Annotated in this window: 43 protein-coding genes, 1 tRNA gene and 2 pseudogenes; 20 read left to right on the top strand and 26 right to left on the bottom strand. The window is 71.3% G+C overall.

Annotated features, from left to right (window positions below):
* Window positions 1–440 precede the first annotated feature (440 nt).
* The gene (locus ACIBCM_RS23425) at window positions 441–593 is read right to left on the bottom strand and encodes a hypothetical protein (RefSeq protein WP_399246198.1); all 153 of its coding nucleotides are present in this window, start codon (window positions 591–593) and stop codon (window positions 441–443) included.
* A gap of 94 nt (window positions 594–687) precedes the next feature.
* Here ACIBCM_RS23425 and ACIBCM_RS23430 point away from each other — a divergent pair, with 94 nt between their 5' ends.
* Window positions 688–1,521 (top strand): DUF1932 domain-containing protein, encoded by an 834-nt coding sequence (locus ACIBCM_RS23430; protein WP_399246199.1) that lies wholly within the window; start codon window positions 688–690, stop codon window positions 1,519–1,521.
* Between the two features lie 208 nt (window positions 1,522–1,729).
* On the opposite strand, the gene ACIBCM_RS23435 is transcribed toward ACIBCM_RS23430, so the two are convergent.
* Window positions 1,730–1,885, bottom strand: coding sequence for a hypothetical protein (locus ACIBCM_RS23435; protein ID WP_399246201.1), 156 nt, complete (start codon window positions 1,883–1,885; stop codon window positions 1,730–1,732).
* 120 nt (window positions 1,886–2,005) lie between these two features.
* Here ACIBCM_RS23435 and ACIBCM_RS23440 point away from each other — a divergent pair, with 120 nt between their 5' ends.
* Together ACIBCM_RS23440 and ACIBCM_RS23445 are read left to right on the top strand one after the other, a co-directional pair.
* Window positions 2,006–2,758, top strand: a complete 753-nt coding sequence (locus tag ACIBCM_RS23440; RefSeq protein ID WP_399246203.1) for a transposase family protein — start codon at window positions 2,006–2,008, stop codon at window positions 2,756–2,758.
* An 83-nt stretch (window positions 2,759–2,841) separates the two neighbouring features.
* Window positions 2,842–3,543, top strand: coding sequence for a hypothetical protein (locus ACIBCM_RS23445; protein ID WP_399246205.1), 702 nt, complete (start codon window positions 2,842–2,844; stop codon window positions 3,541–3,543).
* A 41-nt stretch (window positions 3,544–3,584) separates the two neighbouring features.
* On the opposite strand, the gene ACIBCM_RS23450 is transcribed toward ACIBCM_RS23445, so the two are convergent.
* Window positions 3,585–4,523, bottom strand: coding sequence for a hypothetical protein (locus tag ACIBCM_RS23450; RefSeq protein ID WP_399246207.1), 939 nt, complete (start codon window positions 4,521–4,523; stop codon window positions 3,585–3,587).
* Window positions 4,524–4,651: 128 nt separating this feature from the next.
* Between ACIBCM_RS23450 and ACIBCM_RS23455 the strand changes: the two are divergent.
* From ACIBCM_RS23455 to ACIBCM_RS23465, 3 genes and pseudogenes are all read left to right on the top strand, one after another.
* Window positions 4,652–4,969: pseudogene (locus tag ACIBCM_RS23455) on the top strand (hypothetical protein); the annotation flags it as partial.
* Window positions 4,970–5,826: 857 nt separating this feature from the next.
* A complete protein-coding gene (locus ACIBCM_RS23460) occupies window positions 5,827–6,024 on the top strand; it encodes a helix-turn-helix transcriptional regulator (protein WP_399246209.1) in 198 nt (65 codons plus the stop codon).
* Window positions 6,024–7,415 (top strand): tyrosine-type recombinase/integrase, encoded by a 1,392-nt coding sequence (locus tag ACIBCM_RS23465; protein WP_399246211.1) that lies wholly within the window; start codon window positions 6,024–6,026, stop codon window positions 7,413–7,415. The genes ACIBCM_RS23460 and ACIBCM_RS23465 overlap by 1 nt, the downstream gene beginning before the upstream one ends.
* Window positions 7,416–7,662: 247 nt before the next feature.
* Here the strand turns inward: ACIBCM_RS23465 and ACIBCM_RS23470 are convergent.
* Window positions 7,663–7,738, bottom strand: a tRNA-Arg gene (locus ACIBCM_RS23470).
* A gap of 302 nt (window positions 7,739–8,040) precedes the next feature.
* On the opposite strand from ACIBCM_RS23470, the gene ACIBCM_RS23475 reads away from it, so the two are divergent.
* From ACIBCM_RS23475 to ACIBCM_RS23510, 8 genes are all read left to right on the top strand, one after another.
* Entirely contained in the window at window positions 8,041–9,645 is a 1,605-nt protein-coding gene (locus ACIBCM_RS23475) for a dynamin family protein (protein ID WP_399246408.1), read from the top strand.
* Window positions 9,646–9,974: 329 nt separating this feature from the next.
* Window positions 9,975–11,654, top strand: coding sequence for a GTPase (locus ACIBCM_RS23480; protein ID WP_399246410.1), 1,680 nt, complete (start codon window positions 9,975–9,977; stop codon window positions 11,652–11,654).
* A 345-nt stretch (window positions 11,655–11,999) separates the two neighbouring features.
* Window positions 12,000–12,491, top strand: coding sequence for a single-stranded DNA-binding protein (locus ACIBCM_RS23485; protein ID WP_399246213.1), 492 nt, complete (start codon window positions 12,000–12,002; stop codon window positions 12,489–12,491).
* 272 nt (window positions 12,492–12,763) lie between these two features.
* Window positions 12,764–14,182, top strand: coding sequence for a Cys-Gln thioester bond-forming surface protein (locus ACIBCM_RS23490; protein WP_399246215.1), 1,419 nt, complete (start codon window positions 12,764–12,766; stop codon window positions 14,180–14,182).
* Between the two features lie 644 nt (window positions 14,183–14,826).
* On the top strand, window positions 14,827–16,491 hold the full coding sequence (ettA, locus tag ACIBCM_RS23495; protein WP_399246217.1) for an energy-dependent translational throttle protein EttA: 1,665 nt from the start codon (window positions 14,827–14,829) through the stop codon (window positions 16,489–16,491).
* Between the two features lie 16 nt (window positions 16,492–16,507).
* Window positions 16,508–16,948 carry an acyl-CoA thioesterase gene (locus ACIBCM_RS23500; protein ID WP_399246219.1) on the top strand — a complete coding sequence of 147 codons (441 nt, stop codon included), beginning with the start codon at window positions 16,508–16,510 and terminating at the stop codon, window positions 16,946–16,948.
* Entirely contained in the window at window positions 16,945–17,625 is a 681-nt protein-coding gene (locus tag ACIBCM_RS23505; protein WP_399246221.1) for a hypothetical protein, read from the top strand. Before ACIBCM_RS23500 ends, ACIBCM_RS23505 begins: the two co-directional genes overlap by 4 nt.
* A gap of 106 nt (window positions 17,626–17,731) precedes the next feature.
* Complete coding sequence (locus tag ACIBCM_RS23510) at window positions 17,732–18,496, top strand: IclR family transcriptional regulator (RefSeq protein WP_399246223.1); 765 nt, start codon at window positions 17,732–17,734, stop codon at window positions 18,494–18,496.
* A gap of 214 nt (window positions 18,497–18,710) precedes the next feature.
* Here ACIBCM_RS23510 and ACIBCM_RS23515 read toward each other — a convergent pair whose 3' ends face one another.
* Window positions 18,711–19,115: a globin gene (locus tag ACIBCM_RS23515; protein WP_399246225.1), complete on the bottom strand. Its 405-nt coding sequence runs from the start codon at window positions 19,113–19,115 to the stop codon at window positions 18,711–18,713.
* A 279-nt stretch (window positions 19,116–19,394) separates the two neighbouring features.
* Here ACIBCM_RS23515 and ACIBCM_RS23520 point away from each other — a divergent pair, with 279 nt between their 5' ends.
* On the top strand, window positions 19,395–20,381 hold the full coding sequence (locus tag ACIBCM_RS23520) for a methyltransferase domain-containing protein (protein ID WP_399246228.1): 987 nt from the start codon (window positions 19,395–19,397) through the stop codon (window positions 20,379–20,381).
* A gap of 239 nt (window positions 20,382–20,620) precedes the next feature.
* Here the strand turns inward: ACIBCM_RS23520 and ACIBCM_RS23525 are convergent, their stop codons facing one another.
* From ACIBCM_RS23525 to ACIBCM_RS23590, 14 genes are all read right to left on the bottom strand, one after another.
* A complete protein-coding gene (locus ACIBCM_RS23525) occupies window positions 20,621–21,889 on the bottom strand; it encodes an FHA domain-containing protein (RefSeq protein WP_399246230.1) in 1,269 nt (422 codons plus the stop codon).
* 56 nt (window positions 21,890–21,945) lie between these two features.
* Window positions 21,946–23,310, bottom strand: coding sequence for a VWA domain-containing protein (locus ACIBCM_RS23530; protein WP_399246232.1), 1,365 nt, complete (start codon window positions 23,308–23,310; stop codon window positions 21,946–21,948).
* A 351-nt stretch (window positions 23,311–23,661) separates the two neighbouring features.
* On the bottom strand, window positions 23,662–25,077 hold the full coding sequence (locus ACIBCM_RS23535; protein ID WP_399246234.1) for a PP2C family protein-serine/threonine phosphatase: 1,416 nt from the start codon (window positions 25,075–25,077) through the stop codon (window positions 23,662–23,664).
* A 696-nt stretch (window positions 25,078–25,773) separates the two neighbouring features.
* Window positions 25,774–28,575 (bottom strand): tetratricopeptide repeat protein, encoded by a 2,802-nt coding sequence (locus tag ACIBCM_RS23540; protein ID WP_399246412.1) that lies wholly within the window; start codon window positions 28,573–28,575, stop codon window positions 25,774–25,776.
* A gap of 50 nt (window positions 28,576–28,625) precedes the next feature.
* Window positions 28,626–29,963, bottom strand: coding sequence for a hypothetical protein (locus ACIBCM_RS23545; RefSeq protein ID WP_399246236.1), 1,338 nt, complete (start codon window positions 29,961–29,963; stop codon window positions 28,626–28,628).
* 19 nt (window positions 29,964–29,982) lie between these two features.
* Window positions 29,983–31,080 (bottom strand): glutamate ABC transporter substrate-binding protein, encoded by a 1,098-nt coding sequence (locus ACIBCM_RS23550; protein ID WP_399246238.1) that lies wholly within the window; start codon window positions 31,078–31,080, stop codon window positions 29,983–29,985.
* 11 nt (window positions 31,081–31,091) lie between these two features.
* Window positions 31,092–32,546, bottom strand: a complete 1,455-nt coding sequence (locus ACIBCM_RS23555; RefSeq protein ID WP_399246240.1) for a hypothetical protein — start codon at window positions 32,544–32,546, stop codon at window positions 31,092–31,094.
* 496 nt (window positions 32,547–33,042) lie between these two features.
* Window positions 33,043–34,032 (bottom strand): N-acetylglucosamine kinase, encoded by a 990-nt coding sequence (locus ACIBCM_RS23560; protein ID WP_399246242.1) that lies wholly within the window; start codon window positions 34,030–34,032, stop codon window positions 33,043–33,045.
* Window positions 34,023–35,288 carry a 6-phospho-beta-glucosidase gene (locus ACIBCM_RS23565; RefSeq protein WP_399246244.1) on the bottom strand — a complete coding sequence of 422 codons (1,266 nt, stop codon included), beginning with the start codon at window positions 35,286–35,288 and terminating at the stop codon, window positions 34,023–34,025. Before ACIBCM_RS23565 ends, ACIBCM_RS23560 begins: the two co-directional genes overlap by 10 nt.
* Window positions 35,289–35,294: 6 nt before the next feature.
* On the bottom strand, window positions 35,295–36,194 hold the full coding sequence (locus ACIBCM_RS23570; protein ID WP_399246246.1) for a carbohydrate ABC transporter permease: 900 nt from the start codon (window positions 36,192–36,194) through the stop codon (window positions 35,295–35,297).
* A 1-nt stretch (window position 36,195) separates the two neighbouring features.
* The gene (locus ACIBCM_RS23575) at window positions 36,196–37,137 is read right to left on the bottom strand and encodes a carbohydrate ABC transporter permease (protein WP_399246248.1); all 942 of its coding nucleotides are present in this window, start codon (window positions 37,135–37,137) and stop codon (window positions 36,196–36,198) included.
* Between the two features lie 19 nt (window positions 37,138–37,156).
* The gene (locus ACIBCM_RS23580; protein ID WP_399246250.1) at window positions 37,157–38,494 is read right to left on the bottom strand and encodes an ABC transporter substrate-binding protein; all 1,338 of its coding nucleotides are present in this window, start codon (window positions 38,492–38,494) and stop codon (window positions 37,157–37,159) included.
* 295 nt (window positions 38,495–38,789) lie between these two features.
* Complete coding sequence (locus ACIBCM_RS23585) at window positions 38,790–39,953, bottom strand: ROK family protein (RefSeq protein WP_399246415.1); 1,164 nt, start codon at window positions 39,951–39,953, stop codon at window positions 38,790–38,792.
* 595 nt (window positions 39,954–40,548) lie between these two features.
* Window positions 40,549–41,649: a mechanosensitive ion channel domain-containing protein gene (locus tag ACIBCM_RS23590; RefSeq protein WP_399246252.1), complete on the bottom strand. Its 1,101-nt coding sequence runs from the start codon at window positions 41,647–41,649 to the stop codon at window positions 40,549–40,551.
* Window positions 41,650–41,913: 264 nt separating this feature from the next.
* Between ACIBCM_RS23590 and ACIBCM_RS23595 the strand changes: the two genes are divergently transcribed.
* Complete coding sequence (locus ACIBCM_RS23595; protein ID WP_389263597.1) at window positions 41,914–42,450, top strand: HNH endonuclease; 537 nt, start codon at window positions 41,914–41,916, stop codon at window positions 42,448–42,450.
* Between the two features lie 569 nt (window positions 42,451–43,019).
* Here the strand turns inward: ACIBCM_RS23595 and ACIBCM_RS23600 are convergent.
* Window positions 43,020–45,950 carry a beta-N-acetylglucosaminidase domain-containing protein gene (locus tag ACIBCM_RS23600; protein WP_399246255.1) on the bottom strand — a complete coding sequence of 977 codons (2,931 nt, stop codon included), beginning with the start codon at window positions 45,948–45,950 and terminating at the stop codon, window positions 43,020–43,022.
* Between the two features lie 267 nt (window positions 45,951–46,217).
* Here ACIBCM_RS23600 and ACIBCM_RS23605 point away from each other — a divergent pair, with 267 nt between their 5' ends.
* From ACIBCM_RS23605 to ACIBCM_RS23615, 3 genes are all read left to right on the top strand, one after another.
* The gene (locus ACIBCM_RS23605; RefSeq protein WP_399246257.1) at window positions 46,218–46,430 is read left to right on the top strand and encodes a hypothetical protein; all 213 of its coding nucleotides are present in this window, start codon (window positions 46,218–46,220) and stop codon (window positions 46,428–46,430) included.
* On the top strand, window positions 46,431–48,584 hold the full coding sequence (malQ, locus tag ACIBCM_RS23610; RefSeq protein WP_399246259.1) for a 4-alpha-glucanotransferase: 2,154 nt from the start codon (window positions 46,431–46,433) through the stop codon (window positions 48,582–48,584).
* 198 nt (window positions 48,585–48,782) lie between these two features.
* Entirely contained in the window at window positions 48,783–49,016 is a 234-nt protein-coding gene (locus ACIBCM_RS23615; RefSeq protein ID WP_399246261.1) for a hypothetical protein, read from the top strand.
* 293 nt (window positions 49,017–49,309) lie between these two features.
* Here the strand turns inward: ACIBCM_RS23615 and ACIBCM_RS23620 are convergent, their stop codons facing one another.
* Window positions 49,310–49,840, bottom strand: coding sequence for a MarR family winged helix-turn-helix transcriptional regulator (locus ACIBCM_RS23620; protein WP_399246263.1), 531 nt, complete (start codon window positions 49,838–49,840; stop codon window positions 49,310–49,312).
* Between the two features lie 135 nt (window positions 49,841–49,975).
* Here ACIBCM_RS23620 and ACIBCM_RS23625 point away from each other — a divergent pair.
* Window positions 49,976–50,830 (top strand): annotated as a pseudogene (locus ACIBCM_RS23625) (EamA family transporter); the annotation flags it as partial.
* A gap of 226 nt (window positions 50,831–51,056) precedes the next feature.
* Here the strand turns inward: ACIBCM_RS23625 and ACIBCM_RS23630 are convergent.
* The 5 genes from ACIBCM_RS23630 to pepN form a co-directional block, all read right to left on the bottom strand.
* Window positions 51,057–51,677 (bottom strand): GTP-binding protein, encoded by a 621-nt coding sequence (locus tag ACIBCM_RS23630; protein ID WP_399246265.1) that lies wholly within the window; start codon window positions 51,675–51,677, stop codon window positions 51,057–51,059.
* The gene (locus ACIBCM_RS23635; protein WP_399246267.1) at window positions 51,658–52,014 is read right to left on the bottom strand and encodes a DUF742 domain-containing protein; all 357 of its coding nucleotides are present in this window, start codon (window positions 52,012–52,014) and stop codon (window positions 51,658–51,660) included. The genes ACIBCM_RS23630 and ACIBCM_RS23635 overlap by 20 nt, the downstream gene beginning before the upstream one ends.
* Entirely contained in the window at window positions 52,011–52,427 is a 417-nt protein-coding gene (locus ACIBCM_RS23640) for a roadblock/LC7 domain-containing protein (RefSeq protein WP_399246269.1), read from the bottom strand. Before ACIBCM_RS23640 ends, ACIBCM_RS23635 begins: the two co-directional genes overlap by 4 nt.
* The gene (locus ACIBCM_RS23645; protein ID WP_399246271.1) at window positions 52,424–53,872 is read right to left on the bottom strand and encodes an ATP-binding protein; all 1,449 of its coding nucleotides are present in this window, start codon (window positions 53,870–53,872) and stop codon (window positions 52,424–52,426) included. Before ACIBCM_RS23645 ends, ACIBCM_RS23640 begins: the two co-directional genes overlap by 4 nt.
* Window positions 53,873–55,074: 1,202 nt before the next feature.
* Window positions 55,075–57,657: an aminopeptidase N gene (gene pepN / locus ACIBCM_RS23650; protein WP_399246272.1), complete on the bottom strand. Its 2,583-nt coding sequence runs from the start codon at window positions 57,655–57,657 to the stop codon at window positions 55,075–55,077.
* Window positions 57,658–57,671: the final 14 nt, after the last annotated feature.

Below are 57,671 nucleotides of genomic sequence, written 5' to 3' on the forward strand. Positions count from 1 at the left end.
GGTCCGCGGACTGCAAGCCCTGATCGCCTACTGGGACGGCCGCCCCCGCGACGCCGTCGACCTCACCGAATCCGCAGCGGCGTTCACCCCCGGGAGCGGCACCGCGCACATCCGCCTGGCCGCGATCCGCGCCCGGCCCTGGGCCACCTGCAGCAGACCGAGGACGCCATCGCCGCCCTGGGCCACGCCGCAACCCTGCGTGACCAGCTCACCTTCAGCCAACCGCACTTCGACCCGCGCCGGGTCGGCCTCTACCGTGAGCACAGCGCCTCCGCGCGCTACACGGCCCTCCCGGCGCTCGGCCAAGAGATACCGGGAGGGCCTTTCACATGCCCCCCATCGGCAAGGTGCCGCCCCAAACCCGCACCTATCCGTCGGCAGGCATGCTTACCGATCTTGTCGGCACCAAGCTGCCCAAACTGCCACACTCATAGGCATTTTCAGTGACGTTCAACACCACCGCCCGCCTGGGACAGGGCGAACTCGACGCCGCCGCGGGCGAGATCCACGACGTCATCTCCGTGAGCGCCCGCCGCGCCACCGAAAGCGTCAACCGCAGCTTCGACCGCTTCGGCCACGCCCTCGTCCACCATCCCGCCGGGTCCGCCCCGCAGGCATCGCGCTGTACGAGGCGATCACCGCCCACCAGCATTCCCGTAGCCTCGAACTGCCTCCCGGAGGAGCCTCGTGATCATCACCGTCCTGCACCCCGGAGCCATGGGCGCGGCCGTCGCCGCCGAAGCGGTGGCCGTCGGCCATCAGGTCCTGTGGGTGCCCGACGGCCGCAGCCCCGCCACCCGCACGCGCGCTGAACAGGCCGGACTCACCGCCGCAGGCTCCCTTCAGGAAGCCCTCGACGCCAGCGAACTGGTGATCTGCGTCTGCCCGCCGCAGGCCGCCGAAGACCTTGCCACCACCGTCGCCGCCCACGACTACCAGGGCATCTACCTCGACGCGAACGCCATCAGCCCCCAGCGCGCCGAACGCATCGCCCACGCCATCCGGCCGGCACCGGTCGTGGTCGACGGCGCGATCCTCGGCCCGCCTCCCACCGGCGGCCGTTCCTGCCGCCTCTACCTCGCCGGCCCACCCGATGCCACCGACCTGATCACCCGTGTCTTCACCGGCACAACGGTGCACCCCCGCACGGCGGGCGAGGCGCCCGGGGCGGCGTCGGCACTGAAAATGGCGTTCGCCGCCTTCCAGAAATCGGCCCGCACCCTCGCCGCCGTCTCCCACGCCCTCGCCGACACCCACGGAGTCAGCGAACTGCTCACCGAGGAAGCAGCAGTCATGCCCGCGGACATCCTCGCCGACCCCGGCTACCTGCCCAGCGTCGCCGCCCGCGCCTGGCGCTGGGCACCCGAAATGACAGAGATCGCCGACACCCTCCGCACGGCCGGGCTCCCAGTCGACCTCGCCACTGCCACCGCCGCCGTCCTGACCCGCTGGTCCGACGACAAGGACCGTTACCAGATGCCTCTCGACGAGGTGTTCGACCACCTCCGCGACAGCACCTGAACCACCGCCGGACACACCTGAAACCGCAACGTGCCAGTCGCGTGGCCTCACGGTGCCACTTGCTGACCGCGCCCCACGCGGCCCCGGCACCGCACCGGACTCGGGGCGAGCCTGTCCATGGCCATGCCTCCCCGGACCGCGAACAACCGCACCCGCCACCACGAGGGCTTCAAGGGCACGTCGCCGTGGAGCCGGAGACCTTGCCTGTTCACCGAGGTGGCCCTGGCCCCGGCAGCGGCCTGAGAACCACGAGGCGAAGGTCGCCGAGGGTCTCCCGGCAGATGAGACCGAGCCGGTCGAGGTCCTTGGCGACTCCGCCTACGGCACCGCCGACCCGCGCGAACACCTCGAACAGGCCGGCCACGACATTGAACCTCTTCCAACCTCACGGGTGGTTGGGCTGGCAGCCCCGGCGGCGGGCATGAAGAAAGTCCCTGGTAGACGGGTTCACGACCAAGATCACCAGTCCGCCAGGAGCTTCCGCGTGCTTGTCTACCCGTCCGGCATCGATCTGTCCAGCCGCACTCTGGGGCATCTCTCCGGTCTTCTTGCAGGTCACCGTCGTCGGATCGGTTCACGCTGGCGTCGCCTGACCTGCGGCCGGCAGGCCCTGCTCGTCCTGGCCCACCTGCGCTGCGGCGACACCTACGCTCGCCTTGCCGCGGGCTTCCGCATCGGGATTGCCACGGCCTACCGCTACATACGCGAGGCCGTCGACCTGCTGGCCGCCCTCGCGCCCACGCTGGAACAGGCCATGACGACCGTCCGGAAGAAGGCGTACGTGATCCTCGACGGCACCGTGCTACCAATCGACCGCATCGCCGCCGACCAGCCGTACTACTCCGGGAAGAAGAAGCACCACGGGATGAACGTGCAAGTCCTCGCCGATCCCGCCGGACGCCTGATTTGGGCCTCGGACGCACTGCCGGGAGCCACACACGACCTGACCGCGGCCCGGACCCACGGCATACCCGCCGCCCTCGCCGCAGACAACATCAAGTGCTGGGCCGACAAGGCGTACCAGGTCGCCGGCCCTGCGATCCGTGTCCCGATCCGTGGCAAGCGCCTGCGCGGCTGGCGCCGACGCCACAATCGCGATCACGCCAAGATCCGCAGCCTCGGCGAACGCGTCATGGCCATCCTCAAGTCTTGGCGGCTCCTGCGGAAACTCCGCTGCAGCACCACCCGGATCACAGCCGCTGTCCGTGCCGTCGTTGCCCTCGAATTCGCCACCTGATCAAGATGGGAAGGGCTCCCTGCGCCGATGGCCGGCCGGCACGGTGACGGTCCGCTCGCAGGATGCTCGTAGGCTTGCATGCCATGACGACGCGGACAGCGGGGGATCAGGTGCTCAATCCGTGGACCCGCACGACCAGGAACGCACCGTACGCGGTCCCCGAAGACCTGCCGCACTTGCAAGCCCTCGCCGACACCCAAGTCCGCCCCTCGCACGCGCCGTACCAGCTCAACCTGACACTCCCGCCGGAACCGTTCATCGGCCTCCACGACGCGCCCCTGGTCGTGCTGCTGGCCAACCCAGGCGTGAGCGACGCAGACCCGGCCGCCTACGCCCGGCCCGGCGTGACCGAGCGAACCCTGCAACACATCGCGAACGTCGGCGGGACCCCCAACCACTTCCTGACGCACCCCGACAAGGACCATCCAGGACTCCGGTGGTGGTCCCGGACCCTGAACGGCCTGACGAAGCAGGGGCACAGTCACGACGAACTCGCCCGGCAGATCCTTGCCGTGCAGTTCCACGGCTACCATTCGCAATCGTGGCGGCCGATCCCGTACACACTGCCCTCCCAGTCCTTCGCCTTCTACCTGGTGCGCCGCGCCATGTCCCGTGACGCGGTGATCGTCCTCGGGCGCATCGCGGCCACCTGGAAGATCGCTGTGCCGGAGCTGGCGTCGTATCCGAATGTGGTGACGCCGAAACAAAACCGGAGCGTGCAGATCAGCCGGGGCAACTTCAGCCCTGAGAACTTCGAGCGGATCGAGCAAGCCCTCAAGAGCTGAGCACGCACGGCGATGCGGTGCGCGCCCAGCGGGAAGGGCGGTCAGAGGTTGGCACGCGCTTCGGCCAGCTTCACGTCCGCCGCCCGCATCTCCCCGCATGCCTGCGGGTGCCTCTGATCCATCTCCTCAAGCCGTACCGGCGACTTGGACAGAGCCGTGGTCGCCTTCAGGTCCAGTTCGGCGTCGAACTCGTACGGCTTTTGCGAACCGATCGGCGCCGGTCGCGGCGACGACTTCACATGCGCCATCGCCGCGATCTTTCCTTCGACCCCGCCGAAGTAGATCCACAGCCGGTCACCGTCCCTCATCCGCTTCAGCGGCTTCCCGAGCCACCACTCGGTCGGACCGGAGTCTTCGCGCGCCAGCCTCGCGACCCGCGCTGGAGTGGAGGGGCCGTTCTCGATCGTGTCGCGCTCCGGGTCCAGGCAGTACAGCCAGTCCCGAGGGTTGACGACCTGGTAGACGGCGCGTCCGCCTCGGTTCGGAATCTTTTCCAGCACCTCCTGCTCGGTCAGCGCCCGCAGCAGTGCGCGGGCCCGCTTGTCGTCGGTCTCCCAGCCGTAGCTGTTCATGGTGGCGACGACGCGGGCCGGGTCCCACTCTCCGTCCTCGCCGGTCACCCGGCTCTCCAGCGCCTCCACCTGGGTCAGCCGTGTCTGATTGCGTGGCCGGCCGTGCCGTTCCAGCAGGTCGTACAGCTTTGCTGCGCCCATGCTCGCGGCGATGCCGAGGGCGCTCCGGTCCACGGTGCCGCTTTCGTCGACCGCCACGATGGCCCTCTCCCGCCAATCCTCCAGGCCCTCCAGCAGTCTGGTCACGGCTTCGATGTCCCGCCACAGGTCATGAGGCGCGGCCTGCTCCGACAGCAGCACCTTGTCTTGCAGTGCGGCGCGCACCACTCGGGCGAGCTGGTCGGAGGAGATCACGATGCTCTCCTGGCTTCCGTCGTCACCGAAATTAAAGTCAACCCGCGTCGCCATGGCGACTCCTCTTCTCTGGATTGGAGAGGAGATTACATCCTGCTTCTGTCGGCACGTCACCGCTGCGACGGAACTGGGCAGTTGGGCATCCCGAAGCGACCGGTCAGGTCGCGGGCGCGGCCCGGCGTGAGGCCATCGAGGTCCTGGCCGCCCGCGCCCCGACCCTGGCCGAGGCCATGAAGACCGCCACAGCCAAGGCGTGCGTCATCCTGGACGGCACACTGCTGCCCATGCCGGACGGCACATCCGAGTCCCCTTCTGGGGCCGTCGGCTCAAGCGCTGGAAGCGACGGCGCAACAACAGCCACGCCAAGATCCGGGGCGTCGGCGAGCAGGCCATGGCCGTCTTGAAGGGCTGGCGCCTCCTGCGGAAGCTCCGCTGCGGCACCAACCGGAGCACCGACTTCGTGAAAGGCCGTCCTCGTCCTTCACTACGCCTCAACGTGAGGTTGGAAAAGGCTCATTGTCCTCGAACCGCCACCGCTGCGGCGGCGATCCCCGGCGGCTTCAACCGCGACGAATTCCCCCTGCAGTTGCTGCTCGAACTGTTCAGCCACCGGGCCGTTGCCGGCGCTCCCCACGATGCCGTATTCGAATTGGGAACCGCCCGCGAACGAGAACGCACGGCCCGTGAACCGGGTTGGGCAGCGGCTTCTGCTTGATTCACTCATAGCAGACGGAGAACTGCTTGTAAGGACTTGAATGCATCCCGAAAGGATGTCAACGTACAACATCCTTAGAGGCTGGTCGAGAAATAGCGAGGTGTCACGTTAATTCGGTCGAGGCGACTTTCGTGCATGTTGTCGCCCGGCCCGAGCCGCATATTGACCACTCCGGGGTTAGCGGTGATGGGAAGTGACTGTGCTCTCATTCCTCGGAGGCTCCGTGACGCGGAATCAGGCTGGGTGGGGGAGCGCGCAGAGCGATGTATAGCCGACGATCCCCGGTTCGCCAAACCGGGGATCGTCCGGATCCTTGATTTCGTTCGCACGGGCTGCTTGGCGGTGGACCCGTGGCGGACGCAGTCGACGTGTCACAAATCTATGAGGAGGTACCAGACGGCACTCGCGACTGCTGCTCTCGCGACACAGTGCTTGCTCGCTGATAGATAGCGGTGCTTCGCAGCCCCTGCGGAGCTCGGCGCTGATTCCGCCCCTTCGCTCCGCGTGCTTTCTTCCCAAGGGACCAAAGTTCATGCTCAAGTGCCCATCGGCGATACCTCATGCCCTTTTTCGCCTCGTGACAGCACGTCAGCCCGCCATCCTACCGAGCGCGGCCCTCCTTTGTGACTGCGAGGTGGCGTCGTGACAGCAGCGACGCGACCTGCTTCGCAGCTCACCGTCGATGACGTGTGCGACGAGCTGAGAATTTCCCGATCAACCTTCTACGACTGGCGCCAAAAGGGGCGGGGCCCGCTCTGCATCCGCCTACCCAACGGCACTCTCCGAATACGACGCCGCGATCTCGAAAACTGGCTCATTGATTGCGAGGACCCTTCCTGATGGACGTCGGCTCACTGGACGTTCGCTTCTACAAGATCGAGACGAACGAGCGGGCGAAGGGCAGCACCTACACAGTCCGCTGGAAGGTTGCCCACAGGAAGCACAGTAAGACCTACAAGAAGTACGCAGCCGCCGACGACGAACGCTCGAAGCTCATGACCGCGCATCGGAAGCGCGAGCCCTTCTGTGTCGAAAACGGCTTCCCGATCTCATGGTTGTCCAAGGCGTCCGAGGTCAAGTGGTTCGAGCTTGCCGTCGAGTACGTCGATTGGAAATGGCCGCGTGCTTCCGGGAACACCCGGAAGAACATGGCCAAGGCGCTGACTTCCGCCACCATCGCCCTGCTGCGTACGCCGCCTCCGGCGCACTTCGATCCTGTGATGGTACGCAGGGCGCTGCGGGAGTACGCCTTCAACGTCAACAGGCGCAACAACCCCGATGAGCTTGTCCCCGCCGAGGTGCGGACGATCCTCGACTGGGTCAAGCGGAACTCCCTCCCCATGAGTGCCTGGGAGAAGACCGAGAACGTTGACAAGGTCGTCTCCGCGCTCAGCACCCTCCTGGACGGCACGGCGGCTGCCGCCAGCTCGGTCATACGGAACGATCGGATCATGAACCTGGTCATGGGGTACGCGATCAGGCACAACTACCTGAAGCAGAATCCGCTCCCGAAGGGCAAGGAACGTGCTGCCCCCAAGGTGGCGCAGGCCATCGACAAGCGCTGCCTGCTGAACCGTGACCTGGTCGCGAAGATGCTGGACTGGATAGGCGAGCGTCCGCGTCGTGGGCGCATCTACCGGGCCTTCTTCGCCGCCCTTTACTACGCGGGCCTGCGCCCAGAGGAAGCCGTTGCCCTCCGTGTCGGGGACGCCACGCTGCCCGAGGCCGGGTGGGGCGAGTTCCTCGTGCACGAGGCCCAGCCCGAAGTCGGAAGCCAGTGGACGGACACCGGGGAGGTCCACGAGGAACGGGACCTCAAGGGCCGGGGCGAGGGCGACACGCGCGTCGTTCCCCTCCACCCGTCCCTTGTCGCGATCCTCCGCGAGACCATCGAGAAGTACGGTCTCAAGCCGGACGATCTCCTCTTCCCCGGGGAGAAGGGCGGCATGCTCGCCGGCTCGGTGTTCCGGCGCGTCTGGGCGAAGGCGCGCGAGGAGATCCTGACCAAGCACGAGCTCAAGACGCCGACCGGCAGGCGTGTGTACGACCTTCGTCACACCTGCCTGACGACCTGGCTCAACAGCGGCATCCCGCCCGCCCAGGTCGCCGAATGGGCCGGCAACAGCGTGCCGGTCCTGCTGGCCATCTACGCACGCTGCGTCGTCGGGCAGCTGGACGACTACCTGAAACGGATCGAAGGCGCCCAGGACCTCCCGGAGGTGGCGGCGTGAAAAGCGGCCTCGGAGCCCCGCGAACAGCGGGTTCCGAGGCCGCTCTGCTTGTGCACCGCCTGCAGCCGGGGCCCTCCGAGGCCCCGATTCTGTGGGACGTATGTGGGACGGACACCCGTAGAAGCCCGGTTTTGGCCGGTGTCAGCCGGACTTCGCCCTTGATGGAGTGCGAGATTCCGATTCGCCCTTGCGGTCAGCCGCACATGCTCTGACCTGCAAAAACGCCTCTCACCTGATGGTGAGACGGTGGCGCCCCCGGCAGGACTCGAACCTGCGGCCAAGCGCTTAGAAGGCGCCTGCTCTATCCACTGAGCTACGGGGGCCGGATGGTGGCCGCGGATACCGGAGCCCGTGGCCTTGCCGGGGACAAGGATAGGGCTCCCGTCGCCTTGACCCGGTTGCTTCGCCTGCGTGGCTCTATGTGGAGGTTCGGTGAAGCGAACCGATAATCGCAGGCAGGTGCGATTCCTGCATCGCTTTTCACGCCTCGGGTCGTGGGTGTTGTGCACTCGTTATGCCTGCGTCCCACTCATCCCGTCTGTCCCGTGTGTCCGACCGGCGCGCAGGGCATGGCCATACGCTTCAAAAAGCAGCCAAAATTAGGCATTCTTCGCATGTGGTGACCTTGGATGCACGGCCTCAGCTGATCGACGCACTTACCGCCCTTCGCGACCGTGTCGCCGCCGTGCGTCTTCCTCTGCCGCTGCCCGGCGCGCCCCGGGCCAGACAGACGCGGGTAGAACTGCTCGCACAGCTCGACGACTATCTGGTGCCCCGGCTGAAGTCCCCGGACGCGCCGCTGCTCGCCGTGGTCGGGGGGTCGACCGGGGCCGGGAAGTCGACGCTGGTCAATTCGCTCGTGGGGCGGCGGGTCAGCGAGGCGGGGGTGCTGAGGCCGACCACCCGGACACCCGTTCTCGCATGCCACCCGGACGATCACCACTGGTTCGCGGGGATGCGGGTGCTGCCCCAGCTCAGCCGCGTATGGCTGCCCCACCAGGAGGAGGCGGGCGAGGAGAGCGACGAGGGCGCCCCGGCCCCCGACGGCGGGAACGAGCTGCGGATCGAGAAGGCGTCCAATCTGCCCCGGGGGCTCGCCCTCCTCGACGCGCCCGACATCGATTCCCTCGTCGTCGAGAACCGGCTGCTCGCGGCCCGGCTCATCTGCGCCGCGGATGTCTGGGTCATGGTGACGACCGCGTCCCGGTACGCCGACGCCGTGCCCTGGCATCTGCTGCGTACCGCCAAGGAGTACAACGCCACGCTGATCATCGTGCTCGACCGGGTGCCGCACCAGGTGATCAACGATGTCTCACGGCAGTACGCGGCCCTGCTGACCAAGGCCGGGCTCGGCGATGTGCCCCGGTTCACCGTCCCCGAGCTGCCCGAGTCCGCCGGGCGCGGCAGCGGGCTGCTCCCCACCACCGCCGTGGCGCCGCTGTTCGCCTGGCTCGCCCACCGGGCGCAGGACCCGGCCGCCCGCCAGCAGGCACTCGGGCGTACGGCGACGGGGGTGATCGACTCGCTCGCATCGCGGATGCCCGAGCTGGCCGCCGCCGTCGCGGGGCAGTACGCCGCCGCCGTACGGCTCATGGGCGTGGTCGAGGAGGCGTACGAGAAGGAGCGCGAACGGGTGAACCGTCAGCTCACCTCGGGTGCGGTGCTCGCCGGGGACGCGCGGACGCGGTGGCGCGGGTTCCCCCGGGACAGTTCCGCGGGCGAGCTGCTGGACGCGCTGGTCGGCAGCCTGTGCGCGCTGGTGCAGTGCGCCGTCGCCGCCGCTGATGAGCATGTCCACGATGCCTGGCGCCGGGAGCCGGGCGCGGCCGGGGTCACCTTCGACGGGCGGCTCGATCTGGAGGCGGCCGAGCGCATCGGGATCGCCGTACGCCGCTGGCGCCGTGAGCTGGAGGAACTGGCCGAGGAGGAGGTACGCGGGCTGGAACAGAGCGCCGCGCCCGACTCCGAGACCGTGGCCGCCCTGGTCGCCGCGGCCCTGCTCGGCGGCCGGCGGACCCGCGGCGCGGGTGAACAACTCGCCGAGCGGGTCGGTGCCCAGATCGCGCTGCGGCTGCGCGACCGGGGTGGCGAGCTGATGACCACGTGCATCGACGGCGTACTGAACAGCGAGCGCGACCGGCGGCTCGCGCCCCTCGACGCTCTCGATATGACCCCCGATCCACAGGCCGAGCTGATCGCCGCGCTGTCCCTGCTGCAGAAGGTGAGGTGACGGCGGTGAGCGCCATCACGGGCGACGAGAACGAGATCCGCTCCGGGGACAGCCGTACGGACGGTCGGAGGGATGGCCGTGGGAAGAGGGGGAGAGACGGGAACTCCCACGCGGACAAGGGCTCCGGCGATCGCGGGGCGGAACGGTTCGGCGAGCGTACGGAGGGCGGCTCCGGCGATCGCGGGGACGAGCGGTCCGGACGGGCCGCGGGGCGCTGGGACGACGGACTGATCGCCCGTCGCGCCGCCCGACCCGAGGCGGCCGGGGTAGCCGGGGGAGCCGGGGGAGAATGGCGGGAGGACGCCGGGCCGGACGACGAGCATGTACCGATCGGCGGTACCTACTGCGGACCGCTGCGTACGCGCCTGGACGCCCTGCGCGAACTCGTGGGCCTCTCGCGTACGCGACTGGACAGCGGCGCTCTCGCCGAGGCCGGGCGGGTGCTCGACGAGGCCGCCGCCCGGCAGCGGCTCTCCTCGCGGCATACGGTCGTCGCCGTCGCCGGTGCCACCGGAAGCGGGAAGTCCACCCTCTTCAACGCCCTTGCCGAGGTCCCGCTCTCCGAGACCGGGCTGCGCAGGCCCACCACCTCCGCGCCGATCGCGTGCAGTTGGTCGGAAGGGGCCGCCGGGCTGCTCGACCGGCTGGCGATCCCGCCGAGACTGCGCCGCAGACCGCTCGCGGGCGGAGCGGAGGAACTGTCCGGGCTCGTCCTGGTCGATCTGCCCGACCACGACTCGGCGCTGGTCAGACACCGCGAGCAGGTGGACCGGGTGCTGGCGCTGGTGGACGCGGTGATCTGGGTCGTCGATCCGGAGAAGTACGCGGACGCCGCCCTGCACGAACGGTATCTGCGCCCGCTCGCGGGCCACGCCGAGACGACATTCGTCGTGCTCAACCAGATCGACCGGCTGCCCGGGGAGGCCGCCGACCTGGTACTCGACGATCTGCGCAGGCTCCTCGACGAGGACGGCATGGCACTCGGCGAGCACGGCGAGCCGGGGGCCACCGTACTCGCGCTGTCCGCTCTTACGGGTGACGGTGTCGGGGAACTGCGTGACCTCATCGGTTCGTTCGTCCAGGAGAAGACGGCGGCCGCGCGCCGGCTGGCCGCCGATGTGGACGCGGCGGCGCTGAAGCTGCGTCCGGCGTATGTCGCCGAAGGGCGGACGGGTCTCGACGAGCGGGCCCGGGACGACTTCGGGGCGAGGCTCGCGGAGGCGGTCGGCGCCAAGGCGGCGGGCGAGGCCGCCGAGCGCGAGTGGCGCAGGCACGCGGGCCGGGCGTGCGGCACACCATGGCTGCGGCTCTGGCGCTGGTACGAGCGCACGCGTACGCCGGGGGGCGGAGCGTCCCCGGTCACGGTTCCGCTGGAGGAGGAGCCGACGGCACGTCAGCGCGTCGAACAGGCCGTGCGCACGGTCGCGGACGAGGCGGCCTCCGGGCTGCCCGCGCCCTGGGCCCACGCGGTGCGCGAGGCGGCGGTCCGCGGGGCCGACGGGCTGCCCGAGGCCCTGGACGAACTGGCCGCCCGGGAGGCCGAGACCACGGGCAAGCGCCCGCTGCGGCCCGCCTGGTGGCCCGCGGCGGTGCTGGCGCAGGCGTCGATGACCCTTCTGCAGGTCTACGGCGGCCTGTGGCTGGTCGGCCAGATCATCGGGGTGCTGGAGCCTGGGCTGATCACGCCCGCGCTGCTGATGCTCGCCGGGATCGTGGGCGGGCCGCTGGTGGAGTGGGCCTGCACGGCGGCGGTACGAGGGCCGGCACGGCGGTACGGACAGGACGCCGAGCGACGGTTGCGGGAGGCGGCCGCGGGGTGCGGACGGGCCAAGGTCCTCGATCCGATCGCCGGGGAGCTGATGCGGTACCGGGAGGTGCGGGAGCAGTACGCGACCGTCGCGGGGCGGGCGGGCGCCGGCGGGGGTGCCGGGGGTCATCCGGGGATGCGGGGCGGAGCGCGCGGCGGACTCGTTCCCTCGACGGGCGGGGCTCCGCGAGGGGCGGGGTGATGAGGGGGGCGGCGGAGGCGGCGGGTCTCTGCTGACGGGGGGTGGGTGCCGGGCCCGGGGCTGGGGGTCGCCGACGGGCTGAGGGCTGAGGGCTGAGGGTACGGGGGTGTGGGGGCGTGGGCGGGACCGTGCCGGACTCCGGGGTGCGCACCGGGCTGACGGTCCGTGAGGGGCGCAACATGCGCGTCGGGTGACGGGGTTGTCCACAAGCGTGTGGTCGTCCACAGGCCCCGGCGGGATCTCCGGATCCCGTCCAGCATGGAGATCCGGCCGGACCACGAGGGCGGCCGGTTCGACCGAAGCGATCGCGCTCGGCGCGATCGACTGGACGGGGAGGTGGTCGCCGTGAACGACACCATGGTGACTCTGGTGGGCAACGCCGCCACGGGCGTGGAGTACAGGGAGGGCGCGACGGGTGGGGTCGCGCGGTTCCGGATGGCGGTGACACCACGGCGCTGGGACCGTCAGGCGGGGACCTGGACGGATGGGCACACCAGCTTTTACACCGTGTTCGCCTGGCGGTCGCTCGCCATCAATCTGGCAGGTTCCGTTTCCGTCGGTGAACCACTGGTGGTGCATGGCCGGCTGAAGGTGCGGGAGAGCGACCGGGAAGGTTACGGCGATGCCCCGGGCGGGCCGCGCAAGACGTTCGTGGACATCGAAGCGGTAGCCGTCGGACACGATCTTTCGCGCGGGACGGCGGCATTCCGGCGGGCCATGAAGACGGGGCCGAATACCGCTGTACAACAACCGCCACACGATCAGGAAAAAGGGTCGAATGTGATGGTCGGGACAAGTCCGGCTGCGGTGGCGGGTATTCCGCTTACTGGCTCCTGACCTGGGACCGGACTGTCTCCATCTCCCCGGAAAGTGTGGAGATTTATCGACTCAGAAAGAGAGTCGGACCCCGGTGAAGGTGCTGGGATAACGATTTTGAGTCGGAATGCTTATCTGACGGTATGACTGGGGACCGTGCGGCTTTGCCTCCATAGGATTCCCCGGTACTCACGGGGCACTTGAGTCAGTAGGCGAGGCACACTCCCCACGCGTTACATCGCGAATGGCCTCGCCCGGAGGGGATTTCTGTGTTTTCCACGTTCTCTGCGTCGGTGCGACGCAGCCGTTCGACAGTTCGTCGCATAGCCGCCGCCGTGGCGGTGACCGGTCTCGTCGCGACGGGCTCGCTGATGGGCGCGGGTGCGGCCGCGGCCGCGGACGGTCCTCAGCACCAGGGTGGCGCCGTCGCCACCCTGGACGGGCTGAAGACCTTCGACGGGTCCAAGATCTACTGGAAGGGGGAGAAGGAGCCCCAGTCCATGAACGCCGGCGTGTTCGAGATGACCGTCGACGGCGGCGGCAAGCTGAAGACGTACTGCATCGACATCTACAACCCGACGGTGGACGACGCGAAGTACCAGGAGACGCCCTGGGAGCAGACGTCCCTGAACAGCAACGAGAACGCCGGCAAGATCCTCTGGATCCTGAAGAACTCCTATCCGGAGGTCGACGATCTGAAGGCGCTGGCGGAGAAGGCGGGCGCGGGGGCGCTCACCGAGCAGACCGCCGCGGCCGGCACGCAGGTGGCCATCTGGCGCTTCTCCGACGACGTGAAGGTCACCGCGGACGACGAGAACGCGGAGAAGCTCGCCACGTACCTGGAGAAGGAAGCCAAGAAGCTCCAGGAGCCGAAGGCCTCGCTCACCCTCGACCCGAACGCGGTCTCCGGCAAGCCGGGCGGCCGCCTCGGTCCCGTGACCGTCCAGACCAACGCGGCCCAGGCGTCCCTGGCGCTGTCGGCCGACGCCATCGCCGGCGGGGTCAAGCTCGTCGACGAGGCGGGCAAGCCCGTCACCTCCGGTGCCAACGGCTCCAAGGTGTTCTTCGACGTCCCGGCCGACGCCGCGGACGGTACGGCGACCCTGACGGCGCAGGCGACCACGTCCGTGCCGGTGGGCCGGGCGTTCGCCCCGGCCGTCGGCAAGAGCCAGACGATGATCCTCGCGGGCTCCAGTGAGTCCACGGTCACGGCGAACGCGACGGCGAGCTGGGCCAAGACCGGCCCGATACCCGCGGTCACCGCCGAGAAGAACTGCGCCAAGGGCGGCGTCGACGTCACCGCGAGCAACAAGGGTGACGAGCCCTTCACCTTCAAGCTGGCGGGCGCGGAGCACACCGTCCCGGCCGGCGGGTCGAAGACGGTGACCGTCCCGGTCGCCGAGGACCAGGCGTACGAGATCACCATCACGGGTCCGGACGGGTTCAAGGAGACGTTCAAGGGCGTTCTGGACTGCAAGACCAGCCCGCCCACCGACCCGGAGCCCGAGAACCCGGGCAACCCCAGCCCCGCCTCGGCCGGTGGTACCTCGGCCTCCACCTCCACCTCCACGAGCGGTGGTGGCGGTGACCTCGCCGCGACCGGCAGCTCCAACTCCACCCCGATGATCGCGGGCATCGCGATCGCCCTGGTCGCCGTCGGCGGCGGCGCGGTCTTCGTCCTCCGGAAGAAGAAGACCTCCACCGCGGAGTAAGCACCCCTGAGCGCAGGGTGACTCCGCGCTGACGACGGCCCCGGGAAGCCAAGGCTCCCGGGGCCGTCCGCCGTCCGGCGACCGCCGTTCGTCGTCCGTCGACCGGCGCCGTCGTTGTCCGCTGTTTCCCGGCTGTCCCCAGCTGTCCCCAGCTGTCCCGGGGGCCTGGCCCTGCGCCGGGCGAGTGCCCCGGGGACAGCCGGGAACAGCCGCCCGGATCCGCCCCGGCCCGGGCATGCCGGTCCCGTCCGGGCGGGTGCGGGGTTCGGGGTGGAGCCGCGACACGGGTGGGCCGGTCCCGACATGGGCGTCAGCCGGTCCCGATCCGGGTGGGCCGGTCCCGGCCCCGTCCTGGCCCGACCCCGTCCTGGCCCGACCGCGTCCTGGCCCGACCCGGTCCCCCTGCCACGGCACGGTCGCTGCCCCCGGCCCCTCGCTCCGTCCCGGCCCGCCCCCGGCCCTCGCCGTCCTGGTCGGCACCCGGCCGTGTCGGTCCCTCGCCCCGGTGCAGTGCGAGCGGACCCGGAGCCGGGCCGGTGCCGCGCCGATCGGCCCCGCGCCGTTACCGGTTTCCTTCGGGGGTCCGGCGTACGGCAAGATGGGGTGTATCTCTGCCCAACCACTTATCTGCCGGACGGTTTCTCTTGGCTGAGTACATCTACACGATGCGCAAGACGCGCAAGGCGCACGGCGACAAGGTCATCCTCGATGACGTGACGCTGAGCTTCCTGCCCGGCGCGAAGATCGGTGTGGTCGGCCCGAACGGCGCCGGTAAGTCCACCGTGCTGAAGATCATGGCCGGACTGGAGCAGCCGTCCAACGGTGACGCGTTCCTGGCGCCCGGCTACACGGTCGGCATCCTGCTCCAGGAGCCGCCGCTGGACGAGTCCAAGACCGTGCTGGAGAACGTCCAGGGCGGGGTGGCCGAGATCAAGGGCAAGCTGGACCGGTTCAACGAGATCGCCGAGCAGATGGCGACCGACTACTCCGACGCGCTGCTCGACGAGATGGGCAAGCTCCAGGAAGAGCTGGATCACGCCAACGCCTGGGACCTCGACGCCCAGCTGGAGCAGGCGATGGACGCGCTCGGCTGCCCGCCCGGCGACTGGCCCGTCACCAACCTCTCCGGTGGCGAGAAGCGCCGCGTCGCCCTGTGCAAGCTGCTGCTCGAAGCCCCCGACCTGCTGCTCCTCGACGAGCCCACCAACCACCTGGACGCCGAGTCCGTGCAGTGGCTGGAGGCGCATCTCGCCAAGTACGCCGGCACCGTCGTCGCCATCACCCACGACCGGTACTTCCTCGACAACGTCGCGGGCTGGATCCTGGAGCTGGACCGCGGCCGCGCGATCGGTTACGAGGGCAACTACTCCACCTACCTGGAGTCCAAGCAGGCCCGCCTCAAGGTCGAGGGCCAGAAGGACGCCAAGCGGGCCAAGCGCCTCAAGGAAGAGCTGGAGTGGGTCCGCTCCAACGCGAAGGGGCGCCAGGCCAAGTCCAAGGCCCGTCTCGCGCGGTACGAGGAGATGGCGGCCGAGGCCGACAAGATGCGGAAGCTGGACTTCGAGGAGATCCAGATCCCGCCGGGCCCCCGTCTGGGCAGTGTCGTCGTCGAGGTCGAGAACCTCTCCAAGGGCTTCGGCGAGAAGCTCCTCATCGACGATCTCAGCTTCACCCTCCCGCGCAACGGCATCGTCGGTGTCATCGGCCCGAACGGTGCCGGCAAGACCACGCTGTTCAAGATGATCCAGGGCCTGGAACAGCCCGACTCCGGCGCCATCAAGGTCGGCGAGACCGTCAAGATCAGCTACGTCGACCAGAGCCGCGCCAACATCGACCCCAAGAAGTCCCTGTGGGCCGTGGTCTCCGACGAACTGGACTACATCAACGTCGGCCAGGTCGAGATGCCGTCCCGCGCCTATGTGTCCGCCTTCGGGTTCAAGGGGCCGGACCAGCAGAAGCCCGCCGGGGTGCTCTCCGGCGGTGAGCGCAACCGGCTGAACCTCGCGCTCACCCTCAAGCAGGGCGGCAATCTGCTGCTCCTCGACGAGCCCACCAACGACCTCGACGTCGAGACCCTCTCCTCCCTGGAGAACGCGCTGCTGGAGTTCCCCGGCGCGGCCGTGGTCGTCTCCCACGACCGCTGGTTCCTCGACCGGGTGGCGACGCACATCCTCGCGTACGAGGGCGACTCCAAGTGGTTCTGGTTCGAGGGCAACTTCGAGTCGTACGAGAAGAACAAGATCGAGCGCCTCGGACCGGACGCGGCCCGCCCGCACCGTGCCACGTACAAGAAGCTCACCCGAGGCTGAGGGACTGAGATCACCCATGGCCCGTCATATCTACCGCTGCCCCCTCCGCTGGGCGGACATGGACGCCTTCGGGCATGTCAACAACGTGGTCTTCCTGAGGTATCTGGAAGAGGCACGGATCGACTTCATGTTCCGGCTCCAGCCGGGGGACGGCTCGCCCTCGTTCTCGGGCGGATCGGTCGTGGCGCGCCATGAGATCGACTATGTGCGCCCGCTGGTCCACCGGCACGAGCCGGTGGTCGTCGAGTCATGGGTGACGAGGATCAACGCGGCTTCGCTGACCATCGCGTACGAGGTCAAGGACACCGAGGGCGCCGCGGAGATCTATGTACGGGCCTCGACGGTCGTCGTCCCGTACGACCTCGAAGCGGGCCGTCCGCGCCGTATCAGCGCGGAGGAGAAGTCCTACCTCCTGCGGTTCCTGGAGGAGGCCGACGAAGGCGCGCTCGTCGCATGAGCGTGCCCGTGCGGAGCCCCCACTTCGCGGATGTCAGGGAGGCGGAGGATCTCGCCGCCTTCCTCGCCCGGCTGCTCCACTACGACCGTGCCGCCGCCGTCCGTCTCCAGGCGGGCGGCGCCGAGGGCCCCGCGCCGAGCCTCGCCGTCTTCGGCCGCCCGCCCTCGTTCGAGGTGCTGGCGATCCGTACGGCACGGCTCGGTGAACCCCTCCTGCTCGATGCCACGGTCTCCGCGGGTGAGCTGCTCGACAACATCGGCGGGGACGGGTTCACCGTTCCCGGATCCGTCACCGGACCGCCGTGGGCGGGGGTGCTGCCGCCCCGGGGCGGCTGGCGCGAGCTGCCCGGACTCCCCGGGGTCACGGAGATGCGGGACGCCGTCACCGCCGCCGTCGCCGAATTCCGCCTCCGCGCCGAGCGGCTGCCCGCCGAGCAGCGCACCCGTGCCGAGCGCGACCGCATCGGGCGCGAGATCTGGTCCCGCGAGGTCGCCGGGACCGCGCTGCCCCTGCGGGCCGTCCATGCCGCGTACTCCCTGGGCTTTCTGCGTCCGGGTCTTCCGGTCGCCCTGCTGGCCGCCGGCTCATGGCTCCGGCTGCGTACGCCCTACGGATCGGTCGCCGTACGCGCGAACGGACTCGGCGGACTCGGCGTCATCCCCACCAGAACCGGTTGATATCCACACCGGTGGGCATGCGCGCAGACAGATGACGCATCGCGCCTCGCGATGCGCGAAGGCCGGACGGCACTTTGGCCGATGAGGCGACGCGGGGGTTGGGCGGATGACGGACAAGGCGAGCGCCGTGCAGTCGGTGGACCGGGCCGTGAGCGTGCTGGAGAGCCTCGCCCGGCACGGCGAGGCCGGTGTCACGGAGATCGCCGAGGAGCTGGGGGTGCACAAGTCCACCGCGTTCCGGCTGCTCGGGGCGCTGGAGAACCGTGGCCTGGTCGCCCAGTCCCGGGAGCGCGGAAAGTACCGGCTGGGCGCGGGCATGCTCCGGCTCGCCGGTGCCGCGGCCGGGCACCTCGACATCTCACAGGAGGGCATCCCCCTGTGCCGGGACCTCGCCGACGAGGTGGGGGAAACCGTGAACATCGCGATCCTCGACGACGACGCCGCGGTCAATGTCACCCAGGCCCGGGGCGCCGCCGCCGTCGCCACCTACAACTGGCTCGGCCGCCGCACCCCGCTGCACGCCACCTCCAGCGGCAAGGTGCTGCTCGCGCACGCGCCGCCGGCCGTCGGGAAGAGACTGCTCGCCGCCGGGCTGGAACGGTTTACGGAGCACACCGTCATCTCGCCCGCCGTACTCGACGCGCAGCTCGGCGCGTGTGTGGAGCAGGGGTACGCGGTCGTCGTGGAGGAGCTGGAGAGGGGGCTGAACGCGGTCGCCGCGCCGGTCCGCTCGTACGACGGGACCGTGATCGGCGCGCTCAGCGTCTCCGGCCCGGCCTACCGGCTCGGCGAGGACCTGCTGCCCGGGCTGGCCAAGCGGACGATGGCGGCGGCGGAGGAGCTGTCCCGCAGGATGGGGCACGGCGGCTGAGCGGAGGCGAACGATCCGGGGCGGCGCGGGCGGCGGCGGGCCGGAGCCGGTCGAGCCGGGAAGGGCACGCCCTGGTATCGGACGGGCCGGAAGCGGTACGGCCCCGGCCCGGCGGGTGACGGTGCTCACCCCGGCCCGGCGGGCGCGACCGGACACAGCCGGAGGCGACCGGGCCGGGGGACGGGGCCTGGACGGGTCTGGTGACCGGGAGAGGTCAGCCCTCCGTGTTCACCATGGAGGCGGCGGCGTAGGTCAGGTACTTCCACAGCTGCTGCTCGTGCTCCGGCGACAGCTCCAGCTCGTCGACGGCGACCCGCATGTGCTTCAGCCAGGCGTCGTGTGCGGCCCGGTCGACCCGGAAGGGCACATGCCGCATACGCAGCCGGGGATGGCCCCGGTTCTCGGTGTAGGTGCGGGGCCCGCCCCAGTACTGCATCAGAAACAGCGCGAACCGGTCCTCGGCGGGGCCCAGGTCCTCCTCCGGATACATCGGCCGCAGCAGCGGGTCCTCGGCGACGCCCTGGTAGAAGCGGCGCACCAGCCGCCGAAACGTCTCCTCGCCGCCGACCTGCTCGTAGAAGGTCTGCTCCTGAAGGGTGCCGCGCGGAATCTCAGTCACCCGTCCATGGTCTCAGACGGACCGGCCGAGGACTCGGGGCCTAGGACCTCTGTTCGCCACGGCCCCCGGGAGTGGGAGCTCCCGCAGGATGGAGCCCGCGGGTCCGGTACGGGGCTGAGGGAGCCGGGGCCCGTGCTCGCGGACCCGCCGGGAGACCACCGGCGGAACCTCCGTGGTCTCGTCGGCGGAACCTTCGTGGTCTCGTCGGCGGAACCGCTGTGATCACGCCGTGCGGCCGGGGTGCTCGCGTCCGTCGCGGTGGCGCAGCACAGTGGAGATATGGGTACGTACCTGGAACGGTATGCCGAGCCCGCCGACGAGGCCCGCGCGGCGATGGTGCGGGTGATCGCGGCCGACGGAGCACTGAACGACCCCGCCTGGCGCCTCGCGTTCGAGGAGGTCCCCCGGCATCTGTTCGTGCCGTACTACTACGTCAACTGGGCCGGCACCTACGAGCGGCTGTGGAGCGAGGACCCCGACCCCGCCCGCCGTGAGCGCTGGCTGCGCGGGGCCTACTACGACGGGCCCCTGGCCACCCGAGTGCGCGACGGTGAGCTGATCTCCTCCAGCAGCCAGCCGTCCCTGATGGCGAGGATGCTGGAGGCGCTGGAGGTGCGGTACGGGGACGACGTCCTGGAGATCGGCGCGGGCACCGGCTACAACGCGGCGCTGCTGTGCCATCGCCTCGGCGACGAGCATGTGACGACCATCGACGTGGAGCCGGAGATCACCGAGTCGGCGCGCTCGCACCTGGCCACCGCCGGCTACCGCCCCGCCGTCGTCACCGGGGACGGCGCCCGGGGCTGCCCCGGCCGCGCCCCCTTCGACCGGATCATCGCGACCTGCACCCTGCCGTCGGTCCCGTACGACTGGCTGCCGCAGTGCCGTCCGGAGGCGCGGATCCTCGCCCCGCTCGCCACCGGTCTGATCGCCCTCCGGGTACGGGACGACAGCCGGGGCCGCTTCGCCGAGGGGCGCTTCCTGCGGACCTCCGCTTACTTCGTCCCGCTGCGCGGGGGTGGCGCCTCGCCGGAGGGACATGCAGGCAGGCTGCCCCGGCACGTGATCGAGAACGACCTCTTCCGCTTCTTGCTGACGCTGACCGCGGGAAGCCTCGACCCCCGGGAGGCCCTGTCCCTGTGGGAGCGCGAGCGGCGCCCGCGCCGGGACCGGTTCGGGATCACGGTCAGCGGGCGCCATCAGTGGGCCTGGCTGGACGACCCCGGAGGACCGTACATCTGGCCCCTCGGACAGCAGCCCGGGTGAGGACCGGCCCACAGGTCCACCACGCGGCGCCGCCGTCTCATATACCCGGTGCCATAGACCCCGGCTCCTCACGCGCCCGGTTCCCCGCAGCGCCGGAACCCGAGCCGGGAGCCGGGCCCGGGAACCTCATGGTTCCGGGCAGGCCCGGTTCCTCGGGGGCCCGCGATCCGGGCCCGTGATTTCGGCCCGGTGTTCCCATGTCGGTGTTCCCGGGTCGGTGTGCCCGGCCCGGATACGGCTCAGCCGCGCCGGATCGTGATCGTCGTCCAGGCGCCGACATGGACCCGGTCGCCGTCGTTCAGCGGTACGGGGACATAGGGCTGGATCGGGTCCTCCGCGCCGTTGAGCGTGGTGCCGTTGGTGGAATTCTGGTCGACGACCGCCCAGGAGCCGTCGGACTGCTGCACCAGAACCGCGTGCTGGTGCGAGACGCCCGGGTCCTCCGGCGGCACGGACAGATCGATGTCGGGCGACTCACCGGTGGAGACCCGGCGCCGGCCGATGGTGATCTGGTTCCCCACCAGCGGAAGGCGCTGCTCGGGGGAGTACGCGGGCAGATTCAGCCCGCTCGCGTCGGGGCCGCTGCGCTGCATCATCGCCATGAAGTACTCACGGTCGGGCCCGATGACGGCCGTCCAGCCGCCCGGGTGCTGATACGACGGCGGCGACTGGTGCTGACCCGGGCCGGGCGCCTGGCCATGACCCTGCGCGAGGCCCTGGCCCTGGTCGGGCCGGCCGTACTGTGGCGGCGCCTGCTGCTGGTACGACGGCGGACCACCCTGCTGTCCCGGTCCCGGGGGGGCCGCCGGCGACTGCGGCTGCGAGGGCGGCGGCAGGGTCCAGTCGTCCGTGCCGACCGTCTGCTGCGGGGCGGCCGGGGGAGCGGCCTGCTGCTGGTACGACGGAGGACCCGGCTGCCCCGGCCCCCGGGGGTCCTGACCGCCGGTGAACGGCGGCGGGGGCGGTGGTCCCTGCTGGAACGGCGGAGCCGGCGGCTGATGCCCCTGCCCCTCGCGCAAGGGCTCGGCGGGCCGGTTCAGCTGAGAGGGCCGTGAGCCCCGGTAGTCGTACGCGTCGGGGCCCTGGCCGGGCCCGGGATGGGGGCTACCGCCCTGGAGGCCGGGATCCTGCGGTCCCGGCACCCGCGGGGGCGCGGGCTGCTGCTGCGACGGCTGGTTGGTGAAGCCCGCCGGGAGGTTCGGGACCGGCGGCTGCGGGGCCGGTGCCAGCGGGGTGTACGAGGTCGCCGTATGGGTCAGGAAGTTGTACCGGCACTCCTCGCAGAACGGGGCCATGGCCTCGCGCGGGGTGCGGCACTGCGGGCACAGCTCGGCGTGGGCCGTGGCGTTCGGGTCCCCCGGGCCCGGGTAGCCGTATCCGTAGCCGGACGACGGCGGAGGGGGCGGCGGGGCCGTCCCCTCCGGAGCTCCGGGGGCGGCCATGCGGTGGCCACAGACTTCGCACCAGTCGTCGGAACCCGACTGGTGTCCGTTCGGGCAGGTCGGCACGGGGCGCCTCCCCCTCTCTTCGTCCGGCCCGAGGGCCGCTGCTCAGAACTGCTTTTTCACGACTGCTTCTTCACGCGAACCGTCTTGGTGGAACGCGTTTCGAGTGTCATCTCATCGGCGTCCGCGACCTTCGCTTTCAGTCGCACAGTACCTGTCGCCGCATCGACGACGTCCACCACCTTCGAAAGCAGTTTCGCAGTGTCCTCGTTCCCGGATGCCGCCGCCAGCTGCACGGCACGGCCCAATTTGGCCGTCGCACCATCGAAATCACCGGATTTGCGTGCATCCAGCCCCTGCTGGATGACCTGTGCCAGTTCGGCCTGGCCGGTGTAGTGCGCGACCTGCGGATTGATGGAGGTGGAAGCCGCCATGTCGTCCGTCCACACCGCCCGGATCAGTCCCTGCGAGAGCACCTCGGGTGCGCCGCCGTCGGGGGCCGGGATGATCAGCGAGGCACGCGCCGCCAGCATCTCCCGGCCGATACCGGCCTCCGGGACCTGGACGCAGACGTGGTAGTCACGGGACTCGTCACCCCAGGAACCGGTCGGATAGTCCCCGGCGCGGGGACCCGCCTCCGTACGGCGGCCGGTCAGCTCCTCGACCGTGGGGGCCACCTGCTTGACGAACTTGATCTCCACGCCGACGGGTGTCCACAGCCGCAGAGCCACATCCGCGACCTCCTTGCCCATCGCGTTCTCCATCATCGCGGTGAAGTCCGCGGCGAGGTGGGCCGGATCGGCGACGATGTCCGCCGTGCCGAGCAGCGCGGACGCGATCCCGGTGACCTCCTTGACCTCCCAGTCCGTGCCGACGCCCCGGGCGTCGCAGGTGAACCGGCCGGCCACGGCCTCCAGCGCCGACCGCAGATCCTGCGGCGACTCGTGCTCGTTGCGGCCGTCGGTCAGCAGGATGCCGTGCCGGATCGGGCTCTCCGCGGTGGCCAGCAGCCGGTCGGCCATCCGCAGCCAGGTCCCGATGGCGGTGCCGCCGCCCGCGGTCAGCCGCCGCAGCGCTTCCTTCGCCGCGGCGCGGGTCTCGGGACCCGCGATCGCGAGACGGTCGCCGCGGGGATAGATCTGGGCTGCCAGATGGGTACCGGAGACCACCGCGAACTCCAGGCCGTCGCGCAGGGTGTCGATCGCGGCGGCGGTGGCGTCGCGGGCGTTGCGCATCTTGGTCGGCGGGTAGTCCATCGAACCGGAGGCGTCGACCATGATCACGACGGCGGCCCCGGCGGTGGGCGAGGGTATCGCGGACGGAGACGCCGAGACGCCCGTCAGCGGAGCTCCGCCGCTGGTCCCGCCGCCGGTGGAGGTGACGGTCACGATCGCGCTCACCTCGCGCCCGCCCTCCGGCAGAAACTCGTTCTGGTAGACCTCGACGGAGAACTGAGGCACCTGGGACTTGGAGAAATTGGCCATCTGATGGGCTCCTTGAGCACTCCACTCGGGAGAGTCGGTCGGAGGGGACGTCGGAGACGGGCACGGTCCGGGTGACAGCCGCGGCGCTGCGGTCTGCGGTGGGCTGTGCTGTGGTGTGGTGCTCTGGGTCTTGGGCGCCGGGGCGCTTGGGGCCGTCGTGCTTCGGTGCTGTTGTGTTCGGGTGGTGCGGTCTCGGTGCTACGGCCGGAGGCGGGCGTCGGAGGGCGGGAGGCCGGCACGTGCGGGCCGGTCCTGGGCCGGCCTGATCCGGCCTGATCCGGTCCGGTTCGCGGGCGGCTGGCGGGACGGCATGGGCGCTTGCCGGTGAACACGTGCCGACCGGCGCCCCGTTCAGCCCGTGGGCGCCGGTCCCGCCCCTGGTTGCGGCACCGGCTGTGGCACCGCGAACGGCAGGACCGCCACCGTGATGTTGTCGTGGCCGCCACCGTCGAGGGCGTGCCCGACCAGCACCTGGGCGCTGTGCAGCGGGCGGGCGGCGGCGTCGGCCGGGATCGCCCTGGCCATCTCGTCGGGGGCCTCCGCGTAGTTCCACAGGCCGTCCGTGCAGACCACGACCACTCCCGGGCGGTCCGGCTTGTACGCCACGGTGTGCGGGTCCAGTTCATACGAGTCGGCCCCCAGCCAGCCGGTGATGGCGTGGGCGCGCTCGTCCGCGTATGCCTCCTCCTCACTCATCAGGCCCGCCGCGACCATCTGGGCCGCCCATGAGTCGTCCTCGGTGAGCCGGGCCGCGGGGCCGCCGCGGTCGTCGGGCACCCAGTAGGCCCGGCTGTCTCCGACCCAGCCGACGATCAGCAGGCCGCCCGCGGCGATCGCCCCGACGATCGTGCAGGCGGGCGCGTTCTGATGGCGCTGCGGGTCGTGGTCCATCGCATCGCCGTGCGGGGTGTGCACGGCCAGGGAGTTGACCGCCGTCGAGGCGGCGACGATCGCCTCGCGCATGGCCTGCTGGGGGTGGGTGCCGCGCGGAAGCACCTCCAGCAGCAGCTCATTGGCCGTGTTCGCGGCGGCCAGTGACGCCTCGTCGGGACGGGTCGCCGAGGACACGCCGTCGCAGACGATCGCCACGACGGCCGGTGAACCGTCGGGCAGCACGGTGGACGACACCGCGAACGCGTCCTCGTTGCGATGGTGGCGCAGCCCCCGGTCGCTGACGGCGGCGACCGCCTCCAGCTCCCGCTCCATGTGGTCCCGCTCGCGGGGCTGGGCGTGACCGCAGTTCTCGCAGTATCCGTCGGTGTCGACATACCCGGCCCGGCAGGCCACACAGACCTTCTCACCGCCGCCGCCCCGGGACACCGCTCCCGCCGCGCGGGGGTCGGCGGCGGCACGCTCCCGCGGTGCGGAGTCCCCGGGGGCCGCCCGGTGCGGCGCGGGTTCCTGGCGCGCGGGCTCCCAGGGCTCCGACGACTGCTGCCCGGACGACTGCTGCCCGGACGACCCCTGCTCGCCGGACGGCCGGTGCGCGGACGGCTGATGGCCGGACGACCCCTGCTCGCCGGACGACCCCTGCTCGCCGGACGGCCGGTGCGCGGACGGCTGCCGGCCCGGCTCCGGGGGCGTCGGATCAGCCAGTTCGAAGTCCCCGGACGCCGGGCCGCCCGGGCGCCCCGGGGGACCGTCCGGCGCTCCGGCGGCGGAGGACCGGGAACCGCCGTGACGGTCGGGGGAGACGGGCTGCTGCCCGACGCCGGCCCGGTCGGCCTCCTGCGGGTGCCCTGTCCGGGGCCGGAGGTCGGCGCCCACCCCGCTCGGGATGCCCGCGATACCGGAGGCAGGCCGTCCTGTGCTGCCCGGCGTGCCCGGAGCCTCGCCCGCCCGGGGCGTGCCCGGACCACCGCCGGTGCCCGGATGCGCCCCGGCGCGACCGTACGCGCTCCGCTGGTCCGCGCCCGGACCGCCGGTGGGGGACGGTCTGCTTCCGCCCGGACCGCGGCCGTGGGACGGGTGGCCCGCCCCCTCGCCGTGGGAGGGCGCGGAGAGGTGCCCGCCATCCGGGGGGTTCGGGACGCCCGCCGGGGCACCGGCTCCGGCGAAGGGCCCCCGCCCGGCGCCGGAACTGGACGCGCCGGAACCGGACGCCCCGGGTCCGGGGGCGCCGGGGCCGCCTGGCGCCCCCGGACCCGGGGCACCGGCCGTGGTGCCGGAGCCCGCCCCCGTATCGCCGTACACCGGGAGGTACGCGCCGGCCGAGTCCGTGCCCGGGAGGTCTCCGGGGCGGTGGAGCGGCGCGGGCGCGCCCCGGCTGTCCGTGCCGGAGGCGGCCGGCCACCGCACCGGGGTGCCGATCGCGAGGGTCGGGCGGTCGGAGCCGGGAGGCCGCGCGGGCACGGCCGACAGGTCATGACCGCACGCGCCGCAGAAGCGGTCGTCCACTTCCACCGGTTCGCCGCAGCCGGGGCAGCCCGCCCCGGTCGGCTGTTGCATCTGCGACGCCATCGATCACACCCACGTCCGGGGGCGGAAGCGGTTCGCGCGCTCCACCAGATCCATCCGCTCCTCACCCTGCTGGGCGAGCCGGGCGAGGGCCCGGTACGAGCGTTCCAGCCCGAAGCGGAGGCCGCGTTCGTCGAGTTCGCTGCCGAGCAGTGCGGACGGGACGCCCGCCCGCCGGGATGTGCTCGCCGAATCCGGTACGGAAGGCTGTGCTCCGGGACTACCGGAGAGTACCCAGTCCAGTGCCGTGCCGAGTACCTCCGTGGACAACTGCTCGCGGCGCACCGGGTCCAGACCGACGTCCCGCAACGCCTCCACCTGCGCCGCGGCGGCCGACAGATCGTCGATCAGGGGATCGTGCGCGGCGCGCCGCCGCAGCCGGGAGCGCACGGCGGCGACCCGGGCGGCCGTGTAGTGGATCGACGCCTCCGGCACGGACTCCAGCGTCCGTACGGCGCCGGCCCGGTCACCGGCGGCGAGCTGCACCCTGGCCAGGCCGAACGCGGCGCTGACGTAGCTCGGGTCGGTCATCCACACCAGGCGGTAGTACTCCGCAGCGTTGTCCAGCTGGCCGAGGACCTCGGCGCAGACACCGAGCGCCAGTTTGGGCGCGGGCTCGCCGGGGAACGCGTCGTAGATCGCGTCGAAGGAGAGCGCGGCGGCCTCGTGGTCACCCGTCACCAGAGAGGTCAGTCCGCGGTACCAGACGACCCGCCAGTCGTCCGCGTACTTCTCCTCCAGCTCCGCCAGCGCCCCGGTGGCCGCGGCGAGTTCGCGCATCTCCAGGCGGGCCCGCAGCTCCCGCAGCCGGGTCTCGGGGGAGGGCGCGGGGGCGGACTGGAGGGCGGCGATCAGCTCGGCGGGCGCGGCGGCCATCAGACCGGCGAGGAATCCCGCGTTCGGGTCGTCCGGGGCGACGCGGGGGACCGGGAGGGCGAGGGACACGGAAGAGGCGTCGAGCGCGACGAGGTGCGGTGCGAGCCGGGCGCTGAGGGCCGTGCCGCCCGGTCCGTGCCCGAGGGCCCCGGCGGCTCCGGCGGGGGACACGGCAGTGCCGGGGGTACCGGGAGCGGCCGGAGCGCCGAGGGCCCCGGGACCGCCGGGGGTTCCCGTACCCGCCGCGCCGCCGATCGCCCCGCCCGGCCCCGCCTGGTTCGGGATCGCGCCGCCGGGCAGGGCGCCCCCGGGCAGCGCTCCGCCCGCGTGGGCTCCGCCGAGGGCCGAGCCCCCGGCCGGTACGCCGCCCCCGGAAGGCGCGGCTCCGGCGATCGGTCCCCCGGCCGGCGGAGCCGAGGGGGGCGGACCCGCCGTAAGCGCCGGGGACTTACGCGCCCCCTTGCCCCTGCCCGTGGTGACCGCACGCGCGCCCAGCGACGACACATCGTCCGTCAGCTCGGCGAACAGCTGGGTGTCCGTGACCTTCAGTTCCGGCCCGAACAGGGTGGACAGCGAGGGCCGCGGACGTCCCGTCTGCAGGGCGACGACCTCCCGCAGAACACCCGTCAGCTGATCCGCCATCTCCTCCGCCGAGGCGAACCGCCGCGCCGGGTCCGGGTCCGTCGCCCGGACGAGGAGCCGGTAGAAGGACTCGTACGTACGGAAGACCTCGATGTTGTCCGGGTCGGGCAGGGAGTCCACGAACACATTGGTGTAGCCCTGGAAGTCGAAGGTCAGCACGGCGAGCGTCCGTGCGACCGTGTAGAGGTCCGAGGAGACCGACGGCCCCTTCTCCGCGACCTCGGGGGCCTGGTAGCCCACCGTGCCGTAGATCGCGGACTCCTCGTCGTCCATACGGCGGACCGCGCCCATGTCGATCAGCTTCAGCTGGTCCTGCTGCTGGATCGCGTTGTCTACCTTGAAGTCGCAGTACAGCAGGTTCCTGCTGTGGAGATGGCCGAGCGCCTCCAGCGCCTCGATTCCGTACGCGCAGGCCTGTTCGACCGGCAGCGGATCGCGCTTGCCCGAGCCGTCCCGCCGGTCGTTGGCGAGTTCCTTGAGGGACTTGCCGCCGACGTACTCCATGACGATATAGCCGTCGAGGGAGCCGGTCCGCTGGTCGAGGTGCTCGACGAAGTTGTAGATACGGACGATGTTCGAGTGCTCGATCTCGGCGAGGAAGCGCCGCTCGGAGATCGCCGCGGCCATCGCGTCCTGGTCGCCGGTGTCCAGCAGGCCCTTGAGCACGACCCACCGGTCGGAGACCGCTCGGTCCACCGCCAGATAGACCCAGCCCAGTCCGCCGTGGGCGAGACAGCCCACCACCTCGTACTGACCGCGCACGATATCGCCCTCGGCCAGCTTGGGCACGAACGAGTACGGGTGTCCGCACGAGGTGCAGAACCCCTCCGTACGCCCGGCGCGCTCACCGCGCGAACGCCCCACCGGGGCCCCGCAGTCGGACCGGGAGCAGAACCGCTTGCGCTCGGGGACCTCGGGGTCGCTCATCACCGCGGAGCGCGGATCCGGGCGCGGCACCTCGGGCATGGTCACCAGGCCAGCGCCCAGGCGGTTGCGGCCGGACGCCTTGGCGGAGGTGCCGGAGGCGCGCACCGAGACCGAGCGGGACGAGGCGCTGGACCCGGTCAGGGACCGGGACAGCCGGCCCGAGACCGACCGGCGCGACGTCGACGAACGCGAGGAGGCACGGGAGGACGCCCGCGACGAGGCGCGTGAACTGTTCCGTACGGAGGAACTCGCGCCGCCCCCTGCCCGGGAGCCGGCCGTACCGCGGCCGGTGCCCGTGCCGCCGTTCGCCGGGAGGACGGGGGCGAGACCGCAGGTGTCGCAGTACAGCTCGCCGCCGCCCATGTCCTCGTAGCCGCCGTCGCAGCCGGGCCGCTGGCAGCTCTGTTTCCCGCTCACGAATCCCCCCTGCGGTCGGCGGGTCCGGACCGTCCGGACTCCGCGTGGGCCAGGGCCTCCGCCGCGGCCCGCTGATAGCGGAGCACTGCCTGTTCGGCGACACGGAGATCGCACGGAGCGCTCCACAGCATCCTGCGCGCCACGTCGTACCGCTCGATCAGCATCGGGTCCTCCGCGAACCCGTGCCGGGCCACCTTCGCCTTGTACGCGTCCAGCCGCCCGCGCAGCTCGGCGCGGACCGCGAGCGGGGCGGTGACGGCCGTCAGGGACTCGCGGGCGCGCAGCAGCTCGTCCTCGGCCTCCCGCTCCAGGGACTCCAGAAGCGGTGAGAGGCGGTGCCACTGGGAGTGCCTGCGGTACTCGGCGGCGGTGGACAGCCGCTCCTGGAGCGCGGTGGGGGGCCCGCTGACCGCGGGTACCTCCGACGCGGCGATCTTCGCCAGCACCTCACCGCGCGCGGACCGCGCCTCGGTCAGGGTCCGGTCGGCGCGCGAGAGGACGTCACGCAGCCGGATCAGCCGCTCCTCCGAGTCCTGCCGGACCCTCAGAACGGCCTCGATCTCCCGGCGTACGTCCTCCAGGGCGCGTGCGGCCCGGTCGTAGCGGTCCGTGTCGGGACGGCCGCCGCCGGGCGCGGAACTGCCGGGCGCTGGACGCCAGAAGGCCAGCGGGTCGGAGACCACCTGGGTGCGCAGGGTGGCCAGCTCATGGGTGATGGACTCCAGCTCGTCGCCCGACGGGTGCTCCCCGGGCCGGACACCGACGGAGTGCGCGAGCGAGCGGGTGCGCTGGAGCTCCGCCGAGAGCAGATCGATGCGCGCGGGCAGCGCGGACCACACCGCGTCCGCCGTCACGACCATGTCGAGCGAGGCCGCGTACAGCCCGTTCATCCGCTCGACCAGCTCTTCGAGGGTGAACTGCTCGGAGAGCCGGGCGGGCCCGCTGATCGAGGGCGAGGTGTGGGCGGCCGGGTTGGCCACGGTGACGCTGCGGCCCCGCAGCCGCTCCGTCAGCTCCACCAGGTCGTCACGGCTGGACCAGCGGCGGCGGGCCCGTATCCCCCGGATGTCGGACAGGGCGGCGGTGTACGCGTCGAAGTACCCCCACAGCAGGGTGATCGCCTGCTCGGTGGAGGCCCACCGGTCCTTGGTGACCCCGGTCAGCTCGGCGCCTTCGAGGAGCCTGCGGCCCGCGTGGTCCTGGAGGGCGAGCAGCGAGGTCTCGATCGCCTCGTGCTCGGCGCCCAGCCGCGCCAGCGCACGGTCCACGTCGTCCCGGTCCATCGCCGGCCCATGGGTCCTCCCGGCGCCGGGGTAGGGTCCAGCGACGCCCATCGATCACCTCTTTCGTCGGTCAGCCGGTGCGGTACTTGGGCGCGGGCGCTTCCGATATGCCGGGCAGATCGTCCGCCAGCCAATTCCTGTACGCCGTCTTCCAGCGGACCGGACGATACTCCTCCAGCACCTGGTTGATCCGGCGCACCAGATCGTCCTTGCCGAGCTTGGTGGCGACGCCGTAGTACTCGGTGGTGAAGGGCTTGCCGCCCTTCAGCTCGACGGCCGGGTCCTGGGCCGCCTGGCCCGCGGCCAGGGCGTTGTCCGTGACGACCGCGTCGACGAGCCCCTCCTGGAGCCGCACCAGGCAGTCGAGCTGGTTCGGCACGGTGAGGATGTCCTCGTCCCCGGGCTTGTCGTCGTTCGCGTCCTTGAAGACGGCCCCGAACGCGTTCTTCTCCAGGGCCTCGTACGCGGTGGAGCCCTCCGCGGAGCAGACCTTCCTGCCCTTCAGCGAGTCGTTGTACCCCGTGATGGTGGAATTCACGGGAGCGAGGACCTGCTGTCCGGTCTGGAAGTACGCGGTGGAGAACGCGACCTGCTTGATCCGGGCGCAGTTGATCGTCATCGTCCGCACGACGATGTCCACCGTGCCGTTGTTCAGCGCGGGGATGCGCTGGTTGGTGGGGATGGCGCGGAAGATGATGGCGTTGGGGTCGCCGACGACGTCCTCGGCGATGGCACGGGCGAGATCGATGTCGAAGCCTTCGAGCTTGCCGGTCGTGGGGTTGCGGTAGCCCCAGCGGTAGCTGTTCTGGTCGACGCCGACGATCAGCTTGCCCCGCTTCTTGATCTCCTCGATGTTCGGCCCGTCCGCGGTCGAGGCGGGGAGCGACGCCTCCGGAGTGGAGCAGGTGGCGTCGGCCGTGGCGGGGATCGCCGCGGCCACGCCCTCGCCGTGCGCGGCGATGGCGGACCCGGCGTCCTGGGAGAGCGGGATCAGGGTGGCGGCGGTCACCGCGCAGGCGGCGGCCATGGCCGTGACACCGCCCCAGCCCCGGAAACTGAACCGGCCGCCGCCGAACCGGCCCGCGCCGGCGCCCTTCTCGGTTCGGCCCCTTCCGGTTCCGCCGGCCGGCGGGCGGCCGCTGCCCGGCTCGGTGTTCCTGTCCGTCATCCCTCCCCCTCTCACCGGTATTCCGAAAGCCTGCGGTTGATGCCCAGGATCGCGCCGAGCGCTCCCAGCACCCCGAGCACGGCCGCCCCGGCCGGCAGCCCGCCCAGCGCGCTCCGCCCGTCCTCGGCGGCCCGGGTGAACTCCCGCTGCTCGTGCGCCAGGGCCTTCTCCAGCGCCGCGTCCACCTGGTCGAAGGACTGTCCGGTGGAGTCCTTCGAGCCGATGACCTGTCGCACCGCGCCCTCGTAGTCCCCGGACTTGTCGGTCTCGCTCACCTTCTGGTGCTTCTGCTGCCACGTGGTCACACTCGTGGCCGCCGCCCGGACGGGATCGCGGCCCTCGCCGTCGTCCGCCATGCGCTGCGCCCGGCTGAGCCCCTCGCCGAGGTCGCGCATGTTCTCCCCGTACTCGGTCTCGTACTTGTCGTTCTTGCCGTCGTCGGTGAGCACCGCGCCCCGGGCGACCAGGACGAGGTTCTCATTGGCACGTGCCTTCAGGGAGCTGATCCGCGCGTCGTTCAGCACCTTGAGGGACTGCTGGCCGCTCGTGCGCGCCTCGTTCAGCTGGGCACCGGCGACGGTGTGGGCGACGACCAGCCAGAGCAGCACGACAGTAGAGGCGGCGGTCGCGGCGAGCATCCCGTGGTTGAAGACCCGGTTCGTGTGCCGGTAGTTGCGCCGCTGGGCCCAGAAGAGGGCACCGAGCGCGAGGACGCCCACCAGGAGCGAGAACACCGGCCAGAACCGGGCGTCCTCGTCGTCCCGGTCGAGCCGGGCCGTCTCCGCGTCGTACAGCTTCTGGGCGGCGGGCAGCAGCACCTTGGTCATCTGCTCGTTGGCGAACCGCAGATACGCGCCGCCGAGCGGCAGACCCTGGCGGTTGTACGAGCGGGCCGTCTCGATCCGGCCCGTGTAGACCGGCAGCTGCTCGTTCAGCGTGGCGATCTGGCGGCCGGACTCACTGGAACCGTCCGTGTTTGTCGCGGCCTTGACCAGCAGGCGGGAGGCGAGCGCGATGTCCTTCTCGTACCGCTCGCGCACCTCGGCGGGTTCGTTCCTGGCGCCCGCGAGGAAGCCGCTGGACGCGGCCGTGTCCGCGTCGGCCAGCGAGCGGTAGACGGACGCGGCGTCCGCGCTGAGCGGCTGGCTGCGGCTGACGACGTCGTCGGCGGCGGACGCCCGGCCGGAGACCTCGAACGCGGTCACCGTGCCGAACGCGACCACCAGCGCGGCCAGTACGGCCCCGATGATCTGGAGCCGCCCCGGCTCGGTCGTCGCGGCCGTACGCAGCCGGGTCCTCGCCCCCGAGAGCGCGCCGCGCAGCGGCGAACCGGCGGCCGGCCGCGCTCCCGGCGGCGGCGTGCCGGGGTGCGGGGCGGGCCCGGAGCCGGGCGCCCCGGGCGGCTGCGCGGGTGTGGACGCCGGAGCCGGCTGAGGCGCGCTGCGCACATTCGGCGGGTTTGTCACGAGACCTCCCCCTTGGTCGCTGACGGCGGCCCGCTCCCCTGCGGGTCGGGGGATGACCCCTGGCCAGTCAGTATGGCCGCGATGGCCGACAATCACAGCAGGATTGACTGGATCTTGAACCTGTGGTGCCGGATCAGCGGGTGATCTCCCCATCGTGAATACGCTTCACACGCGTGATCGGTTCCCGGTTGCGAGGGGGCGGATCGAGGCATTCCCGGGTGGCGCCCGGGAATGCCGCCGCCGACGGCGGGGCGGAGGTGTGGAGGCCGCCGCCGGTGGAGGGGCGCGGGCGGCGAGTTCCGCCGGTCGAGGGTGCCCCGGCCGAGGGCGCCGGGGGGTGAAAGGCGCACGGGCCGAGGCCGCCGGTGGTGAAGGGCCCACGGGCCGAAGGCGCCGGGCTCAGAGGGCGCTCAGCACCGGGTCCGTCGGCGGAGCCACCGGGTCCGTGGGCGCGCCGCCCCGTGCACTGCGGCAGGGGCGGCGCGCCCGGCGGCCGTCAGACGGCGTAGTACGAGCGCAGCCGGGCGCGGGCCTCCGGCGGCGCCCCCGTGTGGTCCAGCCCCAGCAGGATCGCGCCGAGCACCGGCGGAGCCGTCACGACCTCCGCCGACGCCTTGGGGGCCTTCGCGGCGAGCAGGGCGGTGATCTGCGCGTCCAGTTCGGGATGGCGGGCGGCCAGCACACTCCCGCCGAGCAGGACAGGCGCCTCCTCGTCGAGCAGATCGAGGCGGGAGAGGGCGACCGTGGACATGGACACGACCTCCTCCGCCAGCCGGCGGACCAGCGACCCGGCCACCGGGTCCCCCGCCGCGCTGGTCGCGAAGAGGACCGGCGTCAGCTCATGCGTACGGGCGTAGGGGATACCGCCCCGGTGCAGCGCCTCGATCAGCGCGTACATCGAGTCCAGCCCGAAGTGCCCCGGAAGGGTCCGCGCCAGGGCCGTCGGCTCCCCCCGGCCGTCCTCCGCGCGGGCCGCGTGCCACAGGGACTCCTCCGCCAGCCCCTGGCCCCCGCCCCAGTCCCCGGAGATCTTGCCGATCGCGGGGAAGCGGGCGGTACGGCCGTCCGGCAGCATGCCCACGCAGTTGATGCCCGCGCCGCAGACGACGGCCACCCCGCGCGGCTCGTCGAGACCGGCCCGCAGGATCGCGAACGTGTCGTTCCGTACGTCCGTCGTACGCCCCCAGCCGCGCGCCGCCAGAGCCGCCGTCAGCTCCCGTTCCTCCACCGGGAGATCCACATTGGCCAGACAGGCCGAGACGTGCTCGGCCCCGGCGATGGGCCGCCCCCGGGCCCGGGCCAGGGCGAGCGCCTCCTCGACGGTCGCCGCGAGGGCGTCGATCGCGGCCTCGACACCGACCCTCGGCGGCTGGAAGCCATGGCGTCCGCGCGCCGACGCCAGGACCGACCCGTCCCGGCCGACGAAGGCCACATCGGTCTTGCTGTTGCCCGCGTCGATGGCGAGGACGGCAGCGGTCACGCCCACGCGAGGTGCTCCCGGTTGTGCGCGATCAGCTTGTCGGTGAGCGCCTCGGCGTACTCGTACTGGCCGATCAGGGGATGTGACAGCAGCGCCTTGAACACCCGGTCGCGCCCGCCGTGCAGGGCGGCCTGAAGCGCCAGGTCCTCATAGGCGGTGACCTGGGCCGCGAGCCCCGCGTACAGCGGATCGACGGCGGGTACGGCCAGCGGACGCGCGCCCTGAGGGCCGACGGTGGCCTGGGTCTCGATGACGGCGTCGTCCGGGAGGAAGGGCAGGGTGCCGTTGTTGAGGGTGTTCACCACCTGGTACGGGCTGCCGCCCGAACCCAGCAGCGACGCCGCCAGATCCACGGCCGCCTCCGAGTAGAACGCCCCTCCCCGCTTCGCCAGCAGCGCGGGCTTGGTGTCGAGTTCCGGGTCGCCGTACATCTTCAGGAGGTGCTTCTCCATCTCCGCGACCTCCGCGGCCCGGGACGGCTTGGTCCTCAGCTCCCGTACGACCTCGTCGTGCGCGTAGAAGTAGCGCAGATAGTACGAGGGGATCACACCGAGCCGGTCCAGGAGCACCCGCGGCAGCCGCAGATCGTCCGCGATCGTCTCCCCGTGCTCGGCCAGCAGCTTCGGCAGCACGTCCGCGCCCGCGGGACCGCCGATCCGTACGCCCGTCTCCCAGCTCAGATGGTTGAGCCCCACATGGTCGAGATGGACGTCGGACGGGTTCACGTCCAGCAGCCCCGCGAACTTCCGCTGGAAGGCGATGGCGACATTGCACAGCCCGACGGCCCGGTGGCCGGCCCGCAGCAGCGCCCGGGTCACGATCCCCACCGGATTGGTGAAGTCGATGATCCAGGCGTCCGGGTTGGTGCGCCGGACCCGCTCGGCGATGTCGAGGACGACGGGAACGGTCCGCAGCGCCTTGGCGAGGCCGCCCGCGCCCGTCGTCTCCTGGCCGACACAGCCGCACTCCAGCGGCCAGGTCTCGTCCTGGAGACGGGCCGCCTGGCCGCCGACGCGCAGCTGGAGCAGGACCGCGTCGGCGTCCGCGACACCCGCGTCGGTGTCCGAGGTGGTGACGACGGTCCCCGGGTGGCCCTGCCTGGCGAAGATCCGCCGCGCCAGTCCGCCGACCAGTCCCAGCCGCTCCACATCCGGGTCGACGAGGACCAGTTCGCTGATGGGGAGCGTGTCCCTCAGCCGGGCGAAGCCGTCGATCAGCTCCGGGGTATAGGTGGATCCGCCACCCACGACAGCGAGCTTCATAGATGTCTAGCCCTTCACTCCGGTCAGTGTGACTCCTTCGACAAACGCCTTCTGGGCGAAGAAGAACACGATGATCACGGGGGCCATGACCAGGACGGTCGCGGCCATGGTCAGATTCCAGTCGGTGTGATGCGCTCCCTTGAACGACTCCAGTCCATAGCTGAGCGTCCAGGCGCCCGGATTCTCGGAGGCGTAGATCTGCGGACCGAAGTAGTCGTTCCAGGCGTAGAAGAACTGGAACAGCGCCACCGCCGCGATGCCCGGCTTGGCCATCGGCAGCACGATCCTGATCAGGGTGCGCAGTTCACCGCAGCCGTCCACCTTCGCCGAGTCCAGATACTCGTTGGGGATGGTGAGCAGGAACTGGCGCAGCAGGAAGATCGAGAACGCGTCGCCGAACGCCATCGGGATGATCAGCGGCCACAGGGTGCCCGCGAGGTCCAGCTCCTTCGCCCAGAAGAGGTACATCGGGATGATGACGACCTGCGGCGGCAGCATCATCATCGAGATGACGAGCATCATCGCCAGCCGCTGTCCGCGGAAGCGGAACTTGGCGAGCGCGTACGCCACCGGGATGGACGACAGCACCGTCAGAACGGTGCCCAGCCCCGCGTACAGCAGCGTGTTGCGCCACCAGGTCAGAAAGCCCGGGGTGTCGAGCACCTTGGGGTAGTTGCCCCACTCCCAGTTCGTCGGGATCAGATCCCTGGTGAGCGTCTGCTGGTCGCTCATCAGCGAGGTCAGCACGACGAAGACGAAGGGGAGGACGAAGAACAGCGCGGCGGCGATGCCGAGCGAGTGCACCGCGATCCAGTGCAGCAGAGCCTTGCGGCGGGCCGTGCGCGCGGCGGCCGTCAGCGGCGCGGAGCCCGTTGCCACCGGTTCCTTGTCGAGCAGTCGGGTCATCTCAGTCACCCACCTGTACGAGGCCGCCGCGCCGGCGCATCAGAAACGCGGTGAAGACCATGGAGAGCACGAACAGGACCAGCGCGATGACCGCCGCCGCGCCGTAGTCGAAGCGCTGGAAGCCGATGTTGTAGATCAGCTGCGGCAGCGTCAGGGTGGACTTCTCGGGATAGCCGGGCTCGAACTGCTGCCCGCTGCCGCCGATGATCCCGGACGCGACCTTCCCCGCGACCAGGGGCTGGGTGTAGTACTGCATCGTCTGGATCACCCCGGTGACCACGGCGAACATCACGATCGGCGAGATGTTCGGCAGGGTCACGAAGCGGAAGCGCTGCCAGGACGAGGCCCCGTCGAGCTCGGCCGCCTCGTACTGCTCCTTCGGTACGTCCAGCAGCGCCGCCATGAAGATCACCATCAGATCGCCGATGCCCCAGAGCGCCAGCATCGTGAGCGCCGGCTTGGACCAGGCCGGATCGGTGAACCAGCCGGGGCTGGGCAGCCCGATCGAGTCCAGGATCGAGTTCACCGGCCCCGTACCGGGGTTGAGCAGAAAGACGAAGGCCAGTGTGGCGGCGACCGGCGGTGCGAGATACGGCAGATAGAACAGGGTGCGGAAGACCCCGGCGCCCGACTTGATCCGGGTGATCAGCAGGCCGATGCCGAGGCCGAAGACCACCCGGCAGCTGACCATCACCACGACCAGCCAGAGTGTGTTCCGGAGCGCGGGCCAGAACAGCCGGTACTCACTGAAGACGTAGGTCCAGTTCTCCAGTCCATTGGGGGTGGGGGGACGGAAACCGTCGTACTTCATGAAGGAGAAGTAGACGGTCGAGATCAGCGGATACGCGAAGAAGACGCTGAAGCCGATCAACCAGGGGGACAGAAACGCCACGGTTCGAAGCGCCGACCGGCGGCGCTTCGAACGCAGGGTGTGCGTGGTCATCGCTCGGTGGTTCCGGTGGCTACTTCTGCTTGGCGATGTCGGTGTCGATCTGCTTCGCCGTCTTCTCCAGCCCGGCCTGGAGGTCCTTCACCTTGCCCGCCTCGTACTGGTAGCCGAAGTCCTGGAACGTCACCTGGTAGGCGCCGCCGTCGACGTTCGCGGGGGTGGTGCTGGACTTGGGGTGCTTGGCGATGTCGATGAACGTCTTGAACGCCGGGTCGAACTTCAGGTCGGGCGACTCCAGCGCCTCGATCGTGGACGGCACGTTCCGGATGCCGTTGGAGAAGGCCACCACCGCGGCGGTGTCCGTGGTCATGTACTTCACCAGCTCCCACGCCGCGTTCTGCTTCTTGCTGGTGGAGGCTATGCCCATGATCGTGCCGGAGAGGTAGCCCATGCCGTAGTCCGCGACCTTGTCGTCGGCGACGGGCAGCGGCGCGGTGCCGATCCTGAACTTCACACCCGCGTCCTTGGCCATGCCGAGCCGCCACTCCCCGTCGAGCTGCATGGCGACCTGACCGGTGTGGAAGGGGTGCTTGGCGCCCCACTCGTCACCGAAGGTGTTGCGGTACTTCTCCAGCTTCGCGAAGCCGCCGAGCTTGTCGATGAGACCCTTCTGATAGGTCATCATCTTCGCGAACGCGGGGTCCTTGGCGACGTTCGACTTGCCGTCGGCGTCGAAGTAGGTCGGCGACCACTGCGAGGCGTAGTGCATGGGGGTGGTCTCGTAGCCGTGGTAGTTCGGCATGAAACCGAGCTGCTTGTAGCTGTCGCCCTTGGCCTGGGTGAGCTTCTGGGCGACCTTCTCGAACTCGCTCCACGTCTTCGGCGGCGCGGTGATCCCGGCCGCCTCGAAGGCGTCGATGTTGTAGTACAGGCCGTAGGCGTCGTTCAGCAGCGGAAGGGCACACTGATTGCCCTCGAACTGCGTGTAGTCCAGCAGCGGCTTGTGGAAGACCTTCGCCGGGTCGATCTTCGACTTCTCCAGGAACGGCTTGAGGTCGACGAACGCGCCGCTCGTGCAGAACTTGCCCACGCTGTCCGTCGTGAACGACGAGACCACGTCGGGGGCCTTCGAACCGCCCGCCCGCAGCGCCTGGTTGATCTTGTCGTCGGTCATATTGCCGACGACCTTGACCGTGATGTTCTTGTGGGCGGCCTCGAAGCGCTTGACGTTGTCCTGGATCGCCTTGACCTCGCTGGGCGCGGACCAGCCGTGCCAGAGCGTGAGGGTGGTCTTGGCGTCGGGGTCGTCGTCGGCCGCGTTCTCCGTCGACCCCGTACAGGCCGAGGCGAGCAGGGTCAGTGCGGCGGTCGCTGCGAGCGCCGCTGCCGTCTTCCTGGTGCGTGTGGACATGGCGGTGTCTCCCTGTGGCGGGTCGGGGGTGAAGAGGGGGGAACGGTGGTGCTGAGGGGTGCCGAGGGGGTGCCGTGAGGTGAGCGAGTGGGTGGGTGCGTGGGTGAGTAGGTGAGTGAGTGAGTGAGTGGGGTGTCAGTGGTGGGTTGTGGGGCTGGTCGTGGGGCTGGTGGTGTTCTGGGGGGTGGTGCGTGGTGTTGGTGCTGGTGTGGTTTTTGTGAGCTGGGGTGGTGCTCGCGGTGGCGTGGTGCTCGCGGTGGGGTGTGCGGTGTGTGCTGGTGGTGCGGTGCGGTGGTCAGCGTGCCGTGGTGTCGAAGATCTCGTCCCGCGTGGTGGCCAGGGCACTCTCCAGCGCCCCCCGCAGGACCGGGTGTTCGCGTACGGAGCCGAGTACGAGCCGGGGCCGGGACGCCGCCAGCTCCGTCAGCTCCGCCTGGACGAGAGCGCGCAGGGGCTCCCCGCCGGCGGTGATCACCTCGCCGGAGAGGACGATGAGTTCGGGATCGAGTACGGCGACCATGGACGCGAGCCCCGTGGCCAGCCCGGTCGCGTACGCGTCGAGCAGCAGTCGGTACGGCCCCGATCCCGCCTCGGCCGCCTCGGCGACCAGCGCGGTGGCGACCTCGGTGTAGTGGCCCTGGCCCACGCCCGTCACCCCCAGCTCCCGGGCCAGGCGCGGTAGCGCCTGCGCGCCGGCCAGCTCCTGGAAGCCCCCGCTGTTGGCCTTGGTCACCTGCCGTACGAGCGGGGTGCCCGGCACCGGCAGGAAGCCGACCTCGCCCGCCCCGCCGGTGAAGCCGCGGTGCAGCTTCCCGCCGATGACGAGGGCGGCGCCCAGCCCCTCCTCGTTCCACAGCAGCATGAAGTTCTCATGGCCGTGGGCGGCCCCGAGCCGCTGCTCGGCGAGGGCGACGAGATTGACGTCGTTCTCGTACTCGACGGGCATCGGCAGTACGGCGGCCAGCTCGTCGAGCAGCGTGGGGGAGTGCCAGCCGGGCAGATGCGAGGCGTACCGCAGCCGGCCGGTGGACGGGTCGAACGCGCCCGGTGTCCCGATCACGAGCCGGTGGATGTCGGCCCGGGTCAGCTCCGCCGCCTTCGCGGCACCGTCGAGGGCCTCCGTCACCTGGCGTACGACACTCTCGGCACGGCGGCCCGGGGTGAGCAGTTCGAACTCCCCGACCGTCGCGCCGGTGATGTCGGCCACGGCGGCGCGGATGCGCTGCGGTGTCACATCGAGCCCGGCGGCGAACGCGGCCCGTGCGTTGACCGCGTACAGCTGGGCGTTGGGGCCCGGCCTGCCCTCGGTCGTCCCGGTGGCGACGACCAGCCCGGCCGCTTCCAGCCGTACCAGCAGCTGGGACGCGGTGGGCTTGGAGAGCCCGGTCAGCTTTCCGATCCTGGTACGGGAGAGGGGCCCGTGCTCCAGCAGCAGATCGAGCGCCGCGCGGTCGTTCATCGCGCGGAGTACGCGCGGCGTACCGGGGGTCGTACCGGCGACGGCCACGGCGGATGCACCTGCCCTTCGGCTGAGAGGCCCCCGGACTGGATGGTGGGACTGTTAGGAAAGTTTCCTATCGGGGGTGTGAGGAAGGTAGGCCCGGGGACGGGGGGCCGTCAATGGCCGGAGCTTCCGCGGCAACCAAAGCGTTATTTTCGGGGGCGTGGGTCGGGTGGAGCGGGCGCTCGGGCGGGGGCGCTCGGTCGGTGGGGGCGTGGGCGGGTGCGGGTTGGTGCCGGGGGTTGGTGCGGTGTGCGTGGTCGTGCGGGGTGGGTGTGGGGCCCCGGGGTGCTGAGCCGGGGTGCCGGGGCCGCGTACGGAGTGGGGCGGGGCGCATGGTGGTGGGGCCGGCGCGGTGTGCGTGGTCGGCTCGGGTGGTGCGGGGGCGGGGCCCGGGGCGTTCGGTGGTGGGGGCCGATGCCTTGTGCGTGGCCGTCTGGGGTGGTGCGGGGCGGGCATGGCGAGGTGGGTACGGGGCGGGGCGGCGGCCTTGCGGAAACGGCGGAGGCGGGCATCCCCACGGGATACCCGCCTCCGCCGTTTCCGGCCCGCCCTACTTCGTCAGATTCGGCGGGTTCGTCGGCTGCGGTATCGGCGACGCCGCCAGCGACTGCGGCGACACCGGGCTCGCCAGCGCCGACGGCGGCGCGACCGACGCCGTCGGATCCGGCGCCGGGGCGGCCTCCTCCACCGCCGGAAGCCCGCCGACGATACGGATGCCCGCCGCGTCGAACGCCCGCTTGATCCGCCAGCGCAGCTCCCGCTCGACCCCGAGCGCCTTGCCCGGCATCGTCTTCGCCGCCACCCGGACCGTCATCGAATCCAGCAGGACCTCCGTCAGACCCAGCGTCTCCACCGGGCCCCACAGCTGCTCGTTCCACGGCTCGGCCTTCGCCAGCTCGTCCGCGACCTCACCGATCACCGCGCGAACCCGGTCCAGATCCTCCGACGGACGGACCGTGACATCCACCGTCGAGGTCGCCCAGCCCTGACTGAGGTTTCCGATCCGCTTGATCTCGCCGTTGCGCACATACCAGATCTCGCCGTCGTCACCGCGCAGCTTCGTCACCCGCAGACCGACCTCGACCACCTCGCCCGAGGCCACGCCCGCGTCGATCGAGTCGCCTACCCCGTACTGGTCCTCCATGATCATGAAGACCCCGGACAGAAAGTCCGTGACCAGGTTCCGCGCGCCGAAACCGATCGCCACACCCGCCACACCCGCGGACGCCAGCAGCGGCGCGAGATCGATCTGGAAGGCACCGAGGATCATCAGCCCCGCCGTACCCAGAATCAGGAACGACGCCACCGACCGCAGCACCGACCCGATCGCCTCGGAACGCTGACGCCTCCGCTCCGCGTTGACCAGCAGCCCTCCGAGAGCCGTGCCCTCCACCGCCTGGGCGGAACGGTTCATCCGCGCTATCAGCTTCGTCAGGGCCCGGCGAACCAGCATCCGCAGCACCAGCGCGACGACCAGGATCAGCGCGATGCGCAGACCCGTGTTCAACCAGGTGGACCAGTTCTCCTCCACCCAGCCGGCGGCGTTCCCCGCATGCTCTGCGGCCTCGTCGAGAGTGACCGGCCCCGGAGTGGGGGCCGAGGGATCCGCGGGATCGGCGGCCAGGGGAAAAGATGACCAGAGGGCGGTCACGAGGGCGAACCTCCAGGTGTTGCTTACGGCTGATCAACCACCCTAACGGGGCATCTCGTCCACACCGTTGCCACAGCCGGGGGAGAGACAAGGCTCACCTGGGGATGAACACCGGGGGAGGTGGTCGTTATATGTGATGTGGTTGAAAACACTTCGAGCCCGTTACCGCTCGGTGGTGGCGCTCGGACCAGGCAGGAGGAGAGACTGAGAGCAGATCGTCCCGGCGCGAGCCACGCGCCGCCGGCGTACAAGGAGGCATCAACCGTGCCGCACGTCCTGGTCCTCAACGCGTCGTACGAGCCCCTCGGTGTCGTACCGCTCCGCCGCGCGCTCGTCCTCGTCCTGGAGAACAAGGCTCTCTGCCTCGAGGAGTCCGGCGCCTTCATGCACAGCGCGACCCGTGTCATCGCCGCACCCAGCGTCGTACGGCTGAAGCGGTTCGTCCGGGTCCCCTATCGGGGGCCCGTCCCATTGACCCGCAAAGCGCTCTTCGCCCGCGACGGCGGGCGCTGCATGTACTGCGGTGGCGTCGCAACCAGCGTCGACCACGTCATCCCGCGCAGCCGCGGCGGCAAGCACGTCTGGGACAACGTGGTGGCCGCGTGCCGCCGCTGCAACCACGTCAAGGCGGACCGCCACCTGCGCGAACTCGGCTGGCGCCTGCGCCACCAGCCCGCACCCCCGAGCGGCCTCGCCTGGCGCATCATCGGCACGGGTCACAGGGACCCACGCTGGCTGCCGTACCTGCAACCGTACGGCGCGGAGGACGCAATGGCCCGTATCGACGGCATCTCTGCCTGAGAGGGGGCTATTTTTTGTGGCTCGGTTCTCCCCTGGACGGAGTCCGGGGACCCTCACGCTGAGGGCTTTGAGCGGGTGGGGGCGGGTGAGTGTGCTCGGCCGTCGGCACCGGGCGGGGGGTCTCCGGACGGTGACCGACGCGCGGCCTATTTTTTGTGGCTCGGTTCTCCTCCGGGGGCCTTCAGTGTGTGTCGACGGTCGATCGTGCTCGACCGCTCGTTCCTCGCGGCCTCCGCGCGTTCTCCCTTTCGACACCCACGGCCCCCTTCGGCTCACTCGCCAGGCACAACGGGTGGAGGGAAGGGATGCGGGATCTCGACAGCTCAGCCGCCAGGCCCACGGGGCGGAGGGGAGGGTGCAGGCCCCTCTTCGTTCACTCGCCAAGCTCAGCGGGTGGAGGGAAGGGCACAGGTCCTCGTTCGCTCGCCCATCGGGCACAGGGGGTGAAGGGAAAGGCACAGGCCCGCTTCGGGGCAGCCGTCGGGCCCTACGGGTGAGGGGGAAGGGCGCAGGCCCCTGGCGCTCGGCCGGCGGGTGCGTGGGGTGGGCGGGGCAGCCCCCGGGCATGCCTACTCCGCTGCCACCGCGTAGGTCTCCACCGAGAAGAGGGAGTAGCCGAAGCGGGTGGCTCGCTGGTCGCCCTGGATGCGGAGGAAGCGGGCGCCGGGGGCGTCGAGGCGGACGGATTCGCGGCCGCCCTTGCCGTCGGTGACCGTGGCGGCGGTGCGCCAGGTGCGGCCGTCGGGGGAGACCTGGATGCGGTAGCGCTTGGCGTAGGCGTCCTGCCAGTGGAGGACGACCTGGCCGACGCGGGCGGGTGAGGCGAGCCGGAGCTGCCACCAGGCGCCGTCCTCGTAGGGGGAGGACCAGCGGGTGGCCGGGTCCGCGTCGAGGGCGGAGGAGGGCGGGAAGTCGGGGGTCTCGTCGCCGGACGAGGAGGCCGAGGCGCCCGGGGCGCGGGCGAGGTCGGGGCCGCCCGTGCGGGGGTAGGCCCGGACGGTCAGGGTCTCTTCCTGGCCCGCGAAGGAGAGGGACACCCGGTACTCCCCGGCGGGGGTGCCCTCGGGGACGGTGATCAATACCGGGACCGTCGTCCGCAGCCCGCGCGGGACGGTGGTCTTCGGCGGTACCGTCACCTTGATCCCCGCCGGCACCTTCGCGGTCAGCGTGCCCTGGACCGCCGCGGGGCGCTGGGCGGTCAGACGGACATCCGTCCGCTGGGGGGCGCCGCCGATCTCCGCGTCCGTCTCGGTGCGTACGAGCTCCAGACCGGCCGCGGGTTCGTCGGCGAACCAGGGCACGAGGGACCGTACGGTGACGGGCGGGAATCCGTCGGAGGCGACGCGTATCGCGTCCACCCGCAGGCCCTTGATGTCGGCCTGGGTCCAGCCGCTCGGGGACAGCCGGCCCAGGGAACGCCAGCCCTCGCCCGGAACGTGGGCCTCCAGCCGGCCGGGGGAGGCCCCGGGGACGGTCATCGCCGTGACCGTGCTCAGGGGGCGGGGGCGGTCCAGCCGGACCGTGGCGTCGCCCGCCGTCCTCGTGACCCGTGCCGCGCCCGTCCAGGCGGCGGACTCCTTCTCGGCCCGTACCAGGAACGGGTCGAGCACACCCTTGCCGACCACGGCCCGGGACGCCGCCAGCCCCTTGCGTACCTTCTCCAGCTCCAGGGAGGCCCGCCAGGCCGACTCGCCGTCGCTCCTGGACTGGGCCTGGAGCATGTCGACCGACAGTTCGCCCGCACGGCCGAACCGCGCCAGCTGGTCCAGCCACGGCCGTACCTCGTCGTCCAGCCGGCCGCCGGCGGGCCGGGAAAGGCTCCCGGGGGCCTCCCGCATCACCGTGAACGCGGCCCGCAGCGAGGCCGCCGCCCGGTCGCGGGCCGCCGTGTCCGGGCCCGTACGCGTACGCCAGAAGTCGTCGAGGAGGGGCTTGAGATAGCCGGACTCGGCTGGGTTCAGGATCGACGAGGCGTGGTTGCCCGCCAGCGCGCCGAGCGCCCTACGCGCCTCGGCGTCGCCGCCCGCCAGGTCGTCCAGGGCGGCCCCCCAGGACTCCTGGGGGCGGTAGCCCTTCGGGTTCCAGGCGTAGTCGGCGGCGGTGAACAGCGGAATGCGGGACGCGGACGCCTGCTCCATCGCGTTGGTCAGCAGGGCCGCGGAACCGGACGCCACGCCGGGCTCCCGGCCCGTGTACGGGCCGAGGAACAGCCGGTCCTGCGCGTAGTCGTTGACCGGGTAGTTGTCCATGGTGACCAGCGGATGGTCGAACGCCTCCCGCGCGCCCGCCAGTTCCCGGCCGGTGATCGTACGCGGCACCACGCCGACGCCCGTCCACGCCACCTGGACCCGCCAGTCCAGCTCGTCCGCGAGGGCACGGCGGTACTTCGTCTCACCCTCCTGGTAGAACTCCGTCGGCATCAGCGACAGGGGCTCCGCCCCTGGATGGCGCTGTGCCAGATGCGCCGCCACCGCGCCCGCCACCCGCGCCTGCGCCCGGGCCGCCGCCTCGGGGCCCCGCCCGAAGACCTCCGCGTCCCGGTCGCAGTGCCACTCGCTGTAGCTGACGTCCTGGAACTGGAGCTGGAACGCCCGCACCCCCAGCGCCCACATCGCGTCGATCTTGCGGGTGAGCGCCCTGACGTCCTCGTCCTTGGCGAGACACATCTCCTGCGCGGGCGCGACGGCCCAGGCGAGCGTCACATGGTTCTGCCGGGCCCGGTCCGCCAGCTCGCGGAACTCCGCGCGCCTGTCCGCCGGATAGGGATCGCGCCAGCGCGCCTGGCGGAAGGGGTCGTCACCGGGGGCGTAGAGGTATCGGTTCTGCTTGGTACGGCCCATGAAATCGACCTGGGCCAGCCGCTGTGCGTGGCTCCACGGCTCCCCGTAGAAACCTTCCGTCATCCCGCGTACCACCGTGCCCGGCCAGTCGCGCACGACGACGCCCGCCACCGACCGCCCGGCGCCCCCCGGGCCGGTGATCAGCTGGCGCAGGGTCTGGACGCCGTGGAACAGTCCGTCCTCGCCGACGCCGTCCAGTGCGATCGTGTCCCGGCCCCCGGCCCGGCCCGTCGCCAGCCGGTAGCCGCCCACCGGCAGATCGGCCCGCTCGGCCACTCTCAGGGCGCGCAGCGCGTCCTGCGCGCCCGTGCCGCCGAGGCGCAGTACGGGCCCGCGGCCGGGCAGCGCGGTGTAGAGGGTCCGGACGCCCGCGTCGCGCAGCAGCCGATGGGCCAGCTCGACGGCGCGCGGGTCGGCTCCGGGGTCCGCGAGGACGGTGACCTGGTCGCCCAGCGGCACCGAGGGGCCGGCCGCGCGTATCGACTGCGGGCGCGGCCACACCGGGGGAACCGTTCCCTCGTTCGTGGGGTTCTCCGTGGTGCCGGCGGGGGCGCCGGGCTCCCCCGGAGCGGCGGAGGCGCCGTGGGTACCGCTGAGGAGACCGCCGATGACGGCGACCGCGACGGCCGTGGCCGTACGCCTTCCGCGTCCGAGCCGCACGCTCGTCTCCCCTCGGATCCCAGAAATGTATCCAACGGATAACGAGCCCATCACCCTTGTCCTGAAGTGTCAACGCGGGTGGCCGTTCTGCGCCTTTTGCCTGGTCCGGCGGATGCAGACGAAACAGACTGTTCCGGCGGACGGCTGGTTTTCGGCCAACCGGCCCACCGGGAACGGAAAGTGACGGGGGACACGTTGCCTGATCGTGTACGTCTGCCGACGCGCCCGCTGGGTAGGGCCCCGGAGAGCCGTTACCGTCCGTTGGGAGTGATCGCCGTGGCCGCAGCCCACCTCCTTCTGTCCGCCCTGTCCAAACAGGTGCCGGGGATCGACTCGATCCCCGGTCCGCTCACCAGTGAACCCCCGCTCCCCGGCCCCGCACCGCTCACCAGCGAACCCCCACTCGCCGAAAGCACCCCCCTCACCAGTGAGCCGACCGCTCCCGGTTCGGCCGGAGGGACCCAGTCCCCAGGAGTCTGAATGAGCCTTGACCGGCTCGCCGCGCTGCACGGAGTCGCCACCGCCTTCTCTCCCTCCGAAGGAGTGAGTGTCCCCGTCCCGGAACCCACCGTCGTCGCGGTCCTCGACGCGCTCGGCGTCGACGCGACCGGCGACGCGGCGGTCCGGGAGGCGCTGGAGCGCGGTGAAGCGGAGGCCGAAGCGCGGCTGCTGCCCCCGGCGGTCGTGTACTGGCGGGAGGACGAAGGCACCCCGGACCTCGGTCTGCCGAAGGGCACCGTCCTGCGACTGGCCCTGGAGGAGGACGGCCGGCCGGACCCGGAGGACTGCGGCCAGGTCCGCGACACCGACACCGCCGCCGGTAACCGTGCGGGCGCGGACCTGTGCCCGCCCTGGGAAGGCCCCTGGAGCGACCTGCCGTACGGGGTGCACCGGCTGACGGCCGAGGCCCTCGACGGCCGCACCGCCCGCAGCACCCTCGTCGTCGCGCCCTCGCGCGCCCCCGAGCCCTCCGGCCGGTCGTACGGATTCCTCGTCCAGCTCTACTCCCTGCTCTCCAGCCGCTCCTGGGGCATGGGCGACCTCGGTGACCTGACGGAGCTGGCCACCTGGTCCGGACGGGCGCTCGGCGCCGGATTCGTCCAGATCAATCCCCTGCACGCGGCCCTGCCCGGTGCCCCGGGAAAGCCCGCCGACCCCTCCCCGTACCGCCCCTCGTCGCGCCGCTTCCCCGACCCCGTGCATCTGCGCGTCGAGGACGTGCCCGAGTACGCGTACGTGAGCGGAACCGCCCGGGCCCGGCTGGAGGAGCTGCGCCGCGCGGGCGCGACCCTGCGCGAGGCCGTACTGGACAGGGGCGGGCTGATCGACCGGGACGCCGTGTGGGCGCTCAAGCGCGAGGCGCTGGAGCTGGTGGGCCGCGTTCCGCTGGGGCCCGGCCGTCGCGCCGCCTACTGGGACTTCCTCGCCGGCCAGGGCCGCGCGCTGGAGGACCACGCCACCTGGAACGCCCTCGCCGAGGTCCACGGCGCCGACTGGCACACCTGGCCCGAGGGGCTGCGCGACCCGCGCTCGGCGGAGACCGCCCGCGCCCGGCACGAGCTGCTGGACCGGGTCGACTTCCACTCCCGGCTCGCCTGGCTCACCGACACCCAGCTCGAAGCGGCCGACCGGGTCGCCCGTGAGTCGGGCATGGGCATCGGCATCGTCCACGACCTGGCCGTCGGGGTCCACCCGGCCGGGGCGGACACCTGGGCCCAGGGCGAGGTCTTCGCCTCCGGCATGTCCGCGGGCGCGCCCCCCGACGCCTTCAACCCCCACGGCCAGGACTGGGGTCTGCCCCCCTGGCGCCCCGACACGCTCGCCGCTTCCGGATACGCCCCCTACCGCGGTCTCCTGCGTGCCCTCCTCAGACACGCGGGCGCGCTGCGGATCGACCATGTCATGGGCCTGTTCCGGCTCTGGTGGGTCCCCGTGGGCAGCGCGCCCACCGAGGGCGCCTATGTGCGCTACGACGCCGAGGCGATGCTCGCCGTCCTCGTCCTGGAGGCCCACCGCGCGGGCGCCGTCATCCTGGGGGAGGACCTCGGCACGGTCGAGCCGGGGGTACGGGAGGCCCTCGCGCGGCGGGGGGTGCTGGGCACCTCCGTGCTCTGGTTCGAGCGCGACTGGGCCGGCACGGGCCGTCCACTGCCGCCGGAGAGCTGGCGCGAGGGGTGTCTGGCGACCGCGACCACCCACGATCTGCCGCCCACGGCCGCCCGGCTGACGGGGGAGCACGTCGAACTGCGCGACCGCCTCGGGCTGCTCGCCCAGCCCCTGGAGCGGGAGCGCACCAGGGAAATGGCGGATGTCGCCGAGTGGATCGGTCTCCTCAGGGGCCTCGGGCTGCTGCCCGAGGGCACCGGCGACGAGGAGGGCCGGATCCGCGCGGTCCACCGCTTTCTGCTGCGTACGCCCGCCCGTATGGTCGGCGTCTGGCTGCCGGACGCGGTGGGCGACCGCCGCCCGCAGAATCTGCCCGGCACCTGGGATCAGTACCCCAACTGGCGGCTTCCGATCGCGGACGCCGAGGGCCGCCCGCTCACCCTGGAGGAGCTGACCGCCTCGCCCCGGCTGCACTCCCTGATGGAGGTGTTCGGCCCGCGTGGGGCGTCCGCCGGGGAACCGCGCTGAGATGACACCCCGCGCCGTGGCTCCCTCGCGCGTTCTTCGTGCGATCCTCGTGTGTCCCTGTGTGCTTGGTACGCCCGCTGTAGGTCCCCGTGCGTCCTCGTCTTTTCTCGGTACGTCCTCCGGGGGCACGGGTCCCCTTTCCCTGCCATACGGCACCCCGGGCGCGCGCCCCGATCGGGCGTTCGCTACGTTGGCACCGTGGACAAGAAGAACGCTATGCGCGCCGGCACCGTCGCGGCCGGTACGACGCTGATGATGCTGCTCCTGTCGTCGCCCGCGCTCGCCCTGACGCGCGACGACGGCGACGACCCGGGCCAGGGCCTGAGCCTGATGGAGACGCTCGGTCTGTTCGTTCTGACGCCGCTGGCGATCTTCCTCGGGATCATCGTCCTGGTGATGATCTTCGACAAGTCCAAGAAGCAGCCCCAGTAACCCGACTCCGGGCGGGCCCTCGGGGGCCGGCCCTTCGGGGCCTCGCCGAGACTCCTCCGGGCGCTCCGGTGTGCATACGCACTCCGGGGCGCCCTTGTCGTATCCGGGGCCGCCGCGGCGAGGGGCAGGGGCGGGCGGGCCCGCCGGGCGGGGTGGCCGTAGGGGGCCGCCGACCGCTGGGGCGCGGGGCCGCCGACCACCGGCCCCCGCCCGCAGCCGCTGGGGGCGGGGCGGGGCGTCCGCCGGGCCTGCCAGGTGGCGGACCTACCGGCCAGACCTACCAGGTGCCGGGCCTACGGGGCTTCGGAGCCCAGCAGCAGTTTCCGCAGGAGGTCGCCCAGCCGGGCGCCTTCCTCCTCAGTCAGTGACGACGCGAACGCCTCGTGCTGGAGCGCGAGGCCTGCGGCGACCGCCCGGTCGACCAGGTCGAGGCCGTGGTGGGTGAGCGTGATCCGCAGTGCGCGCCGGTCGTTCGGGTCCGGACTGCGGGCGAGCAGCCCCGCGTTCTCCAGTTTGTCGAGCCGCCCGGTCATCCCGCCCGTGGTCAGCATCAGCGTCGACGACAGCTGGCGCGGTGAGAGGGTGTACGGCTCCCCTGAACGGCGCAGCGTCCCCAGGACGTCGAACTCACCCCGGCTGATGCCGAAGCGCGCGTACTCCTTCTCGACCCGGTCGCCCATGGCGCGGGCGATCCGGTAGATCCGCCCGTAGACGGCCATGGGGGCCGTGTCCAGGTCGGGGCGGACCTCGGCCCACTGGTCGATGATCGCGTCGACCGCGTCACGGGGGGGCTGCTCGGGCTTGGAGGGGGAGCGGAACACCATGAGGGAATTATCGGCGGCCGGTCAGATGTTCCGCAAGCAAGCTAGCGCAAAGCGAGTGACCGATAAGAAGCATGTCTATAAGTAGCTTAGTGCTAAGCTACTTCTTGCTGACCTACCCGCCCCCGGAGGCTCCCCGTGAATCGCGCCGCCGTCATCGCCCTGACCGCGCTGGCCCCCATCTCCTGGGGCTCCACCTACTTCGTGACCACCGAGTTCCTGCCACCCGACCGGCCGCTGTTCACCGGACTGATGCGAGCCCTCCCCGCGGGCCTCCTGCTCCTCGCGCTCACCCGGGTCCTCCCGCGCGGCGCCTGGTGGTGGCGGGCGCCCGTACTGGGAGCGCTCAACATCGGAGCGTTCTTCCCGCTGCTCTTCCTCTCCGCCTACCGGCTCCCCGGCGGGGTCGCCGCCGTGGTCGGCTCGGTGGGGCCGCTGTTCGTCGTCGGCCTGGCGGTGCTGCTGCTGGGGGAGAAGCCCAGGACCCGCACGATGCTGGCGGCCATCGCCGCGGCCTTCGGGGTGAGCCTCGTGGTGCTGCGCGCCGGAGCGGCGCTGGACCTCATCGGTGTGCTGGCGGGCCTCGTGGCCTCCGCCTCGATGTCGGCGGGCACCGTGCTCACCAAGCGCTGGGGCCGCCCCGAGGGCGTGGGCCCGCTGGCGATGACGGGCTGGCAGCTCACCGCGGGCGGGCTGCTGATCGCCCCGATCGCCTTCCTCGTGGAGGGTGCGCCGCCCGCGCTCGACGGCACGAACCTCGCCGGTTACCTCTATCTGGCGCTCGCCAACACGGCCGTCGGCTACTGGCTCTGGTTCCGCGGGATCGAGCAGCTGACCGCCACGTCCGTCACGCTCCTCGGCCCGCTGTCGCCGATCACCGCGGCCGTCATCGGATGGGCCGCGCTCGGCCAGGCGCTCACCGCCGTACAGCTGGTGGGTATGGCGATCGCGTTCGGGGCGACCCTGGCGGGACAGCTCCAGCCCCGCCGGCCCGGGTCCCGGGACGTCCACGACGGACCCCGGGGACGGTTCCCCCGGTGGTCCCGCGGACGGTCCCACGAGAAGCCCGGCGCACAGAGCGCCCCGCTCACTCCCCGTACGACCGCCGACGTGACCGCCGGGGCCACGGCGGTCAACGGGACCAACAGGACCACCGTGGTCACCGAGACCAGCGTGGCCAACGGGATCTCCGGAGCCGCCGGGACTGCCGGGACCGGTGCTACGACGCCTCGGCCGACACCGCGAGATACTGCAGATACCGCATCAGCGTCATCAGCACATCGCGGCTCGAACGCCGCAGCCGCGCGTCGCAGTCGATGATCGGCACCGTCTCGGGCAGATCGAGCGCCCCCCGGATCTCGTCCACGGGATAGTGGGGCGCGTCCGGGAAGGAGTTGATGGCCACCACGAAGGGCACCCGTCGTTCCTCCAGCCGCCCGATGACGTCGAAGCTGACCTCCAGCCGGCGGGTGTCGACGAGGACGACGGCCCCCAGGGCACCCTCGAACAGGCCGCGCCACAGAAACCAGAAGCGTTCCTGCCCGGGGGTGCCGAACAGATACAGCACCAGTTCTTCGTTGATGCTGATCCGGCCGAAGTCCATGGCCACGGTCGTCGAGGTCTTGCGCTCAACGCCCTGGATGTCGTCGACGCCGACCCCGGCCTGGGTCATCGTCTCCTCGGTGGTCAGCGGCCTGATCTCACTGACCGAACCGACCAGGGTGGTCTTGCCGACACCGAAGCCGCCCACGATGACCACCTTGACCGCGGCGGTGGCCGTCTCCGGCAGCGCGTCCTCGCTGCGCGGCCCCACGGCCTGGTCAGAGCTTCTGTAGTCCATCGATCACTGCCTCAATCAACGCGCGGTCGGGGAGTAGAGCGGGCTGGACCGGTGCGCGGGCGATCACCTGCTCGTCGAGCAGCAGATCGCCGAGCAGCACGGTGACGACGCTCACCGGAAGCTTCAGATAGGCGGAGATCTCGGCCACCGAGAGCGGCGCCTGACAGAGCCGGATGATCGCGGCGTGCTCCGGCTGCATTCCGTGGCGGGGGCCCGACTTGGCCACGATCAGCGTGACCAGGTCGAGCGTCGCCGGTACCTGTGAGCCGCTGCGGCCGCCCGTGATGACGTAGAGCCGCTCGGGGCTGCCCTCTTCCCAGTCCCCCGGTTTGCTCACGCGGACTGCCTGTCCTGCCGCGGCGGGGCGCTGAGATGCTCGCCGATGCGCAGTACGAGGTCACGCATCCGCTGGCCCATCAGCCCGGCGTCGACGCCCTCGTCCGCGAGGACCGCGAGGAACGCGCCCGAGCCCGCCGCCATCAGATAGAAGAACCCGCCGCTCATCTCGATGACGACCAGGTGCATCCGGCCGTCGCTGCCCGGGAGTTCCGCGGCGACCGCGCCCGCCAGGCTCTGCAGCCCCGCGCAGGCGGCGGCGAGCCGGTCGGCCGTGTCGTTGTCCGCGCCGTACTGGGCGATGCGCAACCCGTCCGCGGACAACACGACCACATGTCTGGTCTGCGGTACGCCTTCCGCCAGGTCCTTGAGCATCCAGTCCATGTTGGTCTGGTTGGACTGCTGCTGAATCATGGCTGCGTACTCCCCTTGTTCGTCTGCGGATCCTCGCCGGCCAGGCCGTTCTGGAACGCCGCGAGCCACATGCCGGGCTGCACCGCGGGTGCGTCCTTGGGCTCGGGCTCGGGCACCGTCACAACGGGGGCCGGGGTGGAGGGGCCTTTGCGGCGCCGCTGCGGCAGGCCGGTCGGTGTCCGCTCGGTCACAACCGGTATGTCGTCGTCCTTCGTCGTCATCATGTCCGCGATCGTGGGGGCGGCGGCATGGCTGACCGGGCGCGGTTCGAGGGCGGGCGTGCCGTTCGCACGCGGCCCCGAGGACGCGCCGATGCCGTGGGCGAGGCCGGTCGCCGAGGCGACGGTGGTGATGAGCTCCTTCGGTACGACGATGACCGCGCGCACTCCGCCGTACGCCGACGAGCGCAGTGACACCTGGAATCCGTACGCCTGGGCCAGGCGGCCGACCACCGCGAGACCGAGGCGAGGCGTCTCACCGAGGTCGTTGAGGTCGATGCCCTCCTGGGCCTGACGGAGCATCCGCTCAGCACGCTGACGGGCCTCCTCGCTCATGCTCACACCGCCGTCCTCGATCTCGACGGCGATGCCCGAGTTCACATCGACGGCGGTGAGGTGGACCCGCGTCTGCGGCGGCGAGTACCGGGTGGCGTTGTCGAGCAGTTCGGCGAGCGCGTGGATCAGCGGCTCGACGGCGTTGCCGACGACCGCGACCTCGGAGACCGAGTGCAGTTCCACACGCTGGTAGTCGATGATCCGCGACATCGCGCCGCGCATCACGCTGTACAGGGGCACGGCCCTGCTCCACTGGCGGCCGGGCCGCGCACCGCCGAGTACGGCGATGGAGTCGGCCAGCCGGCCGATCAGGGCGGTGCCGTGGTCGATCCGCAGCAGATCGCCGAAGACCTCGGGGTTCTTGCCGTGCCGGTCCTCCATGTCCCGCAGCTCCTGCGCCTGCTGGTGGACGATCGCCTGCACACGGCGGGCGATGTTCACGAAGGCGCGCTGCGCGGACTCACGCAGATCCTCCTCGGCGACGACGGCGTCGAGGACGGAACTGAGGACGGCGTGGTGCTCGGCCGGAGCGGTGATCGACTCCAGGACGTCCTCGGGGAACTCACCCCGCCGGAGCCGTTCCATCACCTCCGGCAGCAGCTGCCCCGAGAGCCGGGCGGTCTCGGCCTGGCGGTACGACAGCACCGCCTCCAGCTCGGCGAGCTTCGCGCGCCCGGCCTCGACCTGCCGGCCGCGGCGGACGGCTTCCAGACATGCGACAGCGACCGCGACCACGGCTACGGCACCGACCCAGATCACGGCGTTGCGCGCCGAAGCGGAGACCAGGGACGCGGCGGCGGCCGCGGCGGCGGCGGTGACGACAACGGGCACGAGCCACGCAGGGGAGGCCGCGCTCCGCGGACTTCCGGTCGACGTTTCCTGTCGAACCATCAGCACCCTCAAACCATCGGAACGGGAATGATCATAAGACGACGGTCCGGAAGCATATCCGTGTCTTGTTGCGGGAGATGACGGGAGGTCAATGATTTGGCGGGATGTATGCGCTTGAAATCTGCGAAGACGCTGGGGCCGTGGGTGCTGGACTGATTATCGACTGTTTTCAGCCAAGTTGGATCGGGTGTCAGTTGCGGTGATCGCCTCGGCCCCGGAGGTGGCCGCCCTCGGGGTCCCCGGGGCGAAGCGGAATCCGTACGGAAGCGTCGGGGAGGCCGCTGAGCTGCGGACCGGTCGATACGCCGGGTCCCGTGCGGACCTCGCCGGGCGGGCGATGGATCCGGGGCGGGGGCTTCATCGGCCGCCGTCCGAAGGGGTGTTCGGGCGCGAGTCCGGCATGCGGACGCTGACCGGACGGTGGCCGTTCGGAGGCGTACGCCCGCGCGCGGCCACTCCATACGGATCCCTCGGCTCTCGCAAACCTCATGGATGCCGCAAGTATCTTTCATTACTCAAGCCACACCAGTCACACGGGCCCCAGTTGCTCCGGGCTGCGGATTTGTGGGCTCCGGCGGTAGCGGGCGCCGGTCCACCACACCTGCCGGGCCCCGGGCCGGGATGCCGGGCCGTCTGACCGGGCCCGTCGCTCCTCCGGCCCCTGGGGCTCCGGGCGGCGGCCGCCCCCGGTCCCACCGCCGTCAGGGATATCCCGACGCGATCCCGCCCTTGACTCAAGGACCTCCTGCGGTCCCGTGTTCGCAGGCCCCGGCCCGGCCGGGGACGCTGCTCCGAACCCGAACCCGAACCCGAACCCGGATCCGGCGGTCCGCCGGAGAGCGGGTCACGGGGGCCGGGGCGGAGCAGCCGGGGACGGGGGTACGAGGGTCGCTGCGGCCGGACCGGCGGGGATGACCCACGGCTGGACGGGTGGGGGCATCGCCCTTCGCCCGGCGCCGGATGCCCGGGCTCGGACATCCGGCGCCGCGCGAAGGCCCTGCCCCGCACGGCCGGTGGCGATCGGCGGCGCAGCGCCACGGGCCCGATCGGTCGCCGTTGGCCGGTCACCGCTGGCCGGTCGCCGGCACCGGGGACCACGGGTCAGCCCGAGGCACCGCCGCCCTGTCGCCCAGCCGCGCCGGCGATCCGCCGGCCCGCCCCGTGCCGCCCCGCCCCGTTCCGCCGCGCCGGCGATCCGCCGGTCAGCCCGCGGCGGCCGCGTCCACCGCCTGCGCCTTCAGCGCCCGCTCGACGCCCGCGCGGGACTCCGAGATCAGCCGCCGCAGCGCCGCGTTCGGCTTCGCCGACTCCAGCCAGGCGTCCGTCGTGTCCAGCGTGGCCTGCGACACCTGGAGCGACGGGTACAGCCCGACCGCGATCTGCTGCGCCATCTCATGGCTCCGGGACTCCCACACGCCCTTGACCGCCGAGAAGAACTTCTCGGTGTACGGCGCGAGCAGCTCGCGCTGATCGGTCTGGACGAAGCCCGCGATCACCGACTCCTGCATGGCGTTCGGCAGGGAGTCGCTCTCCACGACCGAGGCCCAGGCCTCTGCCTTCGCCTCCGCCGTCGGCCGCGCGGCGCGCGCGGTCGCCGCGTGACGCTCGCCCGCGGCCGTCTTGTCCCGCTCGTATTCCGCCGTGATGCCGTCCTCGTCCAGCCGCCCGGTCGCAGCCAGCCGCTCCACGAACGCCCAGCGCAGCTCGGTGTCCACCGCCAGCCCCTCCAACGACTGCGAGCCGTCCAGCAGACCGCCCAGCAGATCGAGCTGCGCGTCCGTACGGGCCACCGCGGCGAACGCCCTCGCCCACGCCAGCTGGTGGTCACCGCCCGCCTCGCTCGCCCGCAGATGCTCCAGCGCGGCCTCGGCCCAGCGGCCCAGCAGCCTCTCGCGCCACTCCGGTGCCGCGTACAGCTCGATCGCCATCTTCACCTGGCGGTGCAGCGACTGCACCACACCGATGTCGGACTCCTTGCCGACTCCGGACAGGACCAGCGACAGATAGTCCCGCGTCGCCAGTTCGCCGTCCCGTGTCATATCCCAGGCGGACGCCCAGCACAGCGCGCGCGGCAGCGACTCGGCGAAGTCGCCGAGGTGCTCGGTGACGGCCTTCAGGGACTGCTCGTCCAGCCGGACCTTGGCGTACGACAGATCGTCGTCGTTGAGCAGGATCACCGCGGGACGGGCGGTGCCCGCCGGGAACGGCACATCGGTCAGCTCGCCGTCGACGTCCAGCTCGATCCGGTTCGTTCGGACCAGTTTGCCGGCGCCGTCGAGGTCGTAGCAGCCGATCGCGATCCGGTGCGGGCGCAGAGTGGGCTCGCCCTTCGCCCCCGCGGGCAGCGCCGGGGCCTCCTGGCGTACAGCGAACGAGACGACGTGCCCCTCGGGGGACACCTCGATCTCCGGGCGCAGGATGTTGATGCCCGCCGTCTCCAGCCACTTCTGCGACCAGGTCTTCAGATCGCGACCGGAGGTCTTCTCCAGCGCGCCGAGCAGATCGCTCAGCCGGGTGTTGCCGAAGGCGTGCGCCTTGAAGTACGCCTGCACCCCCCGGAAGAACTCGTCCTGGCCGACGTACGCCACCAACTGCTTCAGCACGGAGGCGCCCTTGGCGTAGGTGATGCCGTCGAAGTTCACCAGGACGTCGTCGAGGTCCCGGATCTCCGCCATGATCGGGTGGGTGGACGGCAGCTGGTCCTGGCGGTACGCCCAGGTCTTCATCGAGTTCGCGAACGTCGTCCACGAGTGGGGCCACCGCGAGCCCGGCGCGGACGCCTGGCAGGCGATCGAGGTGTAGGTGGCGAACGACTCGTTCAGCCACAGGTCGTTCCACCACTCCATGGTGACGAGATCGCCGAACCACATGTGCGCCAGCTCATGCAGAATCGTCTCCGCCCGCACCTCGTACGCCGCGTCCGTCACCTTCGAGCGGAACACGTACTGGTCGCGGATGGTGACCGCGCCCGCGTTCTCCATCGCGCCCGCGTTGAACTCCGGTACGAAGAGCTGGTCGTACTTGGCGAACGGGTACGCGTAGTCGAACTTCTCCTGGAACCAGTCGAAGCCCTGCCGGGTCACGTCGAAGATCGCGTCCGCGTCCAGGAACTCCGCGAGCGACGGCCGGCAGTAGATGCCCAGCGGCACGGACTGCCCGTCCTTCTCGTAGGTGCTGTGCACCGAGTGGTACGGCCCGGCGATCAGCGCGGTGATGTACGTGGAGATCCGGGGCGTCGGCTCGAAGCGCCAGACGTTGTCCTTGACGGCCTCGGGCCCGGGTGTCGGCGAGTTGGAGATCACCGTCCACCCCTCGGGGGCGGTCACGGTGAACTGGAAGGTCGCCTTCAGGTCCGGCTGCTCGAAGTTCGCGAAGACCCGGCGCGCGTCCGGCACCTCGAACTGCGTGTAGAGATAAGCCTGCTGGTCCACCGGGTCGACAAAGCGATGCAGCCCCTCGCCCGTGTTGGTGTACGAGCAGTCCGCGACGACCCTCAGCTCGTTGGGCCCCTCGTGCAGATGCCTCAGCTGGATCCGCGAGTCCCGGAACACCTCGGCGACGTCCAGCGACTTGCCGTTGAGCACGACCTCGTGCACGGCGGGGGCGACCAGATCGATGAACGTCTCCGCGTTCGCCTCGGCACAGTCGAAACGGACGGTCGTCACCGACCGGTAGACGCCCCCTTCCTGGGCCCCGCTCAGATCGAGGTCGATCTCGTACGCATGGGTGCTGAGCAGGCGCGCGCGCTGCTGCGCCTCTTCGCGGGTCAGATTCGTGCCAGGCACGCGGTCTCCTCGTG

This window comes from Streptomyces sp. NPDC051018 (genome assembly GCF_044456085.1).
Classification (GTDB): domain Bacteria; phylum Actinomycetota; class Actinomycetes; order Streptomycetales; family Streptomycetaceae; genus Streptomyces.

What these genes read in the sequence shown, in the direction of transcription:
- ACIBCM_RS23465 (WP_399246211.1), top strand. Translation starts at nt 6,024, where the DNA reads ATGGACGTCGGCTCACTGGACGTTCGCTTCTACAAGATCGAGACGAAC.
- ACIBCM_RS23585 (WP_399246415.1), bottom strand. Translation starts at nt 39,953, where the DNA reads ATGAACGACCGCGCGGCGCTCGATCTGCTGCTGGAGCACGGGCCCCTC.
- ACIBCM_RS23510 (WP_399246223.1), top strand. Translation starts at nt 17,732, where the DNA reads ATGACGGACAAGGCGAGCGCCGTGCAGTCGGTGGACCGGGCCGTGAGC.
- ACIBCM_RS23640 (WP_399246269.1), bottom strand. Translation starts at nt 52,427, where the DNA reads ATGATTCAGCAGCAGTCCAACCAGACCAACATGGACTGGATGCTCAAG.
- ACIBCM_RS23520 (WP_399246228.1), top strand. Translation starts at nt 19,395, where the DNA reads ATGGGTACGTACCTGGAACGGTATGCCGAGCCCGCCGACGAGGCCCGC.
- ACIBCM_RS23575 (WP_399246248.1), bottom strand. Translation starts at nt 37,137, where the DNA reads ATGACCACGCACACCCTGCGTTCGAAGCGCCGCCGGTCGGCGCTTCGA.
- ACIBCM_RS23620 (WP_399246263.1), bottom strand. Translation starts at nt 49,840, where the DNA reads ATGGTGTTCCGCTCCCCCTCCAAGCCCGAGCAGCCCCCCCGTGACGCG.
- ACIBCM_RS23630 (WP_399246265.1), bottom strand. Translation starts at nt 51,677, where the DNA reads ATGGACTACAGAAGCTCTGACCAGGCCGTGGGGCCGCGCAGCGAGGAC.
- ACIBCM_RS23505 (WP_399246221.1), top strand. Translation starts at nt 16,945, where the DNA reads ATGAGCGTGCCCGTGCGGAGCCCCCACTTCGCGGATGTCAGGGAGGCG.
- ACIBCM_RS23545 (WP_399246236.1), bottom strand. Translation starts at nt 29,963, where the DNA reads ATGGGCGTCGCTGGACCCTACCCCGGCGCCGGGAGGACCCATGGGCCG.
- ACIBCM_RS23550 (WP_399246238.1), bottom strand. Translation starts at nt 31,080, where the DNA reads ATGACGGACAGGAACACCGAGCCGGGCAGCGGCCGCCCGCCGGCCGGC.
- ACIBCM_RS23500 (WP_399246219.1), top strand. Translation starts at nt 16,508, where the DNA reads ATGGCCCGTCATATCTACCGCTGCCCCCTCCGCTGGGCGGACATGGAC.
- ACIBCM_RS23450 (WP_399246207.1), bottom strand. Translation starts at nt 4,523, where the DNA reads ATGGCGACGCGGGTTGACTTTAATTTCGGTGACGACGGAAGCCAGGAG.
- ACIBCM_RS23580 (WP_399246250.1), bottom strand. Translation starts at nt 38,494, where the DNA reads ATGTCCACACGCACCAGGAAGACGGCAGCGGCGCTCGCAGCGACCGCC.
- malQ (WP_399246259.1), top strand. Translation starts at nt 46,431, where the DNA reads ATGAGCCTTGACCGGCTCGCCGCGCTGCACGGAGTCGCCACCGCCTTC.
- ACIBCM_RS23445 (WP_399246205.1), top strand. Translation starts at nt 2,842, where the DNA reads ATGACGACGCGGACAGCGGGGGATCAGGTGCTCAATCCGTGGACCCGC.
- ACIBCM_RS23570 (WP_399246246.1), bottom strand. Translation starts at nt 36,194, where the DNA reads ATGACCCGACTGCTCGACAAGGAACCGGTGGCAACGGGCTCCGCGCCG.
- ACIBCM_RS23425 (WP_399246198.1), bottom strand. Translation starts at nt 593, where the DNA reads ATGGTGGACGAGGGCGTGGCCGAAGCGGTCGAAGCTGCGGTTGACGCT.
- ACIBCM_RS23530 (WP_399246232.1), bottom strand. Translation starts at nt 23,310, where the DNA reads ATGGCCAATTTCTCCAAGTCCCAGGTGCCTCAGTTCTCCGTCGAGGTC.
- ACIBCM_RS23645 (WP_399246271.1), bottom strand. Translation starts at nt 53,872, where the DNA reads ATGGTTCGACAGGAAACGTCGACCGGAAGTCCGCGGAGCGCGGCCTCC.
- ACIBCM_RS23565 (WP_399246244.1), bottom strand. Translation starts at nt 35,288, where the DNA reads ATGAAGCTCGCTGTCGTGGGTGGCGGATCCACCTATACCCCGGAGCTG.
- ACIBCM_RS23540 (WP_399246412.1), bottom strand. Translation starts at nt 28,575, where the DNA reads ATGGGCGGCGGCGAGCTGTACTGCGACACCTGCGGTCTCGCCCCCGTC.